Below are 57,671 nucleotides of genomic sequence, written 5' to 3'. Positions count from 1 at the left end.
GACAAATCGTATTAAACATAAACCCTAGCGCGGTCGGTGGTTTGGCGTTGGGCGACGATGAAATTTCTTTTAACGCGCGCTTTTCTGGGCAGCCGATGAAAGTGCAAGTACCAATGGCCGCAGCAATGGCGTTATATGCGCGTGAGAACGGCGCTGGTGCGATATTCGAGCCAGAGGCTCAATATGATGAGGCGACCGAGTTAGATTTGGACAGCGAAGCGGAAGCGCCTACACCGGCTAAGCCAACATTGCAGTCGGTTGACGGTGATAAGGCCGATAGCGAGCAGCCGCCAACGCAGGGCAATAACGCACAGACTAAGTCGCGACCCAGCTTGAAAGTGATTAAATAATTGCTCGATCTGTTAGCTCTGGCTGCGGGTCATTATTGGCCGCAGCCATAGTCGCGGCAAGTTGGTCTTAGCGCTTGATTTCTAAAGCATTAACCACACGCGATACACCGTTAATATTACGCGCAATGTCGATCGCCTTTTCGGCTTCCGCTGCGGTGACTAAACCGAGTAAGAACACTTCACCGTTCTCGGTCACCACCTTGATTTTAGAGCCATCAAAATCTTTCTCAGCCACCAAATTGACTTTCACTTTACTGGTTATCCAAGAGTCATGCGAGCGCGTAGTCAGCGAACTGTTTTGACCGACACGGAGTTGATTATACACTCGTTGCACACCGTCAACGTTACTCACGGTGCGCTCAGCGACGCCACGTAAATGCTCTGCCGGCACCTGGCCGACGAGTAACACGCTGTTATTATAGCTAATGGCATTGATGTGTGTATTCACTAACTGCTTTTCGTCAGCTAACGCACGTGATACTCGTAATTCGATGGTTTGGTCATCGATTTGCGTGCCAACGCTGCGCGGATCGGAAGCTGCCGATACGCCGACAGCCGTGGCGCCAATCACCGCTACCGCACAGCCTTGCAATAGTATTGTGCCAGCCACTGCAAGGCTAAGTAATACTGGCTTTACTAAGGTTTTTGTTAAGGTTTTCATGAGTTGTCATGCTCCTGCGGAAAAATCTGATGTTCGGTTAACTGACAAAGACTATGGGCAATTAACAACTGATTCTCAGCAATACGCGCCGGGTTTTTTGACGGTATGCGAATTTCGATATCATTAGCACCCAATAACCCTGCTAAGGCGTTGTCGTTCTCACCAGTTATGGCGATGATCACCATTTGTCGCGACAGTGCTGCCTCCATGGCGCGCACGATATGGTTAGAATCGGCGCGTGAAGAAATGGCAAGTAGTACGTCACCGGGCTTACCGAGTGCTGCTACCTGCTTAGCAAACGCGCTGCCGCTATTGTCGTGGCTGTTATGACGATTCAGCATCAGTACCGGAAAAGGTGGTCGCTCGAAACTGAAGCCGTCCATCATCAGCGCACTAAACTGACGTGCTACCAGCTCGCCGCCAGCCTCACCACAGCACAAAATATGATGACCATTCAGCAGGCTGTTAACCAGCAATTGTGCGGCCGCATCGACGGTCTCCTGCAGGCTGTCAACGGCGGATATTTGAGTCTGAATACTTTCGGTAAAAATTGCTTTTATCTGTTCTTGCATAAACGCCTAAAATGCATCCTGTAGCCAATCGACCGTGCCTTGTTGAGTCATCACGATCAGGTCAAATCTAATACGGCAGCAATGTTCTGGCAGTTGCCGTTGGAATAAATAGCAGCGTGCAGCGTGCCGGATACGTTGGCACTGAGCGACGCTGACTTGCGCTAATACGTGCGCAAACTGTTGATGTTGTCGATATTTAACTTCAATAAATAGCCAGCGCTGCTGAGTGTCGTTAGCAATAATGTCGATTTCAGCACCGGCGATTCGGTAATTACGTTGAATAATTCGAATCTCACGCGCTTGCAAAAATTCGCAAGCGCGACGCTCGGCGGCTTTACCGTGATCGTGTCTGCGCACTTTGAACAACCAGTGGTTTGATACTGTGTTGTTCAAATTTAGCCCATTGTAGTTGCCGCTGCACTTGCCCTAAGCGTACCGACAAGGCACCTGATAACCCCTGATATTGATAACCCGGTAAGGCATCCATGACCGCTAAGCGGTCAATCAACTGCGCGGCATCATAGCCCATTGCGGCAAAGCGCGCATTATTAAAGCCCCAGCCGTTGCGTAGTTGCAGTAATTCAGTCAATAGCGCTTGTTGTTTGTTATCGGGCATCAACCAAGGCGCATCGCTAAACATCACTTGGTCTAAGTCGTTCTCGCTGATGCTGCTATTTTGCATGTGGCTTGCCGAATTAGCGTAAACCGGAATACGCTCGGCAAAGGGTGAGACGGTGACGTCTATAAAGGGTTTCAGTAGTCGGGTTTGTTCCACCGAGCCGGTTAAGTAAATGGCATCGATATCTTGTCGACTACGCGGCACGTCGTCGACAATGACTTTACCGGCGGCAATTTTAACGTAGCGAATACGTTCGTTGCTGGCGTTAACACCCAATTGCTCTTGCACCACATTTTTCATATCGTCGGTAGATCGGTAAAAGCCGACATCAAGCGCCTGTTGCTGGGCAGAAACTAATGCCCAATGTTGGCTAAACTGTTCAGCAAGACGTTGCCCTCTCGCGTTATCGGCGGCGAATACCAGTGGTGCACGTTGCCCACGCTGATAGATCAGCTCGGCAGCCTGACGCACTTCGCTTTCGGGATCTAAAGCAAAGAAATGTTGGTATTGCTGCGGCACATCGGGGTTCGCCTCAGCGCTGGTCAAGCTGCTCTTTTCGTTCAAGTAGAGTTGCGGCCAGCGGCTCAAGGGGCGATATTGCTCAACTTGGTCTTTTAATAACGGACCGATGACGTAATCAGGCGCTAAACCTTGCAGTTTTTCGATGACCACGGTGGGCGCAAGCTGATTACTGTCGAAAAAGCGCGCCTCGATGTCGGGTTGTTTGGTTAAGGCGGCTAAAATACCATCACGTATGGCTAAACCTTGCTGTTCAAAGCGACCACTTAACGGCAATACAACCGCGACCAGACGTTGTTGCAAAGGTGCGGTTAACCAATCGCCAAATTGTGCTTTAAGTACCTCATTAGCCGGATGACGGGGATAACTTTTCTGCCATTCATTAATTGCGGCATCAATATCTTCACCCTTATCTAAAGCCTGATGTAAGCGCTCAATCAGGCGCAGCCAACCGGCGCTATATTGATCACTAGGTAATTTAAGCTGACCCAGTTGCGAGCTAGGGATTTCACTTAACGCTTGCCATACCCATTCGGTTTGCTGGGCTTGTTGCTCGTCACTGACATAACGTTGCTGTTCAATACGAAACTTCGCCGCTTCGACATAATCCCCTTGTTGTTGATGGGCGAGCGCCAGTAAACCAAGCACATGAGCGCGTTCAGCGCGGTCGGTAAATTGTCCGGTAATGCCCTGCAAGCGTTCAATTACCTGTGCCCACTGTTGCTGCTGCAGGGCAAATTGTGCTTGTAATAAACGGTATTGACGCCAGTCTTCGGCTGCCAGATCGGCGCTGTTAAGTTGCGAAATAATGGCCGCTGCGCGCTGCCACTGCTGCTCGCTTTGCCAACGTGATGCGGCTAATAGCAGCGCATGCTGTTGTTGCTTAGCATCGCTTGCTTGGCGCGCTTCGGCTAGCCAGTCGGCCGCCGAGTTACGGCGTGCTTCGGGCAATACCGGCAAGTCACTGCTGGCATCGTGTTGCTGGCGTGGGCTGGGCACCGAGCTAGCGCAAGCCGTTAATAAGCCTGCCATGGTCAATAAAATAAGCGTCTTTAACACAATCGTCTTCCCGCATGGTCGCGCAATAGGCATACTATAAACGCCACACCGATCTGAAACAAACAGGTAATGACATGTCTGACGCTGGAACACTCTATCTGGTTCCCACGCCCATCGGTAATTTAGCCGACATTAGCGAACGCGCGCTTGCCACTTTGCAAAGCGTGGCGGCCATCGCCGCCGAAGATACTCGCCATACACGGCAATTACTCAACCATTATGGTATTCAGGCGCAAGTCTTTGCGCTGCACGACCACAATGAGCGACAGCAAGCACAGGGCTTAATTGCGCGCTTGCAGCAAGGCGACAACTTGGCGTTGGTGAGCGACGCCGGTACGCCACTGATCAGCGACCCCGGCTACTTTATTGTTAGTCAGTGTCGAGCTATGGGCGTCAAGGTGGTGCCGTTACCCGGTCCTTGTGCGGTGACTACTGCCCTCAGTGGTGCTGGCTTAGCCACCGACCGCTTTTGTTTTGAGGGGTTCGTGGCGGCCAAGCCGCAGCAGCGGCGTAAGCAGTTAAACGCCTTAGTCGATGAACCTCGAACCTTGGTGTTTTACGAGTCACCGCATCGTATTTTGGCGAGCTTAACTGATTTTATTGAATGTTTTGGCGGCGACCGCCAGTGCGTCTTAGCACGCGAACTTACCAAGCAATTTGAAACCTTTTTAAGCGGCAGTTTGAGCAGTGTTGCCGAGCAAGTGCAAGCCGACAGCAATCAACAGCGTGGCGAGATGGTGTTGATGCTTGCTGGCGCGACACCAGCAAAGGCACACGATAGTTTACCGCCAGAAGCGCAACAATTGCTGCAACGATTGTTAGCCGAGTTGCCGTTAAAGCGTGCCGCGGCAGTGGTGGCCGATATTCATGGTGTGCGTAAGAATGACGTTTATCAGTTTGGTTTGACGATTAACGATTGAGTTAAGTCGGCAAAGCAACGTACAATAGCCGCCGGAGTCAGCCAGACAATCGCTGCTTATCTCGCTTTGCGTTGATAGGGGGAGGAAAGTCCGGGCTCCATAGGGCAGGGTGCCAGATAACGTCTGGGCGATGTGAATCGACGACTAGTGCAACAGAGAGCAAACCGCCGATGGTCGGCTACGCCGATACAGGTAAGGGTGAAAGGGTGCGGTAAGAGCGCACCGCGCGGCTGGCAACAGTTCGTGGCACGGTAAACTCCACCCGGAGCAAGGTCAAATAGGGACTCATTGGCGCGGCCCGCGTTGAGTCCGGGTAGACTGCTAAAGCCGTTTAGCGATAAACGGATTAGACGAATGATTGTCCTCGACAGAACCCGGCTTATCGGCTGACTCCGATAATTTTAGTGGTCGCTTGATCGGCATAGGCTGATCGAGCGGCTAACTAAAATACTCGCCGTTAACACCGCAATTGGCAGTCAAACTTAAGCCAATAACGTCTTCAAAATGGGTAATTCAACGTGTCGTTTGGCGGTGATGGCGTAAAAGCTTTCTGTTACCGCTTTTAAAGACGCGTAATTCTTTAGCAGCCCGGCCTGAATTTCTTGTTGCACCACGATTTCGGGCACTACTGCCACCGCGCCTGCGCCACGTGCTAATAGCCGTAACATCGCCATGTCATCAACTTCGGCGTATGGTCGAACGGCAATACCATGCTGCTCGCAATATAAATCGAATTGCGTGCGCATATCGTTGTCGGGACCAGGCAATAGTACCCGCACTTTGTCCAGATCGCGTGGAAACCGCAGGTTCTCAAAGTCTCGCGTGTTGGGGCCAACAATGCATACGCCTTGTTGCGCAATCTGCTTACAGCGCCATGGCGTAGTGGAATCAGCGGCTACCGGCCGATTGGACAAGATCAAATCAAGTTTATGCACGCGCAACTGTTCTAGTAAGTCTTCAAAGTTGGACGCTTTTAACACTAATTTGATGTTGTCCTGACCGATCACTGGACGCAGGAAGTTCTCCTGAAAGTTTCGCGATAAGGTGGCGACTGCACCGATGTGTAACTTCTGCACCCGCTGATGCTCGCCGGTTTCCATGACCGACAGCAGCTCACTGCCTAAATTAAAAATGCTCTCGGCGTACTCCAGTACCAAATGGCCGACATCGGTCAACAGCAGTGTACGACCTTGGCGATGGAAAAGGTCATGCTTGAGTTGCCCTTCCAGTTGTTTGATCTGCGACGATAGCGCCGATTGCGATACGTTTAACTTTTCGGCGGCGCGAGTTAAATGACCTTCTTTGGCGACAGTCCAAAAATAATATAGGTGGTGAAAATTCAGGTTTCGCATAGCAATGTTCACTTAAATAGAACGGTTTGTGAATATCTTTCTATTTTACATCGGTTCGCGGTCACTGCAATATAGCCTGGTAGCGCCGACAATTCGCGGAGAGACAATTATGGTTTTGGCATGGAGTGGTTACCTGTTTGCCGCTATTTACGGTATAGGCTTTTTAATCAGCCTAATGAGCAATCGCCGGCATTGGTTAGTGGCTCGCATGACCACCTTCATTGCGTTGTTGGTCGATATTATCGTACCTATCGTGGCCTATAGCGTTGACATGCCGCAAGCGGCCTTAACCACGGTCATGGGGCTATTAGTGGCGGTGTTGGGTTGGGTGATTGTCGATTATGCATCACGCTATCTTGATGGCGATAGCGGACAGCCACGTTTTGTTCGCGCCATGTTATTTACATTGTTCGCGGTGGCGTTACTGGTAAAAAGCGATAATTTGTTGCTGATGGCGTTGGCGTGGAGCTCAACCAGTGTCAGTTTGCATTTTTTGTTGACCCATTATCAAGAGCGCAAAGCGGCACAAATTGTCGCCCATAAAAAATTCATTGTTAGTCGTCTTGCCGATGTTTGTTTGATCATTGCCCTGAGCTTAGTTTATTACGCCTTAGGGACTTTCTCGTTGGCATCGATTAATACACAGCTAAGCGGGCTTAGCAGCTTACCCCTCAGTTTGACTGTTGCGACTTTTTTATTTGTGTTGGCGGCCATGCTAAGAACGGCGCAATTGCCGTTGCATGGCTGGTTGATTCAGGTCATGGAAGCACCGACACCAGTTTCTGCCTTGTTACACGCTGGCGTGGTCAACATGGGTGGTTTTGTACTCATTTCGTTGGCTGCCATGCTAAATCTGGCGCCGCTGTTGCAAGCGTTATTAGTCGTTGTTGGTGGTATGACTGCGGTGCTTGCTGGTTGGGTAATGATGACGCGTATTAGCATCAAGGTACGCTTGGCTTGGTCCACCTGTGCGCAAATGGGCTTTATGCTGATGGAGATCGGTTTAGGACTGTATGAGTTAGCGCTACTGCACTTGATCGCACACTCTTTCTATAAAGCCTACAATTTCCTTGCTGCTGGCGAGGCGGTTGAACAGTCGGTGAGTCGCGACTATCTGCCTCAGACCGGTAGTCTCAAAGGCACCTTTGTGGCGGTATTGTTGAGCGCCGCTATGGTCATCGGAGTATTGTGGTGTTGGCAATATTGGTGGCCAGCTTTGACATTGCCGACAGCGGTATTGGCCATTCTCATCGTCGGTTTTTCGACGTTATTTTGGCACAGTTCGACAATGTCCGTCGCTGCAACCTTGCTGGGAGCGCTGCGGGTGTTGCTGTTACTACATCTGTATCTACTCTGGCATGTGCTGTTTGCCAGCATCGCGCCGGCGGCCGCACCAACCCATCCGGCCTTGCTGATTTTTGTTTGTATTGCCTTTGCGCTGCTATACGCGGGACAAGTCGCAATCTGTCGTTACGCCAACAGCAATACCATCAAGCGGCTTTATCCGTGGGTTTATAACGGCTTTTATTTGGACGAAACCTTTACTCGGCTGACCTTTAAACTATGGCCGGTGAAACTGAGTAGTGAATTGGCACAAACTCAGGTCAATCGTCACCAATCGACCGATGGAGAACTTGCATGACAGCCTCATCTGCCGTTGAAAGTCACCCTACAGCAGAGTTGCAAGCCGCTATTAACGCCGCTTGCGATAGCATTGCGCCAAACTGGCCATTGGACCGCATGATCGCCGTTAATCCCTACTGGTCGTGGGTAGACAAGCCCTTCACTGAGGTAGCGCATCGTTTGGCACGCTTGGCGGGCTCGCCAATGACCATGTCGCTGGCCTACTATCAGCAGCGTTGGCAAGCCGGTAAAATCAGCCCGCAAGACTTGCAACAAGCGCTAGCCGAGGCGGAGACAACGCAGAACTGGCAGCCCGAGCAACTGATTGCCGCGCTGGCAGGCGAAGATATTGAACCGATTCCGGCGCCGCTGCTCTGTGATGCGCTGGATAGTCAGCGTAATTTACGCAATGAACCGGCTTGGTGTGACACCATCACGCACCAAGTTGCGCAATTCTGTGCCGCCTATTTTGATAATGACCAAGCAGATTGGCACCCGCATAGCGACATTGGTTTATATCAAAGTTGGCGAGCAACATTAGCCCACGATCATAGCGTGGCACTGCTGATGAAAACCCCGCAAATACCCGCCTTGGCAGGGCAAATGCAGGTCGAACCGTTGGCACAAATCGACTGGGTGTTAAAGCAGTTAGCCATCCCCGCCGAACAATGGCCTGATTATTTACAAGCGGTAATGTATCGCGTTAGCGGCTGGGCATCATGGTGTGCGTATAAAAAATGGCAAGCTAACTTAATACAGCAAAGCGACGACAGCTTGTTACATTTATTAGCGATTCGAGTGAGTTGGGAATATTTAGTCGACGACAACGCGCGTCACGCCGAATCCACTTGGCAACGTTGGCAACAACAGTGGCAGCAACACTTTCACAGTTACCATGCGGATGCGACCCGTGTTCGTTTGATTTGGCAACGCGCTCATGAAATCAGTTATCAACGGCAGTTAAATCAAGCGTTATCACAGTCTGCTGTTGCAGCCACATGCGCTAAGCCAGCGCGAGTGCAGGCAGCATTTTGCATCGATGTGCGTTCAGAGGTTATCCGTCGCCATCTTGAAGCGCAATCCGAAGATATTCAAACCATCGGCTTTGCCGGCTTTTTTGGCTTACCGGTTAGCTACACGCCGATTGGAACGCAGATCAAGCGGCCACAATTGCCCGGTTTGCTGGCGCCGATGTATTCGCTTAGCGACAGTGTAGGCTCGGCGCAAACCGATGCCAGCATTGCGCAGCAGCGCCGTAAAACACTACAGCGACAATCGCAGTGGCTACCGTTCAACAGTATGCCAGCATCAAATTTTACCTTGGTTGAAGCACTGGGGCTGGGCTACATCGGTAAGTTAATCAAGCGGGTACTGCCATTGCATAAGCAGGCCGATACCGCACCGGGGCTATCGACAACTCGTCTGGCGCAGCTACGACCGTTATTAAATGCTGATTTGGAACATAAGCTGACGTTAGCTGAAAATGCGTTAATAGGCTTAGGTTTAGTGGGGCAGTTTGGTGAGCTGGTGTTGCTGGTGGGACATGGTAGTGAAAACGCCAATAACCCACAGCGGGCAGGGTTAGACTGCGGTGCTTGCTGCGGTCAAAGCGGTGACGTTAATGCACGCGCGTTAGCGCAATTATTAAACGATAAGGAACTGCGTCAAGCATTGTCACAACGCGACATCCATATTCCCGAGCAGACATGCTTTGTGGCGGCACGACACAATACCACCACCGATGAACTGTCGGTGCTTGATAGTGCCGACGTCCCTAAGCCTATGCAAGCGCTGCTGGCGCAGCTACAAACAACCTTCTCGGCAGCAGCGGCGGCAGCGCGAGCAGAACGCGCTCCGCAGCTTGGTTTGCAGGCTAAGGCGACAGCTCCAGCAGCACTGGCGGCGGCGTTTCAGCGACGCACTCATGATTGGGCTCAAACGCGGCCAGAGTGGGGGCTTGCCAATAATGCCGCGTTTATTATTGCGCCCCGTCAACGCAGCCGGGGTATCAAACTTGATGGTCGCGTATTCTTACATGAATATCAGAGTGAACAGGATGCCGACGGCAGTTTATTGGCACAAATCATGACAGCACCGATGATCGTCGCTAACTGGATCAACATGCAATACTACGCCTCGACGGTCGATAACTCGCGCTATGGTTCCGGTAATAAAACTCTACATAACGTGGTGGGTGGACGTATGGGCGTGTTTGAGGGCAATGGTGGTGATTTGCGCATTGGTTTGGCGCTGCAATCACTGCACGATGGTCAACGCTGGCGTCATCAGCCGTTACGCTTAACCGTGGTGATTGATGCACCACAAAGCGTTATCGGAAAAGTCATTAACGAGCAGCCCATCGTCAAACAGTTGGTCGACAATCGTTGGTTATATGTGGCGCGTTTCGAACAAGGCCAGTTAGCATTTTTTGAAGGCAATCAGTGGCTGTTGCCATACTAATTGTGTTATTGCCTGGTTTAAGGTTGCTGTTTATCCCAGTGTTTTGAAAAACGCTTGCAGCTCAGAGGCCGGCATTGGCTTGGCTAAGTAAAAGCCTTGGGCTTGCTGACAGCCAAGCTGCTTTAGCAAGGCTAATTGCTCTGGATTCTCGACACCTTCCGCGACGATGTTTAATTCTAATGACAGTGCCACTTTGATTAATGCTTCAAGCAACGACACCTGACGCTGGTCTTGTGGGCAATCTTTCAAGAAACTACGGTCGATTTTGATGCAGTCGATAGGATATTCACGCAGGTAATTCATCGATGAGTAACCGGTGCCAAAGTCGTCGATAGCCAAACTCACACCGGCCTGACGCAAGTCATGTAAGATTTTTAATTGCCGTTGGCGCTTGCGCATTAACAACGACTCGGTGATTTCAACCACCAGGCTTTGCGCAGGCATACCGACTTTGCTCAGCTCGGTGAGCCAATGTTTGCCTTTATCCGGATCATTAAATTCTCGCAAAGAACGGTTGATGGCGATGGTCAGCGGTAAACCGTTCGCCGCTAGTTGCTGCCAATCATGACACACCTGCTGTAATAGCCATTCACCCAGCTCGAGTATGGCGCCGGTGCGTTCTGCCAATGGAATAAAGTCAGCGGGTGAAATATCGCCATATTGCGGATGCCGCCAGCGGATCAATGCTTCCACCTTGGCCATACCAGCGTGTGGCTCGGCGACGTTAATGATAGGTTGATACAGCACGTAAAATTGTTGACGTTTGATACCTTCTAAAATGGCACTGTGCATCTGCATTTGTCGCTCAGCTTTGTGTCGCAGCGCTTCATTAAAGACGTAGCTGGTTTGACGACCCGATTGTTTGGCGGCATACATGGCTAAATCGGCATGCTTTAACAATGTTGAGCTACTCAAACCGTGTTGCGGAAACTGAGCGATACCAATACTGGCGCTAATGGTTAAGTTGAAACCGGCAAAAGTGAGCGACTGACGCAGTGCTTTTTGAATCGTTTTGGCGCACTGTTCGGCACTATCGTCGGTTTCGCAATGATGCAGCAACACCACAAACTCGTCACCGCCGAGCCGCGCCAGCGTATCCAAAGGAGACAGATGTTGTTGAATGCGTTGTGCCAGTTCTTTTAATAAGCGATCGCCGCTTTCGTGGCCTAGTGTGTCGTTAATTTCTTTAAAATGGTCTAAGTCTAAAAATAACACGGCAAAGCTAGTCGAGGTGTGCGTGGCTTCGTTGACACGTTGGTCGAGCTTACGAATAAAATCGGCGCGATTAGGCAATTGTGTGACGTTGTCGGTATGCGCTTGATAGGTAATGGTCGCCAACGCGTGGCGTAGCTGCTTTTGCGTGAACAACAGTTTACCGAGAAAAAAGCAAATCAGCAGATTGAGCAAGGTGCCGATAGCCAGTGTCAGCGTATAGCTTTGCCAATCCCACCAGCGCCCGCTATGCGGTACTAAACCAATTTGCCACTGACTATCAGGTAAGCTGACTTTAGCGCTAACGTACGTTTGTTGCCAAACTTGTTGGTCACCTAAGACATTGAAATAGTCAAAACTCTCGTCATTAACGTTGATGATCTTATCGAGCGTACCACGGATACTGAGGCGGTAATGTTGCTGATAATCACGATAGTCGGTGTCATTTAACAGCCGTTGAAAATCGATAACCTCGGCAATCACTCCCCACAGTTCTTGTTGATGGAATACCGGCACGCGTGCAATCAGTGCACGGCCTCCTTGGACCAGGTCGAGTGGCCCAGCAACGGTCACAGCTTGCCGCTCAATCGCGCGCTGAACAGCAGCCAATTGACTGTTGGAGCGGCGATAGTCAAAGCCAATGGCGGCCTCATTACCGGCAAGAGGATAAATATATTTGATGACAAGATCAGGCGCTAAGGCAATGTGACGAATGTGCAAGTCTTTACCAATCAGTTCTTTAGCTAAACGGGCAAAGCGCTGACCACTAATATCAGGATCAAGGCTGACTTCTGCCGCGAGTGCGCGTAGCACAATTAAATTATTGGTCAGCAAGCCCTCTAATCTAACCTGTAGCGGAGCCAGTTGTTGTAGCGCTTCGCGCTGATGACTATGAATGCTGAGCTGGCGGTCGCGCTCAGCAAAAATGATCACCAGCAACTGAATGACCAAGGCCAGAATGATGAGTTTTCGCCAATAGTTTGTTAAGGGTGTGTGCAAGTTTGTAGAACCATCGTTGTCGACTTTCGATCAAAGCGTAATGCCAATCATAGGTCTCATTGCGATATTTTGCACATTCTTCATATCCCCACAATTCTCCACGCTTTCAACAGTTTGCTAAAAATCGCCGAGAAATCACGGCTGGCGCCATGCTGAGCAGCGTTATTTTTGCTTGACAGTAGGAAAGGCGCAGACCTAGACTGTACAATTGTGGGGATTTGTGGATTTTTGTGGATCAAACTCGATCAAGTGGGGATCGTATGTTCCGTGGTGCAACAGCTATCAATATGGACGACAAAGGTCGTATCGCGATTCCATCGCGGTATCGGCAGGCTTTGTCGTTGGATTGCGATGGTAAATTGGTTTGCACTATCGACATTCAACAACCTTGCTTGTTGCTCTATCCCTTACCGGAATGGCAAATCATCGAGCAGAAGTTGACCACGCTATCCAGTATGAACCCCGCCGAGCGTCGTTTACAGCGCTTGCTTCTTGGTCACGCTGAAGACTGCGACATGGATAAAAATGGGCGTTTATTGATCGCTAGCCCATTGCGTGTGCATGCCGGTTTAGAGAAAAAACTGATGTTGGTTGGGCAACTGAACAAATTTGAAATTTGGTCAGAGAGTGCTTGGCAGCAACAAGTCTCAGCAGACATGGAAGCACAGCAAGAAGACGACTTTACCTTAAGCGAACGACTAAAAGACTTCTCATTATAATGAATTCCGCGTCACCGCAACATGTTTCGGTGCTGCTGTCAGAGGCGGTTGCAGCTCTGGCAATCAAACCGGACGGCTGTTACTTAGATGCCACCTTTGGTCGAGGTGGGCATAGCCGCGCTGTGCTCGAACAGCTGGGCAAAGATGGCCGTCTAATCGCGCTCGATCGTGACCCACAAGCGATCGCCGCTGCCCAAGCATTTTCCCACGATCCCCGATTTGCAATCTTCCATCGTCCTTTTGGCGAATTGGCTAAAGTTATCGACGAGCAGCAATTAGCCGGCCAATTCGACGGTATTTTGTTCGACCTTGGCGTGTCATCCCCACAACTTGACGACGCCGAACGCGGCTTTAGCTTTATGCGCGATGGCCCATTAGATATGCGTATGGATACCAGCAGCGGTGAAACGGCGGCAGATTGGTTAAACCGTGCAGAGGCCGACACTATTGCGCGGGTCTTAAAGGTCTATGGCGAAGAGCGCTTTGCTGGTCGTATTGCACGTGCCATCGTGCATGATCGCCAACAACAGCCGTTTACCCGCACCAAGCAGTTGGCCGATTTGATTGCCCGTGTTAGTCCCATTCGTGACAAGCATAAGCATCCGGCGACACGCAGCTTTCAGGCCATACGCATTCACGTTAACCGCGAGCTGGAGCAGATCGAAGACGCGCTGGCGGCCAGCTTGACGGCATTAAAGCATGACGGCCGACTGGTCGTGATCAGCTTTCATAGCTTAGAAGATCGCATTGTTAAGCGCTTTATGCGTCAGGCCAGCCAGCCGAAACCGATTCCGGCCGGGTTGCCGGTCACCGATCGTGAATTGAACAAAGATATTCAATTGCAATTGCTGAGCCGCGCCATCAAGCCTAGCGATGAGGAAGTTGAAGAAAATCCGCGGGCGCGCAGCTCGGTGCTGCGTATCGCGAGGAGGGTGCGTCATGAAACATAAACGCGTACCGTCCCTACTGAATATTATTCGCTACGATCTGAAGCGCCAATGGTTGGCGCTATTGTTGTTTATAACGGTATTGAGCTCAGCCTTGATGGTGATATATGTCGCGCACCTTAATCGTAATTTGATCGGTGAACGTGATCAGTTACAACAAGCGCGTGATCAACTTGACATTGAGTGGCGTCATTTAACCATCGAACAAAATGCGCTGACCGAGCACAGTCGAGTTGAGCGTATTGCACAACGGCAATTACAGATGTCGCGTCCAGAAGCAACCGAAGAGGTGCTTGTACCATGGCCTTAAAAGCGCGGCGCAAACATAATCCAGTGGGTTCACAATGGCGTTATTTAGTCGCCATTGCGGTGTTGCTCTGCGTGTTTGCCGTGTTAATCGCGCGTGCCGCTTACATTCAGGTGGTTCAGCCGGGCCAGCTTCGCCATCAGGGCGATTTACGTTCTTTGCGTGCGGCACAGACCGATGTTCAACGCGGCATGATTTTAGACCGTAATGGGCGTGAGTTGGCGGTGTCGATTCCAGTCGAAACGGTTTGGGCTGATCCGCAGCGAATTGCTGAGCAACATGGCTTTGATGACATGCGACGTTGGCAAGCATTGGCCGAGCTGTTTCGCATGAATAGCGAGGACTTACTAGCGCGCGTCGATAACCCGCAACGTCGGTTTGTCTACCTGCAACGCAAAGTCACGCCAGCCGAAGCCGACTATGTGCGTAAGTTGAATATTCCTGGCGTTTATCTGAAAACCGAATCACGGCGCTATTATCCGGCCGCCGAAATTGCTGCTCATGTGGTCGGCATTACCAACATGGATGGTAATGGCCAAGAGGGCTTGGAGCTGTTGTTTAACGAGCAGCTAACCGGCACTCCCGGTGAACGAGTTTATCGCAAGGACGCGCAAGGACGGGTTGTTGAAGAGGTGCGGGAAACCGCAGCACAACAACCCAAACAATTGACGCTCAGTATCGATAACCGGCTGCAAGCTGCCGCCTACACCGAGATAAAAAAAGCCGTGCGCTATCATCAGGCAACCTCGGGTTCGGCGGTTATTTTGGATGTCAAAACCGGTGAAGTACTGGCCATGGTCAACAGCCCGTCCTTTAACCCCAATAATCGCGACCAACTGCAACCTCACCGTTTACGCAACCGTGCGATTACCGATGCCTACGAACCTGGCTCGACGGTCAAGCCGTTAACCGTACTGACGGCGTTAGAGGCGGGCTTGGTGAAGCCTGGCGATAGTATTGATACCAGCCCTGGTTGGATGCGCTTAGGTGGTCGTCGTGTGAGCGACCCGATCAACCGTGGTGAGCTGACGATTTCAGAGATTCTGGAGCATTCCAGCAACATGGGTACCAGTAAGTTGGCGCTAAAAGTCGGTATTGACCGACTTTTACAAACCTTTGCAGAAGTCGGTTTTGGTAACGATACCGGCGTAAACATGCCGGGTGAGAGCTTTGGCATCATGCGTAATCAACGGCGTTGGTCCGACTTTGAGTTGGCAACTCTTTCATTTGGTTACGGTCTATCGGTCACGACTCTGCAACTGGCAAAGGCTTACAGTATGATTGCTAACGGTGGTATCGACCAACCACTGACGATTTTTCGTCGCGGCGAGGGTGACGCACCCGGTCGTCGTATCTTCTCTGAGAAAAATACACAAGCGGTCTTAGCGATGTTAGAAAACGTCGTTACCGACGGCAGTGCCAAAAAGGCACGTGTGCCAGGTTATCGTGTTGCCGGAAAGACGGGTACGTCACGCAAGGCTGTGGCCGGTGGTTATGGTGACGAATACGTGGCGTTGTTTGCCGGTATCGCGCCAGTCAGCGATCCGCGTATTGCGGTGGTGGTGACAATTAACGAGCCGGGCGGCGACCATTATTATGGCGGCGATGCGGCGGCTCCGGTGTTTTCTGAAATTGTTTCCGAGTCGATGCGATTATTGAATATCGCGCCGGATAATCTGGCCGATACGCAATTGCAGGTTGCCAGCCTAGGAGGTGGACAATGATCACCTTAGCGCAGTTGTTACCCGATTTTATCCTATCGTTACCCGAGCAACAGGTGACTGGGATAAAATTAGACAGTCGACAAGTGGCTGGCGGCGACTTGTTTATCGCGGTGCCGGGTTACCAAAGCGATGGACGCGATTACATTGATGCCGCCATTGACGCCGGCGCAGCCGCGATTTTTGCCGATTACAGTCACGCCGAGGTGAGTTATCGACACGGTGTTCCGATTATCCATATTCCACAATTAAAGCCGCAGCTGTCAGCCATTGCTGGACGCTTTTATCAGCAGCCCAGTGCGCGTATGCAACTGGTCGGCGTTACCGGCACTAATGGTAAGACCTCGGTCACTCATTTAATGGCGCAGTTAGCGAAACTGTGTGGTCACGCTGCCGCGGTTATTGGTACCACCGGCAGTGGTATGATTGGTCGTTTGCTGCCCGAGCAGCACACCACGCCTGATGCGGTCACGGTACAGCAGCGCTTAAATAGTTTGGCCGCAGAGGGCGCGCAACTGACGGCGATGGAAGTGTCGTCGCACGCGTTGGTGCAATGGCGTGCCGAGGCGCTGCAGTTTAAAGCGGTGGTAGCGACCAATATTAGCCGAGATCACTTGGACTATCACGGTACGCTGGAAGCCTATGCTCAAGCTAAACAACGTCTATTTAGTGAGCTAAGCAGTACCGTGCAGGTGCTCAATAGCGATGATGCTCGACTACGGGCATGGGCGTCGTTGTGCGACAACCTATGGACATACGGTTTAGCCGACGGCGACGCCGAGCATCACAGTCAGGCGCTGAATATTCGCTATCAAGATGGCAATACCTGCTTTGACTGGCAGCTTGATGGTGAGTCACTCGGTGTCAGTTCGCCGCTGTTGGGCGAGTTCAACGTTTATAATTTACTGGCCGCATTAACCGCACTGGCGGCATTGGGCTATAGTCGCCAAGCGCTAAGCCAGGCTTGTCAGCAGTTATTACCCGTGCCCGGCCGGATGGAAGGCTTTCAAGCACCGCAGCAACCGCTAGTGGTCGTTGATTACGCGCACACGCCGGACGCATTACAACAAATCCTCACTGCCGTACGCCGCCATTGTCGCGGTAAGCTTTGGTGTGTGTTTGGTTGCGGCGGTGACCGCGACCGCGGTAAACGTCCGCAGATGGGGCGGGTAGCGGCTGAACTAGCCGACCGTGTCGTGGTGACCGATGACAACCCGCGTACCGAGGACCCTCAGCAAATCGTCAACGATATCCTTACTGGTATCGGTAACCGTCAGCATGTGACGGTACAATTAGGACGTCAACAAGCGGTGTGGCAGCCGACGCTGACGATATTGTGGTGTTGGCGGGTAAAGGTCACGAAGACTATCAGGTCATAGGTCAGCAACGGATTGCCTACGATGAACGTGCGTTAGTCGCACAGTACATGGGAGGGCAATGCGCATGATCAAGGTTTCATTAAGCTGGATCGCCGAGCAAGTGCAAGGTCGCTTACAGGGTAACGACGCCAGCATCGAGGCGGTATCGACGGATACTCGCGAATTGACTCAGGGTTCGCTGTTTATTGCCTTGCGTGGCCAACATTTTGATGCTCACGAGTTTGTACCCCAAGCGATAGCTCGAGGTGCAGTGGCTGCTATTGTCGAACGGCCGCTGGCGCTCGACTGTGCGCAAATCATCGTCAGTGATTGTCGCCAAGCATTAGGGGCATTAGGCGCTGCAGTAAAACGCGAGGTGCAGCCGCGCTGCGTTGCGGTAACCGGTAGTAATGGCAAAACCAGTGTCAAAGAAATGCTGGCTGCGATACTCGCGCGCCGCGGTCAAGTATTGGCGACACAAGGTAACTTTAACAACGATATCGGTGCGCCGTTAACGCTGCTACGGCTAACCCATGCCGATCAATATGCGGTGATTGAGTTAGGCGCTAACCATCCCGGTGAGATCGCCTACACCACTCAGTTGGTGCAGCCCGATGTGGCTATTATCAATAACGTCAGCGCTGCGCATATTGAAGGCTTTGGTAGTGTCGAAGGCGTAGCTCGGGCAAAAACCGAAATTTTTCAGGGACTGCCTGAACAGGGCTTAGCGATCACGCCGTTAGCTTCCGAATTTGCCGAATACTGGCAGCGAGTAAGACAAGGCTTGCCACACCAAACCTTTGGGTTGAGCGATGACGCCGATGTTTATGCCAGCGAGGTTGAGTTGGACGAGCAAGGTATGCCCGCTTTTAATCTGCACCTGCAAGGTACTGAGCGGCGTGTTCAAGTGCAGTTACCGGGCGCTCATAATGTGCTTAATGCATTAGCCGCCGCTACCGCTGCTCATGCCCTTGGCGCCGACTTAGATGATATCGCTGCTGGCTTAGCCAGTATCCAGCCGGTGAAAGGACGTTTGAATATTTTGCCAGTCAACGATCGCTTACGGTTGATCGACGATAGCTATAACGCCAGCGTCGCGTCGACAAAAGCGGCAGTAGATTTTCTAGCGAGCTGGTCTGGACTGCGTATTTTTGTGTTGGGTGACATGGGTGAGTTAGGTCCCGAAGCACGTGCTTATCATGAAGAAGTGGGCAGCTATGCGCTGGCCAACGGTATCGACGCGTTATTTAGCTTAGGCGTGCTGAGCCAGAGTGCCAGTGATGTGTTCAGTGGGGGCAGTGAGCACTTAGCTGATAACCCATCGGGTTGTCACTTCAGTACGGTAGACAATCTGGTGCAAGCCATTCGCAAAAAATTAACCACAACAGAGGGTATGGTGACGGTGCTGGTGAAAGGCTCCCGAAGTTCGCGCATGGAGCGCGTCGTTGTTGCTCTGCAAGAGGCACTGAGCGACGCCAGTCGTGAAGGGGTGGCAACATGTTAGTTTGGTTAGCCGAGTACCTGACTCAATACATCAGCGCGTTCAATGTATTTTCGTACCTGACGCTGCGCGCCATTCTCAGCATTCTGACCGCATTGTCATTGTCGTTATGGCTCGGGCCGCGCCTGATCCGTTACTTGCAACGTTTACAAATCGGCCAGACCGTACGTGACGACGGTCCACAAAGCCATCTGAGTAAATCGGGCACACCGACCATGGGTGGTTTGCTGATTTTAGCCGCTATCTTGGTTTCGTGCTTGTTATGGGGTGACCTTGATAACCGTTATGTTTGGACGGTCATTTTTGTCATTGTTGGTTTTGGTTGGGTCGGTTTTATCGACGATTACCGCAAGGTGGTTAGAAAAGATCCGCGTGGCTTATCGGCCAAATGGAAATATTTGTGGCAATCGCTAATAGCCACCATCGCTGCGGTTTATTTATACGCACATAGTAGTGGTGTCGAAACGCAGTTGTTAGTCCCGTTCTTTAAAGAGCTAGCACCGCAGTTGGGCGCTATGTACATCCTATTGGCGTACTTTGTGGTGGTCGGCACTAGCAACGCGGTGAACTTAACCGACGGCCTTGATGGCCTAGCGATCATGCCGACCGTTATGGTTGCCGCCGCGCTAGGCATTTTTGCCTATGCCTCGGGCAACATTAAATTTGCGGAATATCTACAAATTCCGTTCTTACCGCTCAGTGGCGAATTGTTGGTGGTCTGTACCGCTATTGTTGGTGCCGGTTTGGGCTTTTTATGGTTCAACACCTATCCGGCGCAAGTGTTTATGGGCGATGTGGGATCGTTAGCGCTGGGCGCCGCGTTGGGAATTATCGCGGTATTGGTTAGACAAGAACTGGTGCTATTCATCATGGGCGGTGTGTTTGTGCTGGAAACGGTTTCTGTGATGCTGCAAGTCGGCTCCTATAAATTGCGCGGTAAACGAATTTTTCGCATGGCGCCGATTCATCACCATTACGAGTTAAAAGGTTGGCCCGAGCCACGCGTGATTGTCCGTTTTTGGATTTTATCGCTGGTATTTGTATTGATTGGTTTGGCAACGCTGAAGTTACGTTAGCCACCGATATTAAGGATTAGACGATGATTGATTGGCAGCAACAGCCACACACTGTAGTTATCGGTCTGGGACAGACCGGGCTATCGTGTGTGCGTTATTTGCTGCAACGGGGTATCGTGCCAACGGTCGCTGATACCCGTGAAACACCGCCGAATTTATCGCAATTGGCTGAGCTATGGCAGCAGTTTGGGGTTGAACCGGGCGCGCTGCATTGTGGTGAATTAACGGTCGAGTGTGTGCTGGCTGCCGATGTCATCGTGTTAAGCCCCGGCGTTGACCGTAAACTTGCGCTGTTGCAACTGGCAGCTGACGCCGGCATTACGCTGGTCGGCGATATTGAGTTATACGCGCAGGCCAGTCAACGGCCGGTGATTGCGATCACTGGCTCCAATGGTAAGTCGACGGTAACGCAATTGGTCGGTGAGTTGTTAGCGGCTGCTGGTAAACGTGCTGCTGTAGGTGGCAACATTGGTACGCCGGCGTTGTCGTTGCTGGATCAGCAAGCCGATGTCGATGTCTTGGAGCTGTCCAGTTTTCAATTGGAAAGTACCTACAGTTTGCGGCCCGACGCAGCCGTTATTTTGAATATCAGTGCCGACCATTTAGACCGCTATTTGTCGCTGGCCGACTATATCAATGCCAAACAGCGTATTTTCCAAAACGCTAAGCATATCGTCATTAATCGCGACGACAGTCATACGCGGCCGCTGCAAAAAACTCAAGCGAGTGTCAGTAGTTTTGGCCAACAGGCGGATAAACATGGCTTTTGCTTACGTGAAGAACAGGGTAGCAGTTGGCTGTGTTTAGGCAGTGAAAAACTACTACGCAGTGACGACATTGCGCTACAAGGCGTGCATAACTTGATGAACATTGCTGCCGCTCTGGCGCTGGTGCAGGCGTTGGCTATCGACGTACACAGCGTGCTCGATGCGGTGCGCGTTTTTCCGGGACTTCCACATCGCTGTCAGTTGCTCAAGCAACAACAACAAGTAGCTTGGGTGAATGACTCTAAAGCAACCAATGTCGGCGCTGCCGAGGCGGCCATTTATGGCTTACGCCCATTAGTCGCGGGCAAGTTGGTTCTGATCGCCGGCGGCGACGGTAAAGGCGCTGACTTCACGAGTTTTGCCGATGCCCTCAAACAGGTCGACGAGTTAATTACTTTGGGTCGCGATGGTCCGCGTATTGCTGAATTAAAAGCGGGTAGCCATCAAGTACAGGACTTAACTGAAGCGGTTGCTTTGGCTGCCGAGCTGGTGGGCCAGCAAGGCACGGTGTTGCTATCACCGGCTTGTGCCAGTTTTGATATGTTTAATGGCTTCGCCCATCGCGGCGAGGTATTTAGCGACAGTGTGGAGGCATGGTATGGCTCGCACTGACAATATGAACGCCAATAACGAACAGCAATTAGCGTTTGAAATCAGCGCGCCGACTGTTTGGCAGCGAGTTCGTGGCTGGTTAATGCCGCAGCAAGAGATGTTGCTGTATGACCGCCAACTGCTGCTATTAGCGTTGGCGTTAATGGCATTTGGTTTTGTCATGGTGTGTTCGGCCTCGTTACCTGTGGCCGAACGCTTAACCGGTAATCCGTTTTATTTTGCCATCCGTCATGGTATGTACATCGTCGCAGCGTTAACCGCTGCTTGCTGTGCCATGTTCGTACCGATGAGTCTGTGGCAACAGCAAAGTGGTCGGCTGTTGTTGCTCGGTTTGCTGATGCTAGCCGCGGTACTGGTTGTTGGTCATACCGTTAATGGCGCTAAGCGCTGGTTTAAAATCGGACCGATGACGGTGCAAGCGGCGGAGCTAGCGAAGTTGTTCTTTTATGTGTATATCGCGAGCTATTTAGTGCGTCGTCTTGACGAAGTGCGAGAAAACTTAAAAGGCTTTATCAAGCCCTTAGTACTGCTGTTTGTTGCTGCAGTATTGCTGTTATTAGAGCCCGATTTAGGCACCGTTGTAGTGTTATCAGCGACCACCATTGCCATGCTGTTTTTAGCTGGCGCGAAGCTCTGGCAGTTCTTCGCGGTGGCGTTGACCTGTACGCTGGCCATCGTCTTGTTGATCATTCTTGAGCCCTATCGCATGGAACGTCTGATGAGCTTCCGTAATCCGTTCCAAGACCCATACGGTGCCGGTTTTCAGCTAACGCAATCGTTGATTGCCTTTGGGCAAGGTAATGTGGACGGTTTGGGGCTGGGCAACAGCATTCAAAAGCTAGCTTATCTGCCCGAAGCACACACCGACTTCATTATGGCGGTAGTGGCCGAGGAGTTGGGCTTTATTGGTGTGATGTTGGTGATCATGTTGGTGTTAGCGATGGTGCTGCGGATCATGCGCCTTGGTCGCCAAGCATTGCTGGAGGGGCAGCCCTACGGCGGCTTTTTAGCCTACGGTATCGGTGTCTGGTTTAGCATTCAGGCATTCGTGAATATTGGCGTGGCCGCAGGCGCCTTACCCACCAAAGGCTTAACCCTGCCGCTGGTCAGTTATGGTGGTACCAGTTTGATTGTTTCCAGTGTCGCGGTCGCTATTCTACTGCGTATCGATTACGAACTGCGCCTTGCACGTGTCAAAGTAACCCCAGGCAGGAGGCAGAAATCATGAAATCGATTTTAATTGTCGCCGCCGGTACTGGCGGTCATGTGTTTCCGGCTTTGGCGGTGGCGCAACAATTACAACAGCAGGGCTGGCAAGTGACTTGGTTGGGCACCAATGAGCGTCGTCTAGAAGCCAGCGTGGTGCCACGCGCTGGCATTCCATTAGAAACCATTGATATGCAGGGCTTACGCGGTCATGGATTACTTCGAAAAGTCTTAATGCCATGGCGATTAATGCGTGCGACTTTTTCCTGTATGCGTATAATGCGCCGCCTACAGCCGCAGTTAGTACTGACATTTGGTGGTTATGTGTGTGCGCCGGCGGGGTTAGCTGCGCGTTGCCAGCGACGGCCGCTGCTGGTGCACGAACAAAATGCCGTGCCCGGTATGACGACGCGGCTGTTGAGTCGCTTTGCGCAGTTGATCATGTTAGGTATGCCGCAAGCTCAGCGTTACTTACCGCAAGCGCAGATAACCGGTAATCCGTTGCGAGCCGAACTGCTCGCGCGGGCTAAGCAGGCTGTCGAGCCGAGCGCGCAACAACGCATTTTAGTGGTCGGCGGCAGCTTGGGTGCGCGAGCGCTGAATGAACACGTACCTGCAGCGTTACAACAACTGGCGCAACGTTGGCCGTTACAGATTGTGCATCAATGCGGGCAGCAGGCTGTCGCTGAGGTGCAGCAGCGCTATCGGGCATTAACGTCGGTCACTGTGGTGCCGTTTATTGATGATATGGCCAGCGCTTATCAACACGCCGATATCGTTATTTGTCGCGCTGGCGCGCTGACGGTGGCGGAGCTGGCATTGTTGGGACGACCGGCGATATTTATACCATTACCGCAAGCGGTGGATGACCATCAAACCATCAATACGCAATTAATGGTGGATGCGGGGGCTGCAAAACTATTGCCACAAAGTGAACTCAGCAGCGCTAAGCTCGTCGAATTGCTCGAGCCCTTGTTCGCCGAGCCTGAACGCTTACGTGAAATGGCCGTTGCGGCACAACGAGCTGCATACCCCGAGGCAACTCAGCGAGTTGTCGATTATTGTGAAACCTGGCGAAAGAGCAGTTAATATGACCAGAGCAGCGACACAACCTTTTACTATCGTTAACGTGCCAGAAATGCGGCGTGTTAAACGTATCCACTTTGTCGGTATTGGTGGTGCCGGCATGGGCGGTATTGCCGAAGTGCTGTTGAACCAAGGCTATCAAATTTCTGGTTCAGATATCGCCGAAAATGCCAATACTCATCGTTTACGCCAGTTGGGCGCCTGTATTGCTATCGGTCATCACCAAAATAATGTCAGTGCTGCCAGTGTGGTCGTGGTGTCCAGTGCTATTGCAGCCACTAACCCTGAATTACAAGCGGCGCAACAGCAGCGTTTACCGATCGTGCGTCGCGCCGAAATGTTGGCGGAACTGATGCGCTTTCGGCATGGTATCGCGGTCGCCGGTACGCACGGCAAAACCACTACCACGTCGTTGGTCGCCAGCATCTTTGCTCAAGCGCAACTTGATCCCACTTTTGTTATTGGCGGTCTGTTAAATAGTGCCGGTAGTAATGCACGCTTAGGCAGTAGTAAGTACTTAATTGCAGAAGCCGACGAAAGCGATGCCTCGTTTTTGCATCTGCAGCCGATGGTCGCCATTGTGACGAACATCGAAGCCGACCATATGGACACCTACGAGGGTGACTTTAGCCGGTTGCAAGACACTTACATCGAATTTTTACATAATTTACCGTTTTATGGCTTGGCGGTGATGTGTATCGACGACCCAGTCGTTGCCGAGCTATTGCCGCGAATTGGCCGCCAAGCGATCACTTACGGTTTCAGTGAGCAGGCCGACATTCGAGCCATTGATTATCGGCAAACCGCAAGCCAGAGCCACTTTACTATTATTCGCCGTGAGCATCCGCCACTGGCAGTGACGCTGAATATGCCGGGCCGTCACAACGCACTCAATGCGTTGGCGGCTGTTGCCGTTGCCACCGATGAGGGCATTAGTGACGAGGCCATCGGTGCCGCGTTGAATGCTTTTGCCGGTATCGGGCGACGCTTTCAGCATTACGGCGAGTATTGCTTACAAGCGGATGCCGACACGGTCATGTTGGTGGACGACTATGGTCATCACCCGTCTGAAGTTGCGGCTACCATCGCCGCGGCGCGTCAAGGCTGGCCTGAGCGCCGTATTGTGATGGCATTCCAACCGCATCGTTATAGTCGTACACGTGATTTGTATGAGGACTTTGTCAATGTCTTGTCGCAAGTCGATGTGTTACTGCTGCTAGAAGTTTATAGCGCTGGTGAGGCGCCGGTTAGTGGCGCCGATAGCCGCTCGTTATGTCGGTCGATTAGACAGCGTGGACAACTCGACCCAGTTTACGTGGCAACCCCAGCAGAGTTACCCGCCACCTTGGCAGACTTGCTACAACCCGGTGATCTGGTATTGACGCAAGGTGCAGGCAATATCGGTGCAATTGCACGCGAATTAGCTGCCTGTGAACTACAACCTGACTGCTTGCAGCAGGCGGGAGAACAGCTATGAAGTCCAGTCAAGCATTCGGCAAAGTCGCGGTGATGATGGGTGGACGTTCGGCAGAACGTGAAGTTTCACTGAAGTCGGGCATGGCGGTGTTAAAAGCGCTCGCCAGTGCCGGAGTAGATGCACATGCGTTCGATACCGCCGCGTTATCGCTGGCTGATCTAGAGCGCGGTCAGTTTGACCGGGTCTTTATCGCGCTGCATGGTCGTGGCGGCGAAGACGGCACCTTGCAAGGTGCGCTGGAATACATCGAGATGCCGTATACCGGCAGCGGTGTATTGCCGTGTGCGTTGGCCATGAACAAGGTGCGAACCAAGCAGATTTGGCAAGCGTGTGGCTTACCGACCGCGGCCTCGTGCAATGTGCAACGACAACAGTTAGCACAAGTTGACTGCGCTGCCATGCTGGCTGAGTTGGGTGGCAAGGTGATGGTGAAGCCAGCGCAAGAGGGTTCTAGCGTGGGTATGAGTATCGCCAGCAGTAGCGAAGAGTTAGCCGCTGCATTGGCGCTAGCAGCCGAGTTCGACCAACACCTGTTAGTTGAAGCGTGGTTATGCGGCCCAGAGTACACCGTGGCGATTTTGGACGGTAAAGCGCTACCCGCAATTCGTCTGCAAACCAACCGCGAGTTTTATGATTATGCCGCCAAATATCAGGCAGGCGATACCCAATACCATTGTCCGGCAGGGCTTTCCGAGGACGAAGAGCAGCAGTTACGGCGTTTAGCTGAACAGGCATTTGCTGCCATTGACGGTTATGGCTGGGGACGTATTGATGTCATGCGTGATGCGCAACAGCAGTGGAATTTATTAGAGGCGAACACGGTGCCGGGTATGACCGAGAAAAGTTTGGTACCGATGGCGGCAAAAGCACAGGGCATGACATTTACCGATTTGGTGTTGCGCATTTTGGCGCAAACGCTGGATTGATAACAAGGTTGAAAATGGCTGTCGCATCAAAGCTGGTAAGCGGGCTGGGACAGTGGCGTAAGTGGCGCTGGTCATTTTGGTTCGGACTGATGTTTTTTGTCGCGGTGGTGGCGGCGACAATATTGGGTAGTTGGCAGCTTTACCAGTTACTGAACGACGAGCAAGAAGTGCCGTTACGACAACTGAATGTGCAAGGTGAACTGCAATACGTCACTGTTGCCGAAGTCAGAGAGGCCTTGCTCAGTGACCGCCTGGGAAGTTTTTTTTCTGCCGATGTCGATGTGTTACGGCAGCGTGTGGAAGCGTTACCTTGGGTAGCGACAGCGTCGGTACGCAAGGTCTGGCCGGATAAGCTGGCGGTGTTTGTGGTTGAGCAGCAAGCGCTAGCGGTGTGGAATGACAGTGCGCTGTTGAACCAGGCGGGGCAATTATTTGATGCCGACCGCAGTCGCTTACAGCAGCCGTTGCCAGCCCTGTTTGGGCCGACAAATGCGGTCGCAGAAACGCTGCAGCAGTACCGCGACCTGCAGCAGTTGTTGGCGCCGAATCAATTTCAGATCCGGGCGCTGCGGTTAAGTCCGCGCTTTGCCACCGAAGTGGTGTTATCCAATGGTATTGAATTACGGTTGGGGCGTGAGGCGAATGTAGAGCGGATACAGCGATTTATCGATTTGTATCCGGTGATAGTTAAACAACGTGAACGTGACATCGACTATATCGATTTACGTTACGACACAGGGGTCGCCGTAAGCTGGCGCGAGACAGAGGATAAAGTTGAGTAGCATGTCTAAAGCAACAGAGCGCAACATGATTGTCGGCCTGGACATTGGCACCAATAAGGTCACTGCCTTGATCGGTGAAGTGCTGCCTGACGGCGAAATCAATGTCATCGGTGTGGGTGCAACGACCGCCCGCGGCATGGATAAAGGCGGCGTTAACGACCTCAATTTGGTGGTACAAACCATTCAGCGCGCGGTGGATGAAGCGGAATTAATGGCCGACTGCCGGGTTGCCTCGGTGTACCTGAATATTTCTGGTCGCCATATTGCCTGCCAAAACGAAAATGGCATGGTGCCGATTAACGAAGCGGAAGTGACTCAAGATGACGTCGACAACGTTATCCATGCGGCCAAGTCGGTACCGATTGCGCAAGAGCGACGGATTTTGCACGTGTTGCCTCAAGAGTTTGTGATCGACTCGCAAGAAAGTATTAAGAGTCCGATTGGCATGTCGGGCGTGCGTATGGAAGCCAAAGTGCACATTATTACCTGCGCCAACGACATGGCAAAGAACATTGTCAAAGCGGTAGAGCGCTGTGGTTTAACCGTCGATAAGCTCATTTTTTCAGCGCTAGCGTCCAGTATTTCGGTGCTGACCGAAGACGAAAAAGACCTCGGTGTAGCGTTGGTGGATATGGGAGCTGGCACCATTGATATTTGCTTGTATTCGGGCGGTGTGTTGCGGCATACCGCAGTGATCCCGGCGGCAGGTAATCAGGTCACTAGCGATATAGCAAAGATTTTCCGCACGCCGCTGAATCATGCCGAAGAAATCAAAACGCAATACGCTTGCGCGCTGCGCCAGTTAGTGAGCATGGAAGACAACATTGACGTGCCGTCGGTCGGTGGCCGGCCATCGCGTTCGATGTCGCGGCATACTTTGGCCGAGGTTGTTGAACCACGTTATCAAGAGCTGTTCGAGCTGGTTCGCGACGAAATAAAACAAAGCGGCTTGGATGAACAAATTGCTGCCGGAGTGGTACTAACCGGTGGCTGCGCCAAGATGGAAGGTGCCATTGAGTTTGCCGAAGAAATTTTTCAAATGCCGGTACGCTTAGGTGAGCCACTTGGCATCAAAGGTTTAACGGACTATGTGCAAGACCCGGTGTATGCCACCGCAGTGGGCTTGTTGAAGTATGGTCAACAGGACATGGCCATGCAGGGACCAGAACGCAGTAAGACAGACGTGATCAGCCTCTGGCAACGTTTGCACAGCTGGTTCAAAGGTGAATTTTAAAATTGGGGACGATGTTAAATAAGCAGGTAAATGGAGAGCAATTATGTTTGAACTGATGGACAACTACGAAAGCGAAGCCGTCATCAAGGTGATCGGCGTCGGTGGCGGCGGTGGCAACGCCGTCCAACACATGGTGAAAGAGTCGATTGAGGGCGTGCAATTTATTGCTGCCAATACCGACGCGCAGGCGTTGCGTAATCATTCGGCACATATCACCGTACAATTAGGCAACGATGTCACTAAAGGGCTGGGCGCTGGCGCTAACCCTGAAGTCGGACGTCAATCGGCCGAAGAAGACCGTGAAACACTGAAAAAGCACTTAGAGGGTGCCGATATGGTGTTTATCGCTGCGGGTATGGGTGGTGGTACCGGTACTGGCGCCGCTCCGGTGGTTGCCGAAGTGGCAAAAGAGCTGGGCATCCTTACCGTAGCGGTGGTCACCAAGCCATTCCCGTTCGAGGGTAAAAAACGTATGGCGACAGCCGAGGCAGGTATTGAAGCCTTAGGTAATAATGTCGATTCGTTGATCACCATTCCTAACGAGAAGTTACTTAAGGTGATGGGTAAAGGTACTAGTCTACTGGACGCCTTTAGTGCTGCTAACAACGTGTTGCTGGGTGCGGTACAAGGCATTGCTGAACTGATCACACGACCTGGCTTGATCAACGTTGACTTTGCCGACGTGCGTGCGGTCATGCGTGAAATGGGCACAGCAATGATGGGTACTGGCGTTGCAAGCGGTGAAGATCGTGCGCAAGAAGCGGCAGAAATGGCAATTAACAGCCCGTTACTGGAAGACATCGACTTGTCAGGTGCGCGTGGTGTATTGGTGAACGTGACTGCTGGCATGGATATGAGTATCGATGAATTCGAAACCGTTGGTAACACCGTTAAAGCGTTCGCGTCTGACAACGCCACCGTGATTGTGGGAACTGTCATCGACCCTGAAATGTCAGACGAACTGCGTGTGACGGTCGTTGCAACCGGCATCGGCGCTGAGCGTAAGCCCGATATCTCACTGGTTAATAATGCTCAGAACAGCGCTCCGAAACGTGATAACCGTGCCGCTTATAGCAGCTCGTTAGACCGTTCGTCGGCTGCTCCTCGTTTGCAAGAGCATGACGAAGAACAGGTTGATCTGCACAACGCGCAAGCCGAGCGAGCGCCTGCGGGTAACGCGAAAACGGCGGCGAAAAAGCAACCGGCAAGCGACATGGATTACTTGGATATTCCAGCGTTCTTGCGCAAACAGGTCGATTAATTAACACGTTAAACGTGGAAATTTGTTGATCTGGCTGAAAATGTTGTATAATAGCGGGCTCGTTTTGGCCGCGATGCTAATGATTGTCGTTTATAATGACAAACCGTGGGCAGCGTGATGCCAATCAGAAAGATTAGGAACAGGACATGATCGGACAACGAACTTTAAAACAGGCTATTGCGACCACCGGTGTCGGCTTGCACAAGGGTAATAAAGTCAATTTGACGTTACGCCCGGCGCCAGCTAATACAGGCATCGTGTTTCGCCGTGTTGACCTCGATCCGGTAGTGGATATCCCCGCCAGCGCTGAGCTGGTCAAGGATACCCGCATGTGTACCTGTTTGATTAACGAGCAAAATGTTCGTGTATCGACAGTGGAACACTTGTTGGCTGCGGTAGCCGCGATGGGACTAGACAACCTGATTATTGAGGTTGATTCACATGAAATCCCTATTATGGATGGTAGCTCTCACCCCTTTGTTTACCTGCTACAAAGTGCGGGCATCGAAGAGCAAAGCGTGGCCAAACAGTTTATCCGCATCAAAAAGCCAGTGCGTGTTGAAGAAGGCGATAAGTGGGCAGAGTTACTGCCTCACGATGGTTTTCGTATCGATTTTGCTATCGACTTCGAACACCCGGCGATTGCCGATACTAGTCAAGTCATGAGCATGGACTTTAGCAGTCAACGCTTTATAAAAGACATCAGCCGGGCACGAACTTTCGGCTTTATGAAAGACATTGAGTATCTACGAGCCAATAACTTGGCGTTGGGCGGTAGTTTTGATAACGCTGTGGTACTGGATGAATTCCGCGTATTAAATAGTGATGGCTTGCGTTACGACGATGAATTCGTGAAGCATAAGATTTTAGATGCAGTAGGCGATTTATACATCGGTGGTCACAGTATTGTCGGCCATTTACGCGCGTTTAAATCGGGTCATGCGCTAAATAATCAGCTATTGCGAGCGGTGCTAGCCGAGCAAGAAGCTTGGGAGTTTGTCACCTATGAGGAAGAAAACGCGTCTTCTCCAATCGCGTTTCCTGTCTCCAGCCTCGCTTAGGGTGTCTGCTCGAACTTAGTCGCTAACGCTAGTAGTTGGGATTTTAAAGGCTCGTCGCAATCTGCGGCGAGCCTTTTTAGTTTGCTGGCAGAGGCTTCCGTCGTCACTATCGATGGCTGTTTGACAGGCGTTGATTGAGCGTTTTCTGATGCCGCAGAAGTGCCCTCGTTAGCCGTTTGCGCGCTTTGCTTTACGCCAGGATTGATCTTGATCTCGAGGCTGGTTACGCTAGCCATCGCATGATTTTGAAAATACGTTATAATGGCGCGTTGTTGGAATTTGAGCCTGGTTGCCCAGGCCGCAGAATCAACGCGGATAAGCAGTCGTTCTTCGCGTATCGATATCACTTCACAGTGACTGGCTACTTGCTTGCCTAATAGGTCGTGCAAGTGTCGTTGCCATTGCCGATATTGCTCGGCAAACTGTTGATATCGACGCAATTGGCGGGAAGCCAAAATAGCCTCAACAGGCTGAGGGCGTCGCGACATAATAATGATTCCGGCTAAGAGATATCACATGAGTTTATCAGTCTTTTACCGAGGTAAGAAAGTGCGTTATGGCTTTCGACTCAGTCGTCGTCGACTGTTGTCTTATGCGGCCATTGCACTGACCATCGGTTTAGCGTACAGCCAGCCCTGGCAATATCGTGGACTCGATCCCGATGAAGCATGGGCGAGCATCAGCCATGAGCAAAAGCAGCTCATTCTGCAACAGCATGCCGTTGCAGACCTTAAAAACGAAACCGAAAAGCGGCTTTCGGCAATGACCCTATATCTGGGCGATATTCGCGCACAAATGCGTCGTTTAGATGCGCTTGGGCAGCGTCTCGCAGCCGTGGCAGAAGTCGATAACGGCGAATTTGATTTTAGTGGTAATTTGCCGTCTGGTGGACCAGAAGTCAGCGTCAACGAGTATCCACGTAGCGACGGGCAAGACGTGTTGACGCAAATCAACGATATGCTGTCAGAAATTGCAAATAAACAAAAACAGCTATCCATGCTTGAGTCTGTGATGATGAATCACAATATATCGAGTGAGAGCTTTATTGCTGGCCGTCCGATTACCGATGGTTGGTTGTCCTCTCAATACGGCATTCGGAAAGACCCGTTTAGCGGTAATCCGGCTATGCATAAGGGCTTGGACTTCGCGAGTTATGCCGAAGATGTAAAAGTCGTTGCTACCGGTGCCGGCGTGGTGACTTGGGCTGGTGACCGTTTTGGTTATGGGCAGTTGGTAGAAATCGACCATGGCGGTGGTTTGAAAACGCGTTATGGACATAACCAAAGCGTATTAGTCAACGTTGGTGACGTGGTCACGCGCGGTCAAGAAATTGCCGAAATGGGGAGTACCGGACGTTCTACCGGACCTCACGTACATTACGAAGTGTTGCGGAATGGTCGTCAAATCGACCCGTATAAATTCGTTTACCGCAAACAAGATGACGCCGGTTAAGGCGTTTGCGTCAATACGCATATTCATTGCAGCGGCGTTGCCGTATTGCTGACAGATTCATAAAACAGGAACTCGCATTCACATGTTAGGCAGTCTTTTTCGTAAAATTGTAGGTAGTCGTAACGACCGTATCTTAAAGGCGTTAGGTAAACAGGTAACTCAAATCAATGAGTTGGAGCCAGAATTTGAAGCACTCACCGATGCCGAGCTAAAAGAGAAGACTGTAGAGTTTCGTAAGCGTTTAGAACAAGGCGAACAGCTTGACGCCTTACTCAGCGAAGCTTTTGCCACCGTGCGCGAGGCTAGCAAGCGGGTGTTTGGCATGCGTCACTTCGACGTACAGCTGCTAGGTGGTATGGTGTTGAACGAAAATCGTATCGCCGAAATGCGTACCGGTGAGGGTAAAACCTTAACCGCAACCCTGCCGGCTTACTTGAATGCACTGAGTGGTGATGGCGTACACATCGTAACCGTCAACGATTACTTGGCGCGTCGAGATGCGGAGTGGAATGCACCGCTGTTCGAATTCTTAGGGATGACGGTTGCTTTCAATATTCCGGGTATGAACCCCAGCGATAAACGCGCAGCTTATCAGGCCGATATTACCTACGGTACTAACAATGAGTTTGGTTTCGACTATCTGCGCGACAACATGGCGTTCAGCCCTGACCAGCGGGTACAACGTAAATTAAATTACGCCATTGTCGATGAGGTCGACTCGATCTTAATCGATGAGGCGCGCACGCCACTGATCATTTCGGGGCAGGCCGAAGATAGTTCGGCGTTATACACGCAGATGAATACCTTGGTGCCCGAATTAGTGCGTCAAGAACAAGAAGATAAAGAAGGCCAACACGGTGACGGCGACTTCACCATTGACGAGAAAGCACGCCAGTTGCACTTGACCGAACATGGTCAAGAACACGTTGAGCAAATTTTGAAAGAACGGGGTTTATTAGCCGAAGATGATTCACTCTATTCGGCCGCCAATATTTCGCTATTGCACCACGTTAATGCGGCACTGCGTGCGCATCACTTGTTCCAGCGTGACGTCGATTACATCGTCAAAGATGATCAGATCATTATTGTTGATGAACATACTGGACGCACCATGGAGGGCCGTCGTTGGTCAGAAGGCTTACACCAAGCGGTTGAAGCCAAAGAAGGCGTCAGTATCCAGAATGAAAACCAGACATTAGCCTCAATTACCTTCCAGAATTATTTCCGCTTATACAACAAGCTGGCCGGTATGACCGGTACCGCAGACACCGAAGCTTTTGAGTTTCAGCAAATTTATGGTTTGGAAACCGTGGTGCTGCCGACTAACCGTCCGATGGTTCGTGACGACCGTGCCGATTTGATTTTTTTAACGGCGGCCGAAAAATATGAAGCCATCGCCGAAGATATCGAAGCCTGCCGTGAGAAAGGCCGTCCAGTATTGGTCGGTACAGTATCGATTGAAAACTCGGAATTGTTGTCGCGCTTGCTGAAGAAGAAGAAAATTAAGCACAACATTCTGAACGCTAAATTCCACGCTCAAGAAGCTGAGATCATTGCCCAAGCGGGGCGGCCGGGAGCGGTAACCATCGCTACCAACATGGCCGGTCGGGGTACCGATATTATGTTGGGTGGTAACTGGATGGTCGAGGTTGAAGCGCTGGAAAACCCAGATTCAGCTAAAATCGATACCATTAAGCAAGCCTGGCAAAAACTGCATGACGACGTTATCGCCGCTGGCGGTCTGCATATTATCGGTACTGAACGCCATGAATCTCGTCGTATTGATAACCAGTTACGAGGCCGTGCAGGTCGCCAAGGTGACCCAGGTTCGTCACGTTTTTACCTGTCACTGGAAGATCCATTGATGCGTATTTTCGCATCAGAGCGGATGGCGGCGATGATGAAGCGCTTAGGGATGAAAGAGGGTGAGGCGATTGAACACCCTTGGGTGACCAAAGCGATTGAGAACGCACAACGCAAAGTTGAAGGACGTAACTTCGATATTCGTAAGCAATTACTGGAATTTGATGATGTTGCTAACGACCAGCGAACCGTGGTTTATCAACAGCGTAACGAATTATTAGATGAAGGCGATATCTCGGAAACCATAAAAGCCATTCGGGAAGACGTCATCGAGCAAGTGATCAACGACTATGTGCCGCCACAGTCGTTGGAAGAAATGTGGAACTTAGAGGGATTAGAAGACCGTTTACGGGCCGATTTTGCTATCGATTTACCGTTACGTGAATGGATGGAAAACGACGATGCGATGCACGAAGAAGTATTGCGTGAACGCATTCAAGAGCAGCTCGATCAAGCTTACCAAGAAAAAGAGCAATTGGTGGGTGCCGATGTTCTACGTCAGTTTGAAAAAGCTATCATGTTGCAGAGCCTCGATTCGCATTGGAAAGAGCACTTGGCGGCGATGGATCATCTGCGTCAAGGTATTCACTTGCGTGGCTATGCACAAAAGAATCCTAAGCAGGAATATAAACGCGAAGCTTTCGAATTATTCAGCGACATGTTAGAAGCGTTGAAGCTGGACGTGGTAACCATCCTAAGTAAAGTGCGAGTGCGTGCTGAAGAAGACGTAGAGGCGGTTGAAGAACAGCGTCGGCAAGCCGACTCCACGCCGCGTAGCTATCAGCACGACAGTGCCAGTGATATCAACGGTGAGCAACAGCAGACCGCACAGCAAGCCGGTACGGTAACGCGTGAAGGACCTAAAGTGGGTCGTAATGATCCATGTCCTTGCGGTTCGGGTAAGAAATATAAGCATTGTCATGGAAAAATCTAAAAGGATGTTACCGTGAGTAAAGGCTCACAAGTTGTGCATGTCGCGGTTGGCGTGATTGAAGATGAGCAAGGTCGTCTATTTATCAGCCGCCGCGCTAGCGAACGCCACCAGGGCGGAAAATGGGAATTTCCGGGTGGTAAAGTTGAACAGGGCGAATCCGTGCAGCAGGCATTGGCCAGAGAGTTACGCGAAGAGTGTAATATCGACGTGGAGCAATGCGCACCGTTAACGGTAGTCGAGCACCGTTACGCCGATAAGGCGGTGCGTTTGGATGTCTGGTTAGTGACCCGCTATCGGGGGCAGGCCAAGCAGTTAGAAGGCCAAGAGTGGCGCTGGGTTGCTAGACATGAGCTTGAAGCTTACCAGTTCCCCGACGCCAATATCGCTATTCTTGATTGTTTACGGGCGACTCAGTAATAGTTGTCGGGGTCTGAACTGAATCCCGGCTCACCTAGCTCTTGTTCTGATAACCCAGGCTCTCCACTAGGTAGTGTTTGCATCGGTTGGCCGGGGATTTTATGCCCTTCGCTAGCCCACTCGCCTAAGTCGATCAAACGACAGCGTTCGCTGCAAAAGGGGCGATGAGTGGATGATGCTTGCCAGACGACTTTCGCCTGACAAGTCGGACAGGATACCGTGGTTGGCATTATTGACACCTCGCCAGTTTAAATTGCACGTTTTCCTCATAAGCCGGTTTGCCCTGCTCGCCCTCCCAACGCATAAAGCGGATGGTAAAACGCTGTTTGTGACCGCTCACAACCGGATAGGCGGGTAACTCATGAGGTACTAGCAGACGCAGCATCGCCAACGGCTCGCTACTTTCTTGTAATAAACCATTGCTGGCGACTTCATCGGCAAAACTGGCTTGTTCACGCAGTAGCGTCAACTCTATCTGTAAGCCGTCGCTTAGCGGTTGTAATTGCTGCCACCAGTATTGCTGTTGTTGCTGACGAAAGGCTTCATCTTGAGCTAACCAAAACTGTAATTGTGGTACATCAAATAAGCAGGTTGCACCGGGCATGGCAAAGCGCTGGCGGATACTACTTAATAGCTTATCCTGTTTTAAGTCCTGAGTAATCCGCAATGACGCTTGGATACGCTGTAAACTGCTGACTAAGCGTTGATGGGTCGCTTGTAACGCCGGCGTATCAACCGCCGGATGGTTAGCCCATTGCTTAAACAATTGGTCGCGCTTTTCTAGGTCTTTGAGCAAGTCACCACGAGCATCACTGCGCTCTAGTAACTCAACGATAGCAAATAAGGCACTGAAATAAGGCTGATAGTGCTGACCCTGACAGTCGCTGTTATGTAATTGGTTGAGTAACTGTTCAAGGCGCAGGTAAGCACGCAACCGCTCTTGAAGCGGAAACTCATAAGTAACCCAGTGTGCTGGCGAAGCTATTGTCTGCATGCCGCTATAATAGCGGTTTACGTATTTTCTGCAATGGTCAGGTAGGATTCATGCAGCGGCTTTAGCTGCGCAATCAGTTGTGCCAAGCTGCCATTATTATCGACCACATCGTCTGCGGCGGCGCTGCGTTGTTGTCGAGACCACTGCGCAGCCATGATTGACTCGACCTGTTTAGCATCGACCTGGTCGCGTTGCTGGGTGCGCTGTATCTGCGTTTGTTCATCAACATCGATGACCAGCGTACGTTGACAGTAAGCGTCTAAACCATTCTCGAATAACAATGGTGCGACTAAAATCACGTAGCGCGAGGTGGCGGCTTGTAACTGTTGCAACAACCGTTCGCGAATGGCTGGATGTAGCAGTTGATTCAGCCAATCTTTGTCGCTGCTATTAGCAAAAATTCTCTGCCGCAAGCTAGCACGGTTTAAGCTGCCGTCGGCTTGCAGCACATCGTTGCCAAAGTGTTCAACAATTTCTGCTAGAGCTGGGCTGCCCGGGAATACCACTTCACGTGCAACAACATCGGCATCCACCACCGTAACACCTTGTTCGGCAAAAAAGTTGCTAGCAGCGGTTTTACCACTACCGATACCGCCGGTTAGTCCTACCACCCACATGCTTCTGGTCTCCTGTTTAGCTTGCTAGTTGGCACGGTTTACAGGCCTAGCCATTGCCAATAAAGCTGTAACCAAGTCTGCGCATAATAAAAACTGAGCACGCCAGCAACCGCCAGGAAGGGGCCAAACGGAATAGCTTGCCCCCGTTGTAAGTGCCCACTCAGACGTGCCAGTAACGCATAAATAATACCCAGTACGGCGCTACTGACGACGACCACGGGCAACGCTTGCCAGCCACAGAAGGCGCCGATAGCGGCAAGCAGTTTAAAATCGCCGTAACCCATACCTTCTTTGCCGGTGAGCAATTTAAATAACCAGTAGACCGACCATAACGATAAATAGCCGGCCATGGCACCAATGACCGCGCTAGTGATATCTAGCGGTCCGCCCAGTAGCGCCCAAAGTAACCCCAACCATAACAGCGGCAGGGTCAGCGGGTCCGGTAACAAGTAGTGTTGCAGGTCAATAAAAATCAAACACAGTAACAGCGCGGCGGCAATACCATAGACGACAAGCGCCAAGCTGGCGCCGTGATGCCAAGCCAACGCCGCAAAGATGATGCCATAGCAGCACTCAACCAACGGATAACGGTAGCTAATACGAGCTTGGCAATGACGACAGCGACCGCGCAAATAGAGCCAACTCAACAGCGGAATATTATCGTACCAAGCGATGCTATGTTGACAATGAGGGCACTGTGAACGCGGTTTGACGATCGTTAACTGCTGATCTTCGGTGGTCGGTAGTTGCAGCAATAATTGGCATTCATGTCGCCATTGTTGCTGTAATTGCCGAGGTAAGCGAGCAATCACGACATTTAAAAAGCTACCTAATAATAGCCCCATAAGCGCTGCCAAGCTTAACGTTAACCAGCTGTGTGGGGGGTATATTAGCGCCCAATCAATCATCTTTACGACTCCGTCTGCAGCTATACAATGCCTTGCCCGAGTTGGAATAAGGGTAAATACAAGGCTAGCAAAATTGTCCCAACGATTAACGCTACCACCAGCAACAGCAAGGGCTCGGCCCAGCGTAAAAAGACCGCTACCTGTTGTGTTAGCTGCGCTGATAACAAGGTACTGGCGCGTTGACAGGCTTTGCTTAAAAAGCCACCGTGTTCGGCATGCTCGATGAGGTTAAGCCACCATGAAGGTAGTTGCCCTGTTACGCGCAGTGCTGCCGCTAGTGACTGACCTTGGCGCAATGCCGTTAGTGTGCGCTTAGCGTCAATAATATCGAGCGCCTGCAAATATTTGATGGTGACCGTTAAAGTAACCCCAGCCGTCAGGCTTTGCGCCAACGCTTGACTCAATTGGCGTAATTGCCCAGTGTACCTGAAGCCTCGAATAGCGGGTAGCCGCAACAGGCATTTAATAAAATAGCGACGTTGGTAGTACGCCGCTAACGCTAGCAAAACCAAAAGCGCTGCTGCTGTCAGCCCTCGCTGACGCAAACACTGCGATGCGTGCAATAGCCATTGCGTTAACAGCGGCAGTGCAGTGCGCTCGCGTTCAGCGAAGAATAACTCGAACTGTGGCACCAGCCAGAGCAACATGGCGACCGCCAGCACCGCGCACAGCATCAAACTTAGCAGTGGGTAACTGGCGACGCGCCAACATTGTTGAGTCCACTGTCGCTGCTGCTCTAGTTGCTTTTGCAACTGTTGTAAGCCACTCACCAACTGCCCTTGTGTCTCGCTGAGCTGCAACCATAACTGCTGTTGCGCATTCAGTAACTCGGGAAAGTCTGCCAGAGCTTGAGTAAAGCTTAAACCCTGCTGTATACGCCGGTTACAGTGTGAAAACAGCGCCCACAGTTGTCGGCTAGTGTTATTTTTCTGGTAGTTACGACACAGCAACTGACAAGCTTGTAGCAAGGCTAAGCCGGCTTCCAGCAGTTGTGCCAGCGTCGCTAAGGCCTCGCTAAACTGGGTTTTCTGGCGTAAGCGCTGAAAGCCATTGTGGGCAGACACTGTTTGCGCGCGAATATTGAGTAACGACTGTTGTCGCAGTTGTAGCAATAGCTGTTGGCGGCTAATTGAGCGCTGCCGTTGATAAATCAATCGACCGTCGGGTGTTTCCGCCCACCACTGCCAAATGCGCTGCTGTTGGTTAAGATCGATGCGTATCATGGCATTGACTGTCATCGATGTTGCCGAGTACGCGCCGGACTTCACTGAGGCTGGTGTCGCCGTTGTCGAGTAAACGTTTAGCACTCGCGTATAAAGAGTAGTTTAAGTGACCCGTTGGTGACCAACAACCTAGCACTGCTTGGCGTCGATAATAGCCTTGCTCACAGCGCTCGCAGCCGACAGCTTGGTAATGTTGCTGGGTCGCGCTGGTGTTCGCACGTTGTTTACAGTGGGGGCACAGTAGCCTGAGTAAGCGTTGGTGACAAATTATACTGAGCAATTGTTCGATACGCTGTGTGGGCTGCCCCAGGTGCTGTAGGCGTTGCAAGCTCGCGGTGGCACTCGGTGAATGTAAGGTGGCGATGACCAAATGACCGCTCTCGGCGGCCTGCAAGGCGATGTTAGCGGTTTCTGTATCACGAATTTCGCCTAACACGATAACGTCTGGGTCTTGCCGCAGTAAACTTTTAAGTAATTCGGCAAAACCCAAGCCAAGGTCGCGATTGACGCTACTTTGATTAATGTCATCGATGACCAGTTCAACCGGATCTTCGATACTACAGACATTCCGATGTTGTTGTCGGCAAGCAACGATAGCGCTGTATAGGGTGGCGGTTTTACCGCTACCGGTCGGGCCCGTCAGCAATACTAAACCTTGGCTGGCGGCGATGGCCTTGAGCAAATAACCGCGAGGTGTAGGCTCGGGAATAGCCTGATTAATGGGCAATAGTTGGCGCTGCTCAGGTAAGCGCCTCAGTACCGCTTTTTCACCATGAACGGTGGCTAAGGTGCTGACGCGAAAGCCTAGCGCTGGTTGACTGAGGGTTAGCCGACCGTCTTGTGGCAAACGTTGTTCGCTGACATCTAATTTGGCCAATACTTTGATACGGCCCAGCAGTTGAGTCAATTGCTCTCTGGATAGATTGAGTAACGGCTGTAACAGGCCATGCACGCGCAAACGTATGCGACCACCTCGCGATAGTGGTTCAATGTGAATATCTGAGGCTTGCCGCAGCTGACTATGCTCGGCAATGTGTGCAAGTTGAGCCTTGGCATCGTCGAGCTGGCTGGCGTGCTGACCACCATAAGCGTTTAAGCGGTCATTCAATGCCTGAGCATTGGCAATCAGATACAGCGGCGTTTGCTGTAACTGAAATTGCAATTGTTGGCGTTGCGCGCTATCGGGCATGGCGATTCCAGCCAGTATCGGGCGTTGCTGTAAATGACCCAGTAGCAAGTAGCCGAGACGCAAGCAAACTGCCGGTTGTGTTAAGCCGGGTGCTGGTCGCCAATGCTCAAGCTGCAATGATAGTGGTTCCATGCTCAGTAATGCTTAACGTAACGTCGTGGCGTGACAGTTTTCGACCAGCGAAGGCGGCTGTTGTTGTGCATCGAAGTCCGAGCAGCGTATTTGCCAATCAATACTATAACGAGATAACTGCGGGATAAGCTGCACCCGTAATTGGCGTTGCTCGCGGTCACTAATCGTTAACGTTGCTTGTAAAATAGCTTGTTGGCTGAGCAGTTGCAGGTCGCTGATATGCTCGGGATAAGGTGGATTTAACACCGGTAATACTGAGTTATCGTTGTTCGCACAGGCGGCCACCGACCCTTGTTGCTGAATACACAAGGCAATATCAAGTTGTATTTGGCGCAAGCTAGCAATGGCGCTGGTGACTTTGGCGCGTTGGCTGTAACCGCTGTATAACGGCATGGCGGCGGCACTGAGAGTAGCAATAATTGCTACCACTACCAGTAACTCTAAGAGGCTGAAACCCGACTGACGCACGGCGAGACCTTAAACTCGGTTGTAGTTGAAGCGTTTTAGTCTAGCCGTTTCATGGTCGAACGCCCGCTGAGGCGGGCGTATTCGGTTGTCAGAAAAATAAGATTAAGCACAAAGCGATGATTACTGGGCGGTAATGCGCATTGATAAATCGATAGCTTGAACGTGTTTGGTGAGTGCGCCCGAGGATATGTAGTCAACGCCAGTTGCCGCTAATTCGCGTAAACGCTCAGCGGTGATATTGCCAGATACTTCAAGTTTGGCTTTGCCATTGGTTAGCGCAACTGCGGTTTCGATATCCGCTAAGCTAAAGTTATCGAGCATGATAATATCGGCTTGCGCACCGAGCGCTAACTGCAGTTCATCAAGACTCTCCACCTCAACTTCGACCGGTTTTTCTGGGTTAAGCTGACGTGCCTGCGTCACTGCCGCGGCAATGCCGCCGCAGGCCATAATGTGGTTTTCTTTTATTAAATAGGCGTCAAAAAGACCAATACGATGATTGACGCCGCCGCCACAACGAACCGCATATTTTTGCGCCAGACGCATGCCCGGTAAGGTCTTGCGAGTATCCAGCAAACGCGTGTTAGAGCCCTCTAGAGCCGCGACATAACGCGCGGTTTCAGTCGCCGTTGCTGACAGCGTCTGTAAGAAGTTTAAGGCCGTGCGTTCGCCGGTTAACAATAATCTTGCAGAACCCTGCAGGCGGCATAGAACTTGACCGGCCTTAACGCGATCACCGTCGGCTGCTTGCCAGTCAATTTCTACCTGTCCGCCGAGTTGCCGAAACACTTCGTCAAGCCACGCTTGACCACATAAAATGGCATCTTCGCGAGTAATTATGGTGGCTTGCGCGTGTTGTTGCGCGGGGATCAGTTGCGCGGTAATGTCTAGTGCCGCATCGTCACCGTTTAAATCTTCTTGCAGTGCGATAGTGACTGCGCGACTAATATCTGCTGCTATGCTCATGACGATTGCCGAATCGTTAAAGTTGCTCCACGTTGGCTGAATTCTACCTGTTTCAACGCACTCATTCCCAATAAAATTTCTGATATTTCCATTCCCGGCGTGATGTTGGCGTCAACATCACGCAACACGATGTTACCGATACGTAGTTCATTAATGGTGGTGCGGTAGGCGGTCGCAACGCCATTGGCGGTATTCACGCGCAGTGCTGCACCAGCACGTAAACCTAATTGTTCAGCCAAATGGGCTGGCACCGAGACTGCCGTCGCGCCGGTATCTAATAAGAACGTCACTGGCTGCTGATTAATCAATCCCGAGGCGACGTAATGACCGGCCCGATTACGCTGCAGTGCGATTTCTCTGGCGCCATCGACATAGGCCCCCTGAACTTGTTGATTAGGGTTGGCTTGCTGTGCCAATTGTTCACCAAAAAACAAGTACAGCAAGCCCAAAGCGGCAAGCCAAGCGACGAAGAAAAACCATTTTCCTGTGCGTTTTGTCTGATCTGTTTGCCCTTGCATGCTTTACCTTTGCGCCTCGGCTAGCGATACTAAAACGTCGTGGCTGTGCCTTTTGAGCCTGCCAATTAACGATGATTTGAGATGGCACCTTACCCTGTTGCGCTTATGCTGAAAAGTTTTAACCTGAAAAATCACCGCTTGCTCGAGGCCGAGCAACGCTCGTCACCACATTACGACCAGCGCCCCGACAGTGACGATATTTCGTTGTTGGTTATTCATGGTATCAGTTTGCCCGCTGGTGAGTTCGGCCAGCCATACATCGACCAGTTGTTTATGGGCGAACTGCAAAGCCATGCTCACCCGTCTTTTGCGGCGTTAGAGGGCTTACGTGTGTCGGCACACTGTTTGATCCGCCGTGACGGCCAAGTGATCCAATATGTTGCCTTTGATCAGCGCGCTTGGCATGCGGGTCGCTCGCATTACGCGGGGCGGCGGCGTTGTAACGACTTTGCTATTGGTATTGAACTAGAAGGCACCGATAACAGCCCTTACAGTGAACGTCAGTATCAGGCTTTGCAGGCAGTCACCGCCTGTCTGTTGCAACAGTATCCGAAGCTTAACTGGCGTCGTATCGTTGGTCATCAGCATATTGCGCCAGGTCGCAAAACTGACCCCGGCGCCGCCTTCGACTGGGCCCATTACCTAGCACCGTTTCAACCGCGCGCGGCAAGTTACCATAAATCCTAATGCAGCTAATATCTGACCTGCTAGACTAGTGACAGCATCTGGCTGCCAGCATATCAAAAAAGGAATGGCGTCATGGAATTGTTGGTTATTGTAATTGTCCTGTCTAGCGAACGCTTGCTGCGGTTAAGTGCTGCTTGGCATTGGTCGACGCTGTTGCAGCGTTGGTTGCTGTGGAGCCAACGGCAAGCGCGTGTCAGTGGTTGGCTAACGCATACCCCCGTGGCTTTATTATGGGGCTTAGTACCGGCGGTGCTGATCAGTTTATTAGTGGCTTGGCTTGATATTGGCATCATCACCTTTTTGGCACATATGATGCTCTTACTGATGGTCATTGCCTGCCAACCGTTGCGTCGTCTTTATCGCGAGTTTTTGCGTGCCAGTGCGCGCGGTGAACATGACCTACGGCAGCAACGGCAAGCCGATATTAACGAGCGCGTCGGGTTGGAGCTAAAGCAGCCACTCGCACAGACATCGGTATGGATTAACTACCGCTACTACTATGCACCCATTGTCGCCTACTTAGTCGGTGGCCCTTTGCTGATGCTGATTTATGCGACTGGACGCTATTTCGATGAGCAATTTGCGCGTTCTAGCAATCAACGTTTCTTACCGCTATCTTGGCAGCGTTTGATGCATGTGTTGGATTGGGTGCCGGTGCGACTGGCTTCGTTTGGGCTGTTACTGGTTGGCCACTTTCATCGCGCCTTTCCGCTCTGGCTGGAGCTTTTAGGACAATGGCAGTTAGCGGCAAATACTTTGCTTAGTCGAGTCGCGCATGCTGCGGGCGAGGGTCCGGTCAGTGTTGATGATAACAGCTCTGAGGCTGTCAACTTATTGTCATTGGCTAAGCGTAACCTTTTATTATTGGTTTGTGTGGTGGCCCTAATGACCATCGCTGGCTGGTTCTTTTAGCTGGTCATACCGGCAGTTGGTGGATTTTTATTTGGGTCTGCTGTCGCTTTGGTCTACAATATGGGCAACTTTGGTAAGACCAATTTACCTTTATGTTGACGAAAGTGTGTTGACGAAAGCGACAGTAGGGCGGCAAAAAAATAGGCATGGTTTACCAGCGTATTCAACAAACCAAGCTCTCTGATGTGATCATGGCGCGTATTGAAGCCATGATTGTTGATGGATCTTTAGCACCGGGACAACGCCTACCTGCAGAGCGCGAGTTAGCGTTACAGTTCTCGGTGTCGCGGCCGTCGTTGCGTGAAGCGATTCAAAAATTAGAAGCACGGGGGCTGGTCAGTCGGCGCCAAGGCGGTGGTACCTTTGTCACCGATGCATTAAACACACAGTTGAACGAGCCACTATTTGAACTGTTAGCAAAACACCCTGAGTCACAATTTGATTTGTTAGAATTCCGCCATGCGTTAGAAGGCATCTCATCTTATTACGCCGCCATGCGCGGCACACCCGAGGACTTACAGCGCATTCAGGATATCTTGGCACGGGTACCGGCGACTCAGCAGCAAGGTGATATCGAAGAGCAAGCTCGGGTTTTAACCGACTTTTATATTCGCATCGCCGAAGCATCGCACAATGTGATCCTGTTGCATGTAGTCAGGGGTATGCAAGAGCTATTGAGCGAGAATATTAAGCAAAACCTGATGGTATTGGCAGGTAAAGACGGTGTCCTAGACACCTTAAATGAACATCGGCAGCGTATTGTCGCTGCCATTGTTGCTGGTGAGCCCGCGCAAGCGCGTGATGTGTGTCACCAGCATTTAGCATATATCGAGCAGGCGTTGTTGCAGTTGAACCGCGAGAATTCGCGTATTCAACGATCATTGCGACGTACCTGATAGGTACTGGTTAAAGGCGACGGGGTCGTCTGGTAAAGAGGTAAGGAATCTGTATGACTGATAATGCAAAAGATGTCGACTTACAGGAAACTCAGGAATGGCTTGATGCGTTAGAAGGCGTGTTAGAAGCCGAGGGTCCTGAGCGTGCGCACTTCCTGTTAGAGAAGCTGGTAGACAAGGCTCGCCGCAACGGCGCTTACTTGCCGTATAATGCGACTACCGCTTATTTAAATACTATTCCCGCCAGTCAGGAACCGGCGATGCCGGGTGACCAAAGCATGGAAGCGCGGATCCGTTCGGCGATCCGTTGGAATGCCTTGATCATGGTATTGCGCGCCTCTAAGAAAGACTTGGAATTGGGTGGCCATATTTCTAGCTTTGCGTCGTCAGCAATGCTTTATGATGTCGGCTTTAATCACTTTTTCCGCGCCCCGACCGACGAAGACGGCGGTGACTACCTATTTATTCAAGGCCATGCCTCACCGGGTATTTATGCGCGCGCTTTTATGGAAGGCCGCTTGACCGAAGAGCAGCTAAATAACTTCCGACAAGAATGTGAAGGCAACGGTTTATCATCATATCCACACCCGAAATTGATGCCCGATTTTTGGCAGTTTCCAACGGTGTCGATGGGCTTAGGCCCAATGCAAGCTATTTATTTGGCGCGCTTCCTAAAATATATGACTGACCGTGGCATTAAAGATTGCTCTAACCAACGCGTTTATTGCTTCCTCGGTGACGGTGAAACCGATGAACCAGAGAGCTTGGGCGCGATCGGTTTAGCCTCGCGCGAGGGGCTGGATAATTTAACCTTCGTGATCAACTGTAACCTGCAGCGCTTAGATGGTCCGGTGCGCGGCAACGGTAAGATCATCCAAGAGTTAGAGGGCACTTTCCGTGGTGCTGGCTGGGAAGTGATCAAAGTCGTCTGGGGACGTTATTGGGATCCGTTACTGTATCGCGATAATGACGGCAAGTTGATGCAGTTGATGGAAGAGACCGTCGACGGCGATTACCAGAATTTCAAAGCCAAGGGTGGTGCATTCACCCGTGAGAACTTCTTTGGTAAATACCCAGAAACCAAAGAGATGGTGGCTAATCTTTCGGACGAAGATATTTGGCGCTTGAACCGCGGCGGTCACGATCCGGTCAAGGTTTATGCGGCGTATCATAAAGCGGCCAACACCAAAGGTCGTCCACAAGTCATTTTAGCCAAAACCGTTAAAGGCTATGGCATGGGTGCCGCCGGTGAAGGTAAAAATATTGCCCACCAAGTGAAGAAAATGGATATGGACGCGATCAAGCACTTCCGTGATCGCTTCAATATTCCATTCAGTAACGAAGAGCTGGAAGATTTGCCGTACTACAAGTTTGCTGAAGACAGCGACGAAATGAAGTACATGAAGCAACGTCGTGATGAGCTAGGTGGTTACATGCCTAAGCGTCGCAAAGATACCGACGTTGAACTAGCAATCCCAGCATTGAAAATTTTTGATGCGGTGCTTAAAGGCTCTGGTGACCGTGAAATTTCTAGCACCATGGCGTTTGTTCGCATTCTGACGGCGCTACTCAAAGACAAACAAATCGGTAAGCGAGTAGTCCCAATCATCCCTGATGAAGCACGTACTTTTGGTATGGAAGGCTTGTTCCGCCAAGTCGGTATTTACGCTCACTATGGACAAAAATATACGCCTCAGGATGCCGACCAAGTAGCTTATTATCGTGAGGATAAGAAAGGTCAGGTTATCCAAGAAGGTATTAACGAATTAGGCGCGATGGCGTCGTTCGTGGCGGCGGGTACTAGCTACTCACTGAATAATGAACCGATGATTCCGTTCTATACCTACTACAGCATGTTTGGTTACCAGCGCGTCGGCGACTTGGTATGGGCGGCTGGTGATAGCCAAGCGCGCGGCTTCCTGATGGGAGGCACTGCTGGCCGAACCACGCTTAATGGTGAAGGCTTACAGCACCAAGACGGGCACAGCCATATCCTGTTTGGTACGGTTCCTAACTGTATTACTTACGATCCGACTTACGGTTACGAGATTGCCGTGATTGTGCAAGACGGTTTACGTCGTATGTACGGTGAGCAAGAGAACGTTTTCTATTATCTGACCTTGATGAACGAAAACTACCAACATCCAGAAATGCCTGAGGGCGCCGAAGAAGGCATTTTGAAAGGTATTTATGAGCTTGAGCAAGTCAAGCCAAGTGGCAAAGCGAAAGCCAAAGCACAATTACTGGGTAGCGGCACCATCTTATTACAAGTACGCGAAGCTGCGCAGATCTTGGCAAAAGAATACGGTGTACACAGCCATGTATACAGCGTGACCTCGTTCAACGAGCTGGCGCGTGATGGCCTAGATGTTGAGCGCTGGAATATGCTGCACCCCGAAAAAGAAACTCGCAGCGCTTATTTGGCGGGTGTACTGAGTGCCGATAATGGCCCGACCATTGCTGCCACCGATCACATGAAAATGTATGCTGATCAAGTACGTGCTTGGGTTCCTGGTAGCTACCGTGTGTTGGGTACCGACGGCTTCGGTCGCTCGGATAGCCGCGAAAACTTGCGCCGTCACTTTGAAGTGGATGCCGCCAGCGTGGTAGTGGCGACCTTGGCTGAATTGGCCAAACAAGGCGAGGTCGATGCTAAGGTGGTGAGCAAAGCCATCAAAGACTTCGGCATGGACTCAGAAAAACTGAACCCACTGTACGCTTAAGGAGGAACATTCATGGCTAATGCACAAGAAGTCAAAGTCCCTGACGTCGGTGGGGAAGAAGTTGAAATCATTGAGGTGCTGATTGCCGAAGGCGACAGCATTGAGGCTGAAGACGCGCTGATTACCGTTGAAAGCGACAAAGCTTCAATGGACATTCCTGCACCATTCGGCGGTAAGGTCGACAGTGTCAAAGTTAAAGTTGGCGATAAAATTAAAGAGGGCGATTTGTTAGCCCTCATTAGCGCGGCTGATGACAATGGTGACGACGAGGCCGACAGCGACAGTACTGACGAGGCTGAAACTGAACAACAGCAAGATACCCAGCAAGACGAAGCGAAAGACACTGAAGCTGACAACGAGTCTGACTCGCAGCAAAGCGAGCAGTCTTCATCTGCAAAAGGTGAAAGCCAAGTTGTTGAAGTGAAAGTTCCGGATATTGGTGACGCGAGTGATGTTGAAATCATCGAAGTGCTGGTTGCCGCCGGTGATAGCGTCAACAAAGAAGACGGTTTGATCACGTTGGAAACCGATAAGGCAACGATGGATGTGCCTTGTCCTGACGACGGTGAGATTGTTGAAATGCTGGTCAAAGCTGGCGACAAGGTCAGTGAAGGCTCGGTCATCGCTAAGATGAAAGTGACTGCTGGCGCTGACGAGAGCGCGGCACAAGACAGCAAAGACAACACTGAAAAGCAGGCTAGCAGCGATACTGAAGAGCGCTCAGATAAGGCCGAGAAAAAGGCTGAACAAAAGCCGGCGCAGTCGACGCCAACGAGTGAGCGTCAACCACCGGTGCCTGACCATTCCAGCCAGCGTAGTGACCGCAAAGACGGTGTGTTACACGCGTCACCAGCCGTCCGCCGCGTTGCGCGCGAATTTGGTGTAGATCTGAGCCAGGTGTCGGCATCGGGTCCGAAAAATCGGATCTTGAAAGAAGACGTGCAATCGTACGTAAAATACGAATTATCACGTCCGAAAGCTGCAGCCGGCACGATGAGCGGCGGTGCTGGTGGCTTGCAAGTTATCGATCAGCCGAAAGTCGACTTCAGCAAGTTTGGTGAAATTGAAGAAGTGGCATTGTCACGTATTCAAAAGATTTCTGGCCCGAACTTGCACCGTAACTGGGTCACCATTCCTCATGTTACACAGTTTGATGAAGCCGATATTACCGAGCTGGAAAACTTCCGTAAGGCTGAGAATGAAGTCGCTAAGAAACAAGACTTAGGGTTCAAAATCACGCCGTTGGTGTTCATCATGAAAGCGTGCGCGAAGGCACTGTTGGAGTATCCACAGTTTAATTCGTCGTTAGCGCCTGATGGCGAACACTTGATCATGAAGAAGTATGTGCATATCGGCATTGCGGTCGATACGCCAAATGGCTTGGTGGTGCCGGTGTTGCGTGACGTCGACAAGAAAGGCATTTACGAGCTGTCAAAAGAACTGCTTGAAGTCAGTGCGCGGGCTCGTGACGGCAAATTAAAAGCGGCCGATATGCAAGGTGGCTGCTTCTCGATTTCGAGTCTTGGCGGCATTGGCGGAACGGCGTTTACGCCTATCGTTAATGCACCAGAAGTGGCTATTTTAGGCGTTTCGCGTAGCGATATGAAGCCAGTTTGGAATGGCAAAGAGTTCGTACCACGCTTGACCTTACCGTTAAGCCTGTCTTATGACCATCGCGTCATCGATGGTGCCTTGGCGGCGCGCTTTACCAGCTATTTAAGCCAAGTGCTGAGTGACATTCGTAAACTGGTACTGTAAACGCGACGAAGCTGAGTTTTCGCGTTACAATACGCGACACCAAATAGCGATATTCGTCCGCAACGACTGATTTAGGCTGACTTTATAGTCAGCCAACACATTGCAATAGGGGTCATCATGAGCAAAGAGATCAAAACACAGGTAGTAGTGCTGGGTGCCGGTCCGGGTGGATACTCGGCGGCATTCCGCGCTGCTGACTTAGGCCTGGACGTTGTTTTAGTTGAACGTTATAGCACCTTAGGTGGTGTTTGCTTGAATGTGGGTTGTATTCCTTCTAAAGCATTATTGCACTTAGCGAAGCACATCGAAGACGCTAAGCATATGGCAGCTGAAGGCGTTGAATTCGGCGAACCCAAAATCGACTTAGACAAAATCCGCAAGCACAAAGATAAAGTCATCGGTCAACTGACTGGCGGCTTAGGTCAGATGTCGAAAATGCGTAAAGTTCAGGTGGTTAATGGCTATGGTAAATTCACCGGTCAAAACAGCCTGAAAGTCGAAGGTGATGATGGTGAAACCACCATTAACTTTGAGCATGCCATTATCGCTGCTGGCTCGCAGCCGATTAAATTGCCATTCGTACCTCATGATGACGAGCGTATTTGGGACTCAACCGATGCGTTAGAGTTAAAAGAGATCCCCGAGCGCATGTTGGTCTTGGGTGGTGGTATCATCGGCCTAGAAATGGGTTGTGTATACAGCGCGTTAGGATCAACCGTTGACGTTGTTGAAATGACCGAGCAACTGATTCCGCCCGCAGATAAAGATATCATCAAGAGCTTCATGAAGCAGATTAAAGGCAAATTTGATCAAGTCATGGTGAATACTAAAGCGGCTAAGCTGGAAGCGAAAAAAGACGGTATTTACGTCACCTTTGAAGGTAAAGACGCGCCGAAAGAGCCGGTTAAATATGGTGCTGTTCTGGTTGCTGTCGGTCGTGCGCCAAATGGTGGTAAATTAGACGCCGATAAAGCTGGCGTTAAGGTTACCGAGCGCGGCTTCATCGAAGTCGACAAGCAATTACGCACCAATGTTGACAACATTTTCGCTATCGGCGACATCGTTGGTCAACCGATGTTAGCGCACAAAGCGGTACATGAAGCTCATGTGGCCGCCGAAGTGATCGCCGGTAAAAAACACTTCTTCGAACCCAAAGTGATTCCTTCAATCGCTTATACCGATCCAGAAGTGGCTTGGGCAGGTGTTACCGAGAAAGAAGCCAAAGAACAAGGTATCGAGTACGACGCGGTCACTTTCCCTTGGTCAGCGTCGGGCCGTGCGATTGCTTCAAATGCTCAGCAAGGCATGACCAAGCTGCTGTTTGATAAGAGCAACCGCATTATCGGTGGTGCCATGGTGGGTACCAATGCCGGCGAATTGCTGGGTGAAGTGTGCTTAGCTATCGAAATGGGCTGTGATGCAGAAGATATCGCCTTGACTATCCATGCTCACCCAACGCTACATGAATCGATTGGCTTGGCTGCAGAGGTCCACGAAGGTTCGATCACGGATATGCCAAACCCGAAAGCTAAGAAGAAGAAATAAACTTAGCTATTATAGAGGGGGCTTATAGCTCCGTAGAAAACCGCTATTCTGTTTGAATAGCGGTTTTTTTATTGCCTGAATCTGTCTTAACTCAAGTTCGTAGACTGCTGTTATTGAGCAAATTTGCGCAAACGCAGGGGCTCACGTATGGTATGGCGATAACGCACCGAAAAGGTGTGATTAAATCGATGTAGATTTGGCTGTTAATTCAATGGCGAGGTGATTCATGGCGTTACGGCGTCCGGGTTATTGGGTGATGTTTAGCAGTGCCTTATTAATGGCTGCTGCAGGTATTTGCTTATTGTTTTTTCCAGCGTTAGTAGACACTTGGGTACTCCCGATAGGCGCCAATAACGCACTGGCTTTACAGTTGCTAGCGGCGGTGTATTTAGGTATGGCAATGATGAATCACATGGCTAAAGGACAATTGCTTGGCGGCATTTATGGTCGCCCGATTTGCGTCGGTAATTTCATGCACTTTTTAATTGGCCTATTCATCTTGATAAAACAGCTACTAGACGGTTCGGTGCTACCCGGACTGATCGCGGCAACTGCCATTTATGCCTTGTACACCATTATTTTTGCGCGTTTATTGTTTCGCATGCCGCCGGTGGTCGAGCGCTTATAGTGGCCGTCGATAGTCGCGGCTGCTCGGCACCGCGTGCGTTGAACGCCAATAATTCGTTACAATCGGTTGATAGTCGTTGGTCTCTGAAAGGCGTAGACTTAACGGTTAACCGTTCAGATAAGCCGTTTTTTTGGTTAGGATAGTGAACGACTCTGTTGCCAACAGCATTGGCAGCAACCGTTAGTTAAAAATAATCGCAAACAGATAACAGCAAAAGGTAAGCTCATGAAAAAGATGACCGCGATTGCACTGAGTGTCTCGTTAGCGCTGGGATTGGCAGCTTGCTCGCCAGAACAACCGGCAGCCAACGATACTCAGGGTCAACAACAAGAACAACAAAAGAAAGCCGAGCAAGAAGCGCCTAAGCAATTGCAATCCGGCATCGTTTTAGAAAACTTTGACCACAGCGTCCGCCCACAGGATGACTTGTTCCGTTATGTGAATGGCACATGGATCAAAAATACCGAAATTCCGGGTGACCGCTCGTCGGTAGGGTCGTTCTTCGATCTACGCCAAGAGAACCAGCGTCGTTTGCGTGAAATTATTGAAAACGCGTCGGCCAATAACCCTGAAGCGGGCTCTAACGAAGCCAAACTGGGTGATTTCTATACCGCTTTCATGGATACCGATCACCTTAACGAATTAGGTTATCAACCGATTCAAGGTGACTTGGACAGTATCGCTAAAGTCGCTGACAAAAAGCAAATGGCGGCGTTGATGGCAACCCTGTTTAAACAAGGCGTGAGCATACCATTCGGCTTCTATGTCTATCCCGACGCGAAAGATCCGCAAATTAATGCGATGTATATGTACCAGGGCGGCTTGGGCATGCCAGACCGCGATTACTACCTGAAAGACGACGAGAAATTTCAAGAATTTCGCGAAGCCTATCAAGCTTATCTGACCGACTTGTTCACCATGATCGGTTATGAAAAGCCGGCTGAAGCCGCGAAAACGGTGTTAGACGTCGAGACTAAGATTGCCAAGGTGCAGTGGTCACGCGTTGAAAGTCGTGATGCAGAAAAAACCTATAACAAAAAGTCGGCGGCAGAAACCGCTGAATTGATGGACGGTTTTTCGTTTTCAGCCTTTAGCGAAGCTGCCGGTATCGCTGGCGTTAAAGAAATGGTGGTCAGTCAGCCATCGTATTTCGAAAGCTTCGCTGAGCTGTTCGACGATGAAGACTTAGCCGATTGGCAAGCTTATATGACAGCGCGCGTTGTTAATCAGTATGCTGACGTGTTGTCCGACGACTTCGCTAAGCGCCAATTTGCCTTCTACGGCACCACCTTACGTGGTATTCCTGAGCAAGAGCCGCGTTGGAAACGTGCGGTTGATGCCACCGATGACGTGTTGGGTGAAGTACTGGGTCAAGTTTACGTCAAAGAGTACTTCCCACCGCGCGCCAAAGCACAGATGGAAGAACTGATTGAGAATTTGCGGAAATCATACGCTGCCTCTATTGAAAGCCTCGATTGGATGAGCGACGAGACGAAAGAAAAGGCGTTAGAGAAACTGCATAAATTTAAGCCAAAAGTGGGTTATCCAAATAAATGGCGCGATTACAGCAGCCTGCAAATCAGTAGCTCGGATTTGGTTGGTAATTATAAAGCGTATGCCGCCTTTGATTATGCCGAAGAAATGGCCAAAGTTGGTGGTCCAGTTGACCCTGAGGATTGGGGCATGACGCCGCAGACTGTGAACGCTTATTACAGTCCAGTGCGTAACGAAATCGTCTTCCCAGCCGGTATCTTACAACCGCCATTCTTCGATATGAATGCGGAACCAGCAGTTAACTACGGTGGCATTGGCGCTGTTATCGGTCACGAAATGGGCCATGGATTTGACGATCAAGGTTCAAAATACGACGGCGACGGTAACTTGCGTAGCTGGTGGACCGACACTGATCGCGAAGCGTTTGATAGCTTGGCGCAACGTTTGTCTGCACAGTACAGCAGCTATGAACCGATTGAAGGCTTGAATGTTAATGGTGACCTGACATTGGGTGAGAACATCGGTGATCTGGCCGGTTTAACCATTGCTTATGAAGCTTATCAAATGTCATTAGACGGCAAGCCAGCACCAGAGCTAGATGGCTTTACTGGCGCGCAGCGCGTATTTATTGGTTGGGCGCAAGTCTGGCGTGGTAAATACCGTGAAGATGCGATTCGCGAGCAAGTCTTGAGCGACCCGCATTCTCCGGCCGAATATCGCGTCAACGGTACGGTCGTCAACGTTCCTGGTTTTTACCAAGCGTTTGACGTCAAAGCCGATGACGAGTTGTTCTTAGCGCCTGAAAAACGCGTACATATCTGGTAACGGCCATGAGCTGGCGTTATGTCATGTTGTTTTTGGTTGGGCTGCAGCTGATGTTGCAGCCCTGGCAGTCGCTGGCAGCACCAACGCCAGCTGCCGCTAGCATGCAGCACCAAGGCAAGATGACCAGTTCGCCTCATTTATCGTCGTCGCATCAGGCGAGCAGTGACCAGGTATTGGCCACGCATGACTGTTGCGTCGACGCTGATCGCGATTCCGTAATTGCTGATAGCCATGCGCATTCATCTCAATCATCACCCTGCCAAGGGGATTGCGGCGATTGTCCACAGCATTGCAGTGTACATAGTAGCTTAGTGCATCAAGTGTTACTGGTTGCCAACGATTTACGTGAAACCGAACTACTACCCTTTCAAGCGTTATCTATTACGCCTGCACTCGCATTACCGAAAAGACCTCCTCGCAGTTAACACCTGAATAAGCAAATGACGTCCGTGGCATCGCTAACGGATGGTGTTTTTTATTGTGATTTAGGTGTCATATGAAATCGATATTCTTATGTTTGATGTGCGCGGTATTGACCTTGCCTAGCTGGGCGTTACCACAATCGCAGCACGAACAGCACGAACAGCACGAACAGCATGAAATGTCAGCTGAAACCACTTATCGTTGTCCGATGCATCCAGATGTACAACAGCACAAACCGGGACAGTGTCCGATTTGTGGCATGGACCTAGTCAAACAAGGACCTGCTGCGGCTCATTCACAGCACAACAGGGCACAGCAAGAGGTGACAACCAGCGACCTCCAGCTCTCGGGCAATTGGCAGCAGCAATTAGCGGTAACCGTGAGTCAAGTCAGTGAACGTCACGTACAACAGACCATTCACACGCAAGGACGTATCCAATGGAATGAGTCGCGCTTACAACATTGGCATGCACGAGCGGCGGGTTGGATCGAACAGATGGCGGTTAACGAAACCGGTCAGCGGGTGGCCAAAGGTGAACTGCTCTATCAAATCTACAGCAAAGAATTCGTCGTCGCGCAAGACGACTATTTGCAACTATTCTCTCGCCGTTATAACGATGTCAGCAGCGACGAGTTAACCGAGTTACGTCGGCGTGGGGCGCAGCGATTAAGGTTATTAGGTTTTACCGACAAGCAAATTGGGCAGCTCCGCGAAACCGGTAAAACCCAATACCAAGTGTCGGTCTATGCACCGTTTGATGCTGTTGTTACCGAGGTCAATGCGCGTGAAGGCATGTATGTGACACCAGAAACCGAGGTCCTCGCGTTGGCTGCTAGCGAGAACTTATGGTTGATTGCCGATGTTCCCGTTAGCCAACGTCGGCTGTTACGGAAGGGTGATGAACTCAGCTACCAAATTAATGGCCAACAGCAACAACAGGGGCATATCGATTTCATTTATCCAACCGTTGATGAGCAAGCGCGTAGCTTACGAGTGAGAGTGTTGACGCCATACAGCATCGACGACGTCAGTGTCGGCAGTCAGGCATCTTTAGCTATCACCACACAGGCGCAACACGGGGTGGCCATACCGCGCTCAGCACTGATCATGACCGGCGCAGAAAACCGTGTGATGCAGCAGGTCGGTGATGGCCGCTTTCGCCAACAAGCGGTAACGGTAGGCGACATCATCGGCGATTGGGCGTTGATTGATAGTGGCTTAAAAGCGGGTGATCAGGTCGTGACCGAAGGCCAGTTTTTATTAGACTCTGAAGCAACTCTGCGACAGCCGCAGGCGGCGGATGCGGGTAGAACAATGCATCAGCATGGGGAGCACTAGCATGATAGCTGCCATTATTCGTTGGTCGATACGTAATCGGCTGCTAGTGATCGTCGCCGCCATCGCGCTGAGCTGGGCCGGTTGGCGTGCCATGTTGGCAACGCCATTAGATGCCATTCCTGATCTTTCCGACGTGCAGGTCATCGTCAAAACCAGTTATCCCGGTCAGGCCGCCAACTTGGTCGAAGACCAAATCACCTACCCGTTGGCTAATCAACTGTTAGCCGTGCCCGGCGCAACGCAAGTTCGTGGTTATTCATTCTTTGGTGACTCTTATCTTTACGTCATTTTCGCCGATGGTACGGACCCTTACTGGGCGCGTTCACGCGTATTAGAAATTCTTAATCAAGCACAAGCGCAGTTGCCGGAGGGCATTACGCCTAGTTTGGGACCCGATGCCAGCGGCGTCGGTTGGATTTATGAGTATGCCTTGGTTGATCGCAGCGGTCAGCATCACTTGGGTGAACTAACGAGCTTGCAAAACTGGTCGATAAAACAAGCGTTACAGGGGTTGCCTGGGGTTGCCGAAGTCGCCACGGTGGGGGGCATGGTGCAGGCCTACCAAGTGGTCATCGACCCACAAAAACTACGCCAATACGGTATTCCATTAAGTCAGGTCAAGCAGCTTTTAGCCACCAGCAATCAAGATGTCGGTGGTGGTATCGTCGAGATGGCTGAAGCCGAATACATGGTGCGAGCAAGTGGTTACATTAGCTCGCTAGAGCAATTACGCGAGCTACCGTTGCCGGTTAACTCGGCGCAGGGCACGGCGTTGACATTAGCTGACATCGCCACGGTCCGCCGTGGTCCGCTCAGCCGCCGTGGTATGGCTGAGCTAAATGGCGAGGGCGAGGTGGTCGGCGGCATCGTCGTTATGCGCTATGGCGCTAATGCACTAAACACCATTCAAGCGTTAAAAACGCAATTGCAGCATATTCAGCAGAGTTTGCCGGCAGGTGTTGAGCTGGTGACCACCTATGACCGCTCGCAACTGATTCAGTCGGCGGTCGATAACCTACAGCAGAAAATTATTGAAGAAATGGCGCTAGTGGCGTTGGTTTGTGTGCTGTTCTTATGGCATGCGCGGTCAGCCTTAGTCGCCATTATTACCTTGCCGTTAGCGGTGTTAACCGCTTTTATCGTGATGCGCTGGTTAGGTGTGAGCGCTAACATCATGAGTTTGGGAGGCATCGCGATTGCGCTAGGAACCTTGGTCGACGCGGCTATCGTGCTGATTGAGAATGCGCATAAACACCTACTGCGTTATCAGCAACAACAGCAACGAGTTGCTCGCGGTGCCGAGCGTTGGCGTTTGATTACTCAGGCGTCGATTGAAGTGGGTCCTGCGGTGTGCCTCAGTCTGCTCATCATCACCATCAGCTTTCTGCCGGTATTTGCTTTGCAGGCGCAAGAGGGCCGTCTGTTTACTCCACTGGCTTACACCAAGAGTTTTGCCATGGCAGCGGCGGCGCTATTCGCGGTCACGCTGATCCCGGTGCTGATGGGACTGGTAGTGCGCGGGCGCGTGGCCGATGAACAACGTAATTGGTTGGTACGCGGTTTAACGGCATTGTATCGGCCGTTACTACAAGCGGCCTTAAGCTGGCCGAAAACCACGTTGTTGCTGGCGCTGTTGATCAGTGCTTCGGCCTATTGGCCTTGGCAGCACTTGGATACCGAGTTTATGCCGCCGATGGTCGAGGGTGACCTGTTGTATATGCCAACAACCTTACCGGGCGTGAGCCCGCAAACGGCGGTCAAATTGCTGCAAAAAAGCGACCAACTGATCAAGCAAGTCGCGGAAGTCAAAACGGTGTTTGGTAAAGTCGGGCGTGCTGATACCGCGACCGACCCAGCGCCGTTAACGATGCTAGAAACCACCATTCAGCTGCGGCCTAAGGATGAATGGCGAGCCGGTATCGAATTGGCAGACATTATTGCTGAGCTAGATGCTAAGGTGCAGATCCCCGGTATTCGGAATGCTTGGGTGCAGCCGATCAAAACCCGTATCGACATGCTTTCCACCGGTGTCAAAAGTAGCTTGGCGATCAAACTCAGCGGTGATTCGTTGGCGCAATTACAGCAGGTCGCCACGCAATTTGAACAGCATTTGCAAGGCTACCCGGAAACGGCTTCGGTCTATGCCGAGCGCGCCACCATGGGGCGTTATCTGGATATCACACCAGACCTAAATAAGGCGGCACAATATGGTCTGGATCAAAGCCAGATCCAACAGGCGGTGCGCTGGGCTATTGGCGGCGAGACGGTCACCACCACGGTTGAAGGACGCGAGCGTTACCCAATCATCATGCGTTACCCCCGACAACTACGAGACCACCTCGCCAGCCTGCGTCAGTTGCCTATCGTTAGCCA

At 51.2% G+C, this 57,671-nt stretch carries 50 protein-coding genes and 1 other RNA gene (2 of these 51 running past the window's edge); 35 read left to right on the top strand and 16 right to left on the bottom strand.

The window, feature by feature from the left end; all coding sequences use genetic code 11:
• A protein-coding gene (gene sspB / locus A10D4_RS03330) for a ClpXP protease specificity-enhancing factor (RefSeq protein WP_008487732.1) crosses the window boundary here: on the top strand, nt 1-350 show its 3' portion. 130 nt of this gene lie to the left of the window's left edge; 350 of the gene's 480 nt are visible here — the last part of the coding sequence; its start codon lies beyond the left edge, outside the window; the stop codon is at nt 348-350.
• 67 nt (nt 351-417) lie between these two features.
• Here sspB and dolP read toward each other — a convergent pair whose 3' ends face one another.
• From dolP to A10D4_RS03310, 4 genes are read right to left on the bottom strand one after another with little or no spacing between them, the layout of a single operon-like run.
• Nucleotides 418-1,011 carry a division/outer membrane stress-associated lipid-binding lipoprotein gene (gene dolP / locus A10D4_RS03325; RefSeq protein WP_008487731.1) on the bottom strand — a complete coding sequence of 198 codons (594 nt, stop codon included), beginning with the start codon at nt 1,009-1,011 and terminating at the stop codon, nt 418-420.
• A complete protein-coding gene (locus tag A10D4_RS03320) occupies nt 1,008-1,583 on the bottom strand; it encodes an SIS domain-containing protein (RefSeq protein ID WP_008487730.1) in 576 nt (191 codons plus the stop codon). The genes dolP and A10D4_RS03320 overlap by 4 nt, the downstream gene beginning before the upstream one ends.
• A 6-nt stretch (nt 1,584-1,589) precedes the next feature.
• Nucleotides 1,590-1,940, bottom strand: a complete 351-nt coding sequence (locus A10D4_RS03315; protein ID WP_008487729.1) for a YraN family protein — start codon at nt 1,938-1,940, stop codon at nt 1,590-1,592.
• Nucleotides 1,918-3,780, bottom strand: coding sequence for a penicillin-binding protein activator (locus A10D4_RS03310; RefSeq protein WP_008487728.1), 1,863 nt, complete (start codon nt 3,778-3,780; stop codon nt 1,918-1,920). Before A10D4_RS03310 ends, A10D4_RS03315 begins: the two co-directional genes overlap by 23 nt.
• Before the next feature lie 74 nt (nt 3,781-3,854).
• Here A10D4_RS03310 and rsmI point away from each other — a divergent pair, with 74 nt between their 5' ends.
• Together rsmI and rnpB are read left to right on the top strand one after the other, a co-directional pair.
• A complete protein-coding gene (gene rsmI / locus A10D4_RS03305) occupies nt 3,855-4,700 on the top strand; it encodes a 16S rRNA (cytidine(1402)-2'-O)-methyltransferase (RefSeq protein ID WP_008487727.1) in 846 nt (281 codons plus the stop codon).
• Nucleotides 4,701-4,733: 33 nt separating this feature from the next.
• Nucleotides 4,734-5,098: RNase P RNA component class A (gene rnpB / locus A10D4_RS13570), an RNA gene on the top strand.
• An 84-nt stretch (nt 5,099-5,182) separates the two neighbouring features.
• Here rnpB and A10D4_RS03300 read toward each other — a convergent pair.
• A complete protein-coding gene (locus tag A10D4_RS03300) occupies nt 5,183-6,052 on the bottom strand; it encodes a LysR family transcriptional regulator (RefSeq protein WP_008487726.1) in 870 nt (289 codons plus the stop codon).
• Between the two features lie 109 nt (nt 6,053-6,161).
• Here A10D4_RS03300 and A10D4_RS03295 point away from each other — a divergent pair, with 109 nt between their 5' ends.
• Both A10D4_RS03295 and A10D4_RS03290 read left to right on the top strand, forming a co-directional pair.
• The gene (locus tag A10D4_RS03295) at nt 6,162-7,694 is read left to right on the top strand and encodes an NADH-quinone oxidoreductase subunit L (protein WP_008487725.1); all 1,533 of its coding nucleotides are present in this window, start codon (nt 6,162-6,164) and stop codon (nt 7,692-7,694) included.
• Nucleotides 7,691-10,135, top strand: coding sequence for a YbcC family protein (locus A10D4_RS03290; protein ID WP_008487722.1), 2,445 nt, complete (start codon nt 7,691-7,693; stop codon nt 10,133-10,135). Before A10D4_RS03295 ends, A10D4_RS03290 begins: the two co-directional genes overlap by 4 nt.
• Nucleotides 10,136-10,165: 30 nt before the next feature.
• Here the strand turns inward: A10D4_RS03290 and A10D4_RS03285 are convergent, their stop codons facing one another.
• Nucleotides 10,166-12,346: a putative bifunctional diguanylate cyclase/phosphodiesterase gene (locus A10D4_RS03285; RefSeq protein WP_008487721.1), complete on the bottom strand. Its 2,181-nt coding sequence runs from the start codon at nt 12,344-12,346 to the stop codon at nt 10,166-10,168.
• 260 nt (nt 12,347-12,606) lie between these two features.
• Between A10D4_RS03285 and mraZ the strand changes: the two genes are divergently transcribed.
• From mraZ to lpxC, 16 genes are all read left to right on the top strand, one after another.
• On the top strand, nt 12,607-13,065 hold the full coding sequence (mraZ, locus tag A10D4_RS03280; RefSeq protein WP_008487720.1) for a division/cell wall cluster transcriptional repressor MraZ: 459 nt from the start codon (nt 12,607-12,609) through the stop codon (nt 13,063-13,065).
• Nucleotides 13,065-14,015 (top strand): 16S rRNA (cytosine(1402)-N(4))-methyltransferase RsmH, encoded by a 951-nt coding sequence (gene rsmH / locus A10D4_RS03275; RefSeq protein WP_008487719.1) that lies wholly within the window; start codon nt 13,065-13,067, stop codon nt 14,013-14,015. The genes mraZ and rsmH overlap by 1 nt, the downstream gene beginning before the upstream one ends.
• Nucleotides 14,005-14,322 carry a cell division protein FtsL gene (gene ftsL / locus A10D4_RS03270; protein ID WP_008487718.1) on the top strand — a complete coding sequence of 106 codons (318 nt, stop codon included), beginning with the start codon at nt 14,005-14,007 and terminating at the stop codon, nt 14,320-14,322. Before rsmH ends, ftsL begins: the two co-directional genes overlap by 11 nt.
• Nucleotides 14,313-16,043 (top strand): peptidoglycan glycosyltransferase FtsI, encoded by a 1,731-nt coding sequence (locus tag A10D4_RS03265; protein WP_008487717.1) that lies wholly within the window; start codon nt 14,313-14,315, stop codon nt 16,041-16,043. The genes ftsL and A10D4_RS03265 overlap by 10 nt, the downstream gene beginning before the upstream one ends.
• Nucleotides 16,040-17,419, top strand: coding sequence for a UDP-N-acetylmuramoyl-L-alanyl-D-glutamate--2,6-diaminopimelate ligase (locus A10D4_RS03260; RefSeq protein ID WP_008487715.1), 1,380 nt, complete (start codon nt 16,040-16,042; stop codon nt 17,417-17,419). Before A10D4_RS03265 ends, A10D4_RS03260 begins: the two co-directional genes overlap by 4 nt.
• Before the next feature lie 64 nt (nt 17,420-17,483).
• Complete coding sequence (locus tag A10D4_RS03255; RefSeq protein ID WP_008487712.1) at nt 17,484-18,902, top strand: UDP-N-acetylmuramoyl-tripeptide--D-alanyl-D-alanine ligase; 1,419 nt, start codon at nt 17,484-17,486, stop codon at nt 18,900-18,902.
• Nucleotides 18,896-19,975 carry a phospho-N-acetylmuramoyl-pentapeptide-transferase gene (gene mraY, locus A10D4_RS03250; RefSeq protein ID WP_008487711.1) on the top strand — a complete coding sequence of 360 codons (1,080 nt, stop codon included), beginning with the start codon at nt 18,896-18,898 and terminating at the stop codon, nt 19,973-19,975. The genes A10D4_RS03255 and mraY overlap by 7 nt, the downstream gene beginning before the upstream one ends.
• A gap of 23 nt (nt 19,976-19,998) precedes the next feature.
• On the top strand, nt 19,999-21,354 hold the full coding sequence (murD, locus tag A10D4_RS03245) for a UDP-N-acetylmuramoyl-L-alanine--D-glutamate ligase (protein ID WP_008487710.1): 1,356 nt from the start codon (nt 19,999-20,001) through the stop codon (nt 21,352-21,354).
• 4 nt (nt 21,355-21,358) lie between these two features.
• Nucleotides 21,359-22,582 (top strand): cell division protein FtsW, encoded by a 1,224-nt coding sequence (ftsW, locus tag A10D4_RS03240; protein WP_040502399.1) that lies wholly within the window; start codon nt 21,359-21,361, stop codon nt 22,580-22,582.
• Nucleotides 22,579-23,649, top strand: coding sequence for an undecaprenyldiphospho-muramoylpentapeptide beta-N-acetylglucosaminyltransferase (gene murG, locus A10D4_RS03235; RefSeq protein ID WP_008487707.1), 1,071 nt, complete (start codon nt 22,579-22,581; stop codon nt 23,647-23,649). The genes ftsW and murG overlap by 4 nt, the downstream gene beginning before the upstream one ends.
• Nucleotide 23,650: 1 nt before the next feature.
• Nucleotides 23,651-25,123 carry a UDP-N-acetylmuramate--L-alanine ligase gene (gene murC, locus A10D4_RS03230; protein ID WP_008487705.1) on the top strand — a complete coding sequence of 491 codons (1,473 nt, stop codon included), beginning with the start codon at nt 23,651-23,653 and terminating at the stop codon, nt 25,121-25,123.
• A complete protein-coding gene (locus A10D4_RS03225; protein WP_008487704.1) occupies nt 25,120-26,049 on the top strand; it encodes a D-alanine--D-alanine ligase in 930 nt (309 codons plus the stop codon). Before murC ends, A10D4_RS03225 begins: the two co-directional genes overlap by 4 nt.
• 14 nt (nt 26,050-26,063) lie before the next feature.
• Nucleotides 26,064-26,831: a cell division protein FtsQ/DivIB gene (locus tag A10D4_RS03220; protein WP_008487703.1), complete on the top strand. Its 768-nt coding sequence runs from the start codon at nt 26,064-26,066 to the stop codon at nt 26,829-26,831.
• 1 nt (nt 26,832) lies between these two features.
• Nucleotides 26,833-28,065, top strand: coding sequence for a cell division protein FtsA (gene ftsA / locus A10D4_RS03215; protein ID WP_008487702.1), 1,233 nt, complete (start codon nt 26,833-26,835; stop codon nt 28,063-28,065).
• A 43-nt stretch (nt 28,066-28,108) separates the two neighbouring features.
• Complete coding sequence (gene ftsZ / locus A10D4_RS03210; RefSeq protein WP_008487701.1) at nt 28,109-29,326, top strand: cell division protein FtsZ; 1,218 nt, start codon at nt 28,109-28,111, stop codon at nt 29,324-29,326.
• A gap of 146 nt (nt 29,327-29,472) precedes the next feature.
• Entirely contained in the window at nt 29,473-30,387 is a 915-nt protein-coding gene (lpxC, locus tag A10D4_RS03205) for a UDP-3-O-acyl-N-acetylglucosamine deacetylase (protein WP_008487698.1), read from the top strand.
• Here the strand turns inward: lpxC and A10D4_RS03200 are convergent.
• Nucleotides 30,384-30,875, bottom strand: a complete 492-nt coding sequence (locus A10D4_RS03200; RefSeq protein ID WP_008487697.1) for a DUF721 domain-containing protein — start codon at nt 30,873-30,875, stop codon at nt 30,384-30,386. The two genes, lpxC and A10D4_RS03200, sit on opposite strands and share 4 nt — an antisense overlap.
• 28 nt (nt 30,876-30,903) lie before the next feature.
• Here A10D4_RS03200 and A10D4_RS03195 point away from each other — a divergent pair, with 28 nt between their 5' ends.
• The 3 genes from A10D4_RS03195 (at nt 30,904) to mutT (ending at nt 35,053) form a co-directional block, all read left to right on the top strand.
• The gene (locus A10D4_RS03195; RefSeq protein ID WP_008487696.1) at nt 30,904-31,839 is read left to right on the top strand and encodes a M23 family metallopeptidase; all 936 of its coding nucleotides are present in this window, start codon (nt 30,904-30,906) and stop codon (nt 31,837-31,839) included.
• Nucleotides 31,840-31,921: 82 nt separating this feature from the next.
• Nucleotides 31,922-34,636, top strand: a complete 2,715-nt coding sequence (gene secA, locus A10D4_RS03190) for a preprotein translocase subunit SecA (RefSeq protein WP_008487695.1) — start codon at nt 31,922-31,924, stop codon at nt 34,634-34,636.
• Between the two features lie 12 nt (nt 34,637-34,648).
• Complete coding sequence (gene mutT, locus A10D4_RS03185) at nt 34,649-35,053, top strand: 8-oxo-dGTP diphosphatase MutT (protein ID WP_008487694.1); 405 nt, start codon at nt 34,649-34,651, stop codon at nt 35,051-35,053.
• Here the strand turns inward: mutT and yacG are convergent.
• The 9 genes from yacG to A10D4_RS03145 all read right to left on the bottom strand — a co-directional run bounded on the left by yacG (nt 35,047) and on the right by A10D4_RS03145 (nt 42,068).
• A complete protein-coding gene (yacG, locus tag A10D4_RS13840; RefSeq protein ID WP_008487693.1) occupies nt 35,047-35,283 on the bottom strand; it encodes a DNA gyrase inhibitor YacG in 237 nt (78 codons plus the stop codon). The two genes, mutT and yacG, sit on opposite strands and share 7 nt — an antisense overlap.
• A complete protein-coding gene (gene zapD / locus A10D4_RS03180) occupies nt 35,283-36,047 on the bottom strand; it encodes a cell division protein ZapD (RefSeq protein ID WP_008487692.1) in 765 nt (254 codons plus the stop codon). The genes yacG and zapD overlap by 1 nt, the downstream gene beginning before the upstream one ends.
• Before the next feature lie 17 nt (nt 36,048-36,064).
• A complete protein-coding gene (gene coaE / locus A10D4_RS03175) occupies nt 36,065-36,664 on the bottom strand; it encodes a dephospho-CoA kinase (RefSeq protein ID WP_008487690.1) in 600 nt (199 codons plus the stop codon).
• Between the two features lie 38 nt (nt 36,665-36,702).
• Complete coding sequence (locus A10D4_RS03170) at nt 36,703-37,509, bottom strand: prepilin peptidase (RefSeq protein ID WP_237738521.1); 807 nt, start codon at nt 37,507-37,509, stop codon at nt 36,703-36,705.
• Nucleotides 37,510-37,592: 83 nt separating this feature from the next.
• The gene (locus tag A10D4_RS03165) at nt 37,593-38,810 is read right to left on the bottom strand and encodes a type II secretion system F family protein (RefSeq protein ID WP_083849603.1); all 1,218 of its coding nucleotides are present in this window, start codon (nt 38,808-38,810) and stop codon (nt 37,593-37,595) included.
• Nucleotides 38,776-40,116 (bottom strand): GspE/PulE family protein, encoded by a 1,341-nt coding sequence (locus A10D4_RS03160; RefSeq protein WP_008487687.1) that lies wholly within the window; start codon nt 40,114-40,116, stop codon nt 38,776-38,778. The genes A10D4_RS03165 and A10D4_RS03160 overlap by 35 nt, the downstream gene beginning before the upstream one ends.
• A gap of 12 nt (nt 40,117-40,128) precedes the next feature.
• Nucleotides 40,129-40,584: a pilin gene (locus A10D4_RS13565; protein ID WP_008487686.1), complete on the bottom strand. Its 456-nt coding sequence runs from the start codon at nt 40,582-40,584 to the stop codon at nt 40,129-40,131.
• A 120-nt stretch (nt 40,585-40,704) separates the two neighbouring features.
• Nucleotides 40,705-41,550, bottom strand: coding sequence for a carboxylating nicotinate-nucleotide diphosphorylase (gene nadC, locus A10D4_RS03150; protein ID WP_008487685.1), 846 nt, complete (start codon nt 41,548-41,550; stop codon nt 40,705-40,707).
• Nucleotides 41,547-42,068 carry a retropepsin-like aspartic protease family protein gene (locus tag A10D4_RS03145; protein ID WP_008487683.1) on the bottom strand — a complete coding sequence of 174 codons (522 nt, stop codon included), beginning with the start codon at nt 42,066-42,068 and terminating at the stop codon, nt 41,547-41,549. The genes nadC and A10D4_RS03145 overlap by 4 nt, the downstream gene beginning before the upstream one ends.
• A gap of 105 nt (nt 42,069-42,173) precedes the next feature.
• On the opposite strand from A10D4_RS03145, the gene ampD reads away from it, so the two are divergent.
• The 11 genes from ampD to A10D4_RS03090 all read left to right on the top strand — a co-directional run.
• On the top strand, nt 42,174-42,755 hold the full coding sequence (gene ampD / locus A10D4_RS03140) for a 1,6-anhydro-N-acetylmuramyl-L-alanine amidase AmpD (protein ID WP_051002079.1): 582 nt from the start codon (nt 42,174-42,176) through the stop codon (nt 42,753-42,755).
• A 72-nt stretch (nt 42,756-42,827) separates the two neighbouring features.
• Nucleotides 42,828-43,667 (top strand): regulatory signaling modulator protein AmpE, encoded by an 840-nt coding sequence (gene ampE, locus A10D4_RS13560; RefSeq protein WP_008487680.1) that lies wholly within the window; start codon nt 42,828-42,830, stop codon nt 43,665-43,667.
• Nucleotides 43,668-43,813: 146 nt separating this feature from the next.
• A complete protein-coding gene (gene pdhR, locus A10D4_RS03130) occupies nt 43,814-44,563 on the top strand; it encodes a pyruvate dehydrogenase complex transcriptional repressor PdhR (protein WP_008487679.1) in 750 nt (249 codons plus the stop codon).
• Nucleotides 44,564-44,616: 53 nt separating this feature from the next.
• Nucleotides 44,617-47,286, top strand: coding sequence for a pyruvate dehydrogenase (acetyl-transferring), homodimeric type (gene aceE, locus A10D4_RS03125; protein ID WP_008487678.1), 2,670 nt, complete (start codon nt 44,617-44,619; stop codon nt 47,284-47,286).
• A 12-nt stretch (nt 47,287-47,298) separates the two neighbouring features.
• Nucleotides 47,299-49,044 (top strand): dihydrolipoyllysine-residue acetyltransferase, encoded by a 1,746-nt coding sequence (aceF, locus tag A10D4_RS03120; RefSeq protein ID WP_008487677.1) that lies wholly within the window; start codon nt 47,299-47,301, stop codon nt 49,042-49,044.
• Between the two features lie 117 nt (nt 49,045-49,161).
• On the top strand, nt 49,162-50,589 hold the full coding sequence (lpdA, locus tag A10D4_RS03115; RefSeq protein ID WP_008487676.1) for a dihydrolipoyl dehydrogenase: 1,428 nt from the start codon (nt 49,162-49,164) through the stop codon (nt 50,587-50,589).
• A 226-nt stretch (nt 50,590-50,815) separates the two neighbouring features.
• Nucleotides 50,816-51,217, top strand: a complete 402-nt coding sequence (locus A10D4_RS03110; RefSeq protein WP_008487675.1) for a hypothetical protein — start codon at nt 50,816-50,818, stop codon at nt 51,215-51,217.
• A gap of 225 nt (nt 51,218-51,442) precedes the next feature.
• Nucleotides 51,443-53,536: a M13 family metallopeptidase gene (locus tag A10D4_RS03105; RefSeq protein WP_008487674.1), complete on the top strand. Its 2,094-nt coding sequence runs from the start codon at nt 51,443-51,445 to the stop codon at nt 53,534-53,536.
• A 5-nt stretch (nt 53,537-53,541) separates the two neighbouring features.
• Nucleotides 53,542-53,961, top strand: a complete 420-nt coding sequence (locus A10D4_RS03100) for a hypothetical protein (RefSeq protein ID WP_008487672.1) — start codon at nt 53,542-53,544, stop codon at nt 53,959-53,961.
• Nucleotides 53,962-54,032: 71 nt separating this feature from the next.
• Nucleotides 54,033-55,298 (top strand): efflux RND transporter periplasmic adaptor subunit, encoded by a 1,266-nt coding sequence (locus tag A10D4_RS03095; protein WP_008487670.1) that lies wholly within the window; start codon nt 54,033-54,035, stop codon nt 55,296-55,298.
• Between the two features lies 1 nt (nt 55,299).
• Nucleotides 55,300-57,671: the 5' portion of an efflux RND transporter permease subunit gene (locus A10D4_RS03090; RefSeq protein ID WP_008487669.1), read on the top strand. 751 nt of this gene lie beyond the right edge of the window; the window shows 2,372 of its 3,123 coding nt (coding positions 1-2,372); the start codon lies at nt 55,300-55,302; its stop codon lies off the right edge, out of view.

Origin of the sequence: Idiomarina xiamenensis 10-D-4 (genome assembly GCF_000299895.1) — a bacterium.
Taxonomy (GTDB): Bacteria; Pseudomonadota; Gammaproteobacteria; order Enterobacterales; family Alteromonadaceae; genus Idiomarina; species Idiomarina xiamenensis.
Note: the sequence above shows the minus strand (reverse complement) of the source record. Positions and strands in the feature narration are given on the sequence as shown.

Bases quoted from the DNA above. Each gene is read 5' to 3' on its own strand.
- nadC (WP_008487685.1), bottom strand. From the start codon at position 41,550: ATGAGCATAGCAGCAGATATTAGTCGCGCAGTCACTATCGCACTGCAA.
- A10D4_RS03160 (WP_008487687.1), bottom strand. From the start codon at position 40,116: ATGGAACCACTATCATTGCAGCTTGAGCATTGGCGACCAGCACCCGGC.
- dolP (WP_008487731.1), bottom strand. From the start codon at position 1,011: ATGAAAACCTTAACAAAAACCTTAGTAAAGCCAGTATTACTTAGCCTT.
- A10D4_RS03195 (WP_008487696.1), top strand. From the start codon at position 30,904: ATGAGTTTATCAGTCTTTTACCGAGGTAAGAAAGTGCGTTATGGCTTT.
- murG (WP_008487707.1), top strand. From the start codon at position 22,579: ATGAAATCGATTTTAATTGTCGCCGCCGGTACTGGCGGTCATGTGTTT.
- A10D4_RS03255 (WP_008487712.1), top strand. From the start codon at position 17,484: ATGATCAAGGTTTCATTAAGCTGGATCGCCGAGCAAGTGCAAGGTCGC.
- A10D4_RS03220 (WP_008487703.1), top strand. From the start codon at position 26,064: ATGGCTGTCGCATCAAAGCTGGTAAGCGGGCTGGGACAGTGGCGTAAG.
- A10D4_RS03320 (WP_008487730.1), bottom strand. From the start codon at position 1,583: ATGCAAGAACAGATAAAAGCAATTTTTACCGAAAGTATTCAGACTCAA.
- A10D4_RS03165 (WP_083849603.1), bottom strand. From the start codon at position 38,810: ATGACAGTCAATGCCATGATACGCATCGATCTTAACCAACAGCAGCGC.
- A10D4_RS03095 (WP_008487670.1), top strand. From the start codon at position 54,033: ATGAAATCGATATTCTTATGTTTGATGTGCGCGGTATTGACCTTGCCT.
- A10D4_RS03200 (WP_008487697.1), bottom strand. From the start codon at position 30,875: ATGTCGCGACGCCCTCAGCCTGTTGAGGCTATTTTGGCTTCCCGCCAA.
- secA (WP_008487695.1), top strand. From the start codon at position 31,922: ATGTTAGGCAGTCTTTTTCGTAAAATTGTAGGTAGTCGTAACGACCGT.
- ampD (WP_051002079.1), top strand. From the start codon at position 42,174: ATGCTGAAAAGTTTTAACCTGAAAAATCACCGCTTGCTCGAGGCCGAG.
- rsmH (WP_008487719.1), top strand. From the start codon at position 13,065: ATGAATTCCGCGTCACCGCAACATGTTTCGGTGCTGCTGTCAGAGGCG.
- coaE (WP_008487690.1), bottom strand. From the start codon at position 36,664: ATGTGGGTGGTAGGACTAACCGGCGGTATCGGTAGTGGTAAAACCGCT.
- mraZ (WP_008487720.1), top strand. From the start codon at position 12,607: ATGTTCCGTGGTGCAACAGCTATCAATATGGACGACAAAGGTCGTATC.
- lpdA (WP_008487676.1), top strand. From the start codon at position 49,162: ATGAGCAAAGAGATCAAAACACAGGTAGTAGTGCTGGGTGCCGGTCCG.
- ftsA (WP_008487702.1), top strand. From the start codon at position 26,833: ATGTCTAAAGCAACAGAGCGCAACATGATTGTCGGCCTGGACATTGGC.
- pdhR (WP_008487679.1), top strand. From the start codon at position 43,814: ATGGTTTACCAGCGTATTCAACAAACCAAGCTCTCTGATGTGATCATG.
- ampE (WP_008487680.1), top strand. From the start codon at position 42,828: ATGGAATTGTTGGTTATTGTAATTGTCCTGTCTAGCGAACGCTTGCTG.
- zapD (WP_008487692.1), bottom strand. From the start codon at position 36,047: ATGCAGACAATAGCTTCGCCAGCACACTGGGTTACTTATGAGTTTCCG.
- A10D4_RS03260 (WP_008487715.1), top strand. From the start codon at position 16,040: ATGATCACCTTAGCGCAGTTGTTACCCGATTTTATCCTATCGTTACCC.
- yacG (WP_008487693.1), bottom strand. From the start codon at position 35,283: ATGCCAACCACGGTATCCTGTCCGACTTGTCAGGCGAAAGTCGTCTGG.
- A10D4_RS03290 (WP_008487722.1), top strand. From the start codon at position 7,691: ATGACAGCCTCATCTGCCGTTGAAAGTCACCCTACAGCAGAGTTGCAA.
- rsmI (WP_008487727.1), top strand. From the start codon at position 3,855: ATGTCTGACGCTGGAACACTCTATCTGGTTCCCACGCCCATCGGTAAT.
- murC (WP_008487705.1), top strand. From the start codon at position 23,651: ATGACCAGAGCAGCGACACAACCTTTTACTATCGTTAACGTGCCAGAA.
- A10D4_RS03225 (WP_008487704.1), top strand. From the start codon at position 25,120: ATGAAGTCCAGTCAAGCATTCGGCAAAGTCGCGGTGATGATGGGTGGA.
- A10D4_RS03100 (WP_008487672.1), top strand. From the start codon at position 53,542: ATGAGCTGGCGTTATGTCATGTTGTTTTTGGTTGGGCTGCAGCTGATG.
- ftsZ (WP_008487701.1), top strand. From the start codon at position 28,109: ATGTTTGAACTGATGGACAACTACGAAAGCGAAGCCGTCATCAAGGTG.
- A10D4_RS03170 (WP_237738521.1), bottom strand. From the start codon at position 37,509: ATGGGGCTATTATTAGGTAGCTTTTTAAATGTCGTGATTGCTCGCTTA.
- A10D4_RS03295 (WP_008487725.1), top strand. From the start codon at position 6,162: ATGGTTTTGGCATGGAGTGGTTACCTGTTTGCCGCTATTTACGGTATA.
- mraY (WP_008487711.1), top strand. From the start codon at position 18,896: ATGTTAGTTTGGTTAGCCGAGTACCTGACTCAATACATCAGCGCGTTC.
- ftsW (WP_040502399.1), top strand. From the start codon at position 21,359: ATGAACGCCAATAACGAACAGCAATTAGCGTTTGAAATCAGCGCGCCG.
- A10D4_RS03105 (WP_008487674.1), top strand. From the start codon at position 51,443: ATGAAAAAGATGACCGCGATTGCACTGAGTGTCTCGTTAGCGCTGGGA.
- murD (WP_008487710.1), top strand. From the start codon at position 19,999: ATGATTGATTGGCAGCAACAGCCACACACTGTAGTTATCGGTCTGGGA.
- ftsL (WP_008487718.1), top strand. From the start codon at position 14,005: ATGAAACATAAACGCGTACCGTCCCTACTGAATATTATTCGCTACGAT.
- A10D4_RS03300 (WP_008487726.1), bottom strand. From the start codon at position 6,052: ATGCGAAACCTGAATTTTCACCACCTATATTATTTTTGGACTGTCGCC.
- aceF (WP_008487677.1), top strand. From the start codon at position 47,299: ATGGCTAATGCACAAGAAGTCAAAGTCCCTGACGTCGGTGGGGAAGAA.
- A10D4_RS03145 (WP_008487683.1), bottom strand. From the start codon at position 42,068: ATGCAAGGGCAAACAGATCAGACAAAACGCACAGGAAAATGGTTTTTC.
- A10D4_RS03110 (WP_008487675.1), top strand. From the start codon at position 50,816: ATGGCGTTACGGCGTCCGGGTTATTGGGTGATGTTTAGCAGTGCCTTA.
- A10D4_RS03265 (WP_008487717.1), top strand. From the start codon at position 14,313: ATGGCCTTAAAAGCGCGGCGCAAACATAATCCAGTGGGTTCACAATGG.
- lpxC (WP_008487698.1), top strand. From the start codon at position 29,473: ATGATCGGACAACGAACTTTAAAACAGGCTATTGCGACCACCGGTGTC.
- aceE (WP_008487678.1), top strand. From the start codon at position 44,617: ATGACTGATAATGCAAAAGATGTCGACTTACAGGAAACTCAGGAATGG.